The 57,671-nt window shown below is 38.1% G+C and carries 54 protein-coding genes, 16 tRNA genes, 2 rRNA genes and 2 pseudogenes (1 of these 74 running past the window's edge); 56 read left to right on the forward strand and 18 right to left on the reverse strand.

Features of this window, described 5'->3' with window-relative positions; translation table 11 throughout:
- The 20 genes and pseudogenes from RCJ93_RS10410 to RCJ93_RS10505 form a co-directional block, all read left to right on the forward strand.
- A 23S ribosomal RNA gene (locus RCJ93_RS10410) occupies positions 1-124 on the forward strand; the annotation flags it as partial.
- A gap of 126 nt (positions 125-250) precedes the next feature.
- Positions 251-366: ribosomal RNA gene (gene rrf / locus RCJ93_RS10415) — 5S ribosomal RNA — on the forward strand.
- A gap of 15 nt (positions 367-381) precedes the next feature.
- Positions 382-458, forward strand: a tRNA-Asn gene (locus RCJ93_RS10420).
- Between the two features lie 7 nt (positions 459-465).
- Positions 466-557: transfer RNA gene (locus RCJ93_RS10425), tRNA-Ser, on the forward strand.
- Between the two features lie 18 nt (positions 558-575).
- Positions 576-650 (forward strand) — tRNA-Glu (locus RCJ93_RS10430).
- Positions 651-655: 5 nt separating this feature from the next.
- Positions 656-731 (forward strand) — tRNA-Val (locus RCJ93_RS10435).
- Between the two features lie 40 nt (positions 732-771).
- Positions 772-848 (forward strand) — tRNA-Met (locus RCJ93_RS10440).
- A 4-nt stretch (positions 849-852) separates the two neighbouring features.
- Positions 853-929, forward strand: a tRNA-Asp gene (locus RCJ93_RS10445).
- A gap of 29 nt (positions 930-958) precedes the next feature.
- A tRNA-Phe gene (locus RCJ93_RS10450) sits at positions 959-1,034 on the forward strand.
- 11 nt (positions 1,035-1,045) lie between these two features.
- Positions 1,046-1,121: transfer RNA gene (locus tag RCJ93_RS10455), tRNA-Thr, on the forward strand.
- A gap of 4 nt (positions 1,122-1,125) precedes the next feature.
- Positions 1,126-1,209, forward strand: a tRNA-Tyr gene (locus tag RCJ93_RS10460).
- A gap of 8 nt (positions 1,210-1,217) precedes the next feature.
- Positions 1,218-1,291: transfer RNA gene (locus RCJ93_RS10465), tRNA-Trp, on the forward strand.
- A gap of 27 nt (positions 1,292-1,318) precedes the next feature.
- A tRNA-His gene (locus RCJ93_RS10470) sits at positions 1,319-1,394 on the forward strand.
- A 40-nt stretch (positions 1,395-1,434) separates the two neighbouring features.
- Positions 1,435-1,510 (forward strand) — tRNA-His (locus RCJ93_RS10475).
- Positions 1,511-1,513: 3 nt separating this feature from the next.
- Positions 1,514-1,585 (forward strand) — tRNA-Gln (locus RCJ93_RS10480).
- Between the two features lie 8 nt (positions 1,586-1,593).
- Positions 1,594-1,668, forward strand: a tRNA-Gly gene (locus RCJ93_RS10485).
- An 18-nt stretch (positions 1,669-1,686) separates the two neighbouring features.
- A tRNA-Cys gene (locus RCJ93_RS10490) sits at positions 1,687-1,761 on the forward strand.
- A gap of 31 nt (positions 1,762-1,792) precedes the next feature.
- Positions 1,793-1,873 (forward strand) — tRNA-Leu (locus RCJ93_RS10495).
- Positions 1,874-2,154: 281 nt separating this feature from the next.
- A pseudogene (locus tag RCJ93_RS10500) lies at positions 2,155-2,660 on the forward strand (GrpB family protein).
- A gap of 146 nt (positions 2,661-2,806) precedes the next feature.
- Positions 2,807-3,724 carry a DUF3885 domain-containing protein gene (locus RCJ93_RS10505; protein WP_150284974.1) on the forward strand — a complete coding sequence of 306 codons (918 nt, stop codon included), beginning with the start codon at positions 2,807-2,809 and terminating at the stop codon, positions 3,722-3,724.
- A 147-nt stretch (positions 3,725-3,871) separates the two neighbouring features.
- On the opposite strand, the gene RCJ93_RS10510 is transcribed toward RCJ93_RS10505, so the two are convergent.
- Positions 3,872-5,074, reverse strand: a complete 1,203-nt coding sequence (locus tag RCJ93_RS10510) for an MFS transporter (protein ID WP_446738979.1) — start codon at positions 5,072-5,074, stop codon at positions 3,872-3,874.
- 247 nt (positions 5,075-5,321) lie between these two features.
- Here RCJ93_RS10510 and RCJ93_RS10515 point away from each other — a divergent pair, with 247 nt between their 5' ends.
- Positions 5,322-5,900: a TetR/AcrR family transcriptional regulator gene (locus RCJ93_RS10515; protein ID WP_150284976.1), complete on the forward strand. Its 579-nt coding sequence runs from the start codon at positions 5,322-5,324 to the stop codon at positions 5,898-5,900.
- 270 nt (positions 5,901-6,170) lie between these two features.
- On the opposite strand, the gene RCJ93_RS10520 is transcribed toward RCJ93_RS10515, so the two are convergent.
- A complete protein-coding gene (locus tag RCJ93_RS10520; protein WP_150284977.1) occupies positions 6,171-6,584 on the reverse strand; it encodes a MerR family transcriptional regulator in 414 nt (137 codons plus the stop codon).
- Between the two features lie 220 nt (positions 6,585-6,804).
- Between RCJ93_RS10520 and RCJ93_RS10525 the strand changes: the two genes are divergently transcribed.
- The 6 genes and pseudogenes from RCJ93_RS10525 (at position 6,805) to RCJ93_RS10550 (ending at position 11,209) form a co-directional block, all read left to right on the forward strand.
- Positions 6,805-7,413, forward strand: coding sequence for a flavin reductase family protein (locus RCJ93_RS10525; protein ID WP_446738980.1), 609 nt, complete (start codon positions 6,805-6,807; stop codon positions 7,411-7,413).
- A 243-nt stretch (positions 7,414-7,656) separates the two neighbouring features.
- The gene (locus tag RCJ93_RS10530; RefSeq protein WP_446738981.1) at positions 7,657-8,049 is read left to right on the forward strand and encodes a GNAT family N-acetyltransferase; all 393 of its coding nucleotides are present in this window, start codon (positions 7,657-7,659) and stop codon (positions 8,047-8,049) included.
- 92 nt (positions 8,050-8,141) lie between these two features.
- A pseudogene (locus RCJ93_RS10535) lies at positions 8,142-8,597 on the forward strand (GNAT family N-acetyltransferase).
- 57 nt (positions 8,598-8,654) lie between these two features.
- Complete coding sequence (locus RCJ93_RS10540; RefSeq protein ID WP_150285133.1) at positions 8,655-9,311, forward strand: HAD family hydrolase; 657 nt, start codon at positions 8,655-8,657, stop codon at positions 9,309-9,311.
- 106 nt (positions 9,312-9,417) lie between these two features.
- Positions 9,418-10,029, forward strand: coding sequence for an NAD(P)H:quinone oxidoreductase (wrbA, locus tag RCJ93_RS10545; protein WP_147196164.1), 612 nt, complete (start codon positions 9,418-9,420; stop codon positions 10,027-10,029).
- A 208-nt stretch (positions 10,030-10,237) separates the two neighbouring features.
- Positions 10,238-11,209 (forward strand): HEAT repeat domain-containing protein, encoded by a 972-nt coding sequence (locus tag RCJ93_RS10550; RefSeq protein ID WP_190323460.1) that lies wholly within the window; start codon positions 10,238-10,240, stop codon positions 11,207-11,209.
- Positions 11,210-11,233: 24 nt separating this feature from the next.
- Here RCJ93_RS10550 and RCJ93_RS10555 read toward each other — a convergent pair whose 3' ends face one another.
- Together RCJ93_RS10555 and RCJ93_RS10560 are read right to left on the reverse strand one after the other, a co-directional pair.
- A complete protein-coding gene (locus tag RCJ93_RS10555; RefSeq protein ID WP_370454671.1) occupies positions 11,234-12,223 on the reverse strand; it encodes an EAL domain-containing protein in 990 nt (329 codons plus the stop codon).
- 131 nt (positions 12,224-12,354) lie between these two features.
- Complete coding sequence (locus RCJ93_RS10560; RefSeq protein WP_066789666.1) at positions 12,355-12,564, reverse strand: hypothetical protein; 210 nt, start codon at positions 12,562-12,564, stop codon at positions 12,355-12,357.
- Between the two features lie 103 nt (positions 12,565-12,667).
- On the opposite strand from RCJ93_RS10560, the gene RCJ93_RS10565 reads away from it, so the two are divergent.
- The 4 genes from RCJ93_RS10565 to RCJ93_RS10580 all read left to right on the forward strand — a co-directional run bounded on the left by RCJ93_RS10565 (position 12,668) and on the right by RCJ93_RS10580 (position 16,075).
- Positions 12,668-12,919, forward strand: coding sequence for a hypothetical protein (locus RCJ93_RS10565; protein ID WP_150284981.1), 252 nt, complete (start codon positions 12,668-12,670; stop codon positions 12,917-12,919).
- A gap of 109 nt (positions 12,920-13,028) precedes the next feature.
- Positions 13,029-13,949: a S66 peptidase family protein gene (locus RCJ93_RS10570; RefSeq protein ID WP_150284982.1), complete on the forward strand. Its 921-nt coding sequence runs from the start codon at positions 13,029-13,031 to the stop codon at positions 13,947-13,949.
- A gap of 107 nt (positions 13,950-14,056) precedes the next feature.
- A complete protein-coding gene (locus RCJ93_RS10575; RefSeq protein ID WP_150284983.1) occupies positions 14,057-14,977 on the forward strand; it encodes a S66 peptidase family protein in 921 nt (306 codons plus the stop codon).
- A 12-nt stretch (positions 14,978-14,989) separates the two neighbouring features.
- A complete protein-coding gene (locus RCJ93_RS10580; protein WP_150284984.1) occupies positions 14,990-16,075 on the forward strand; it encodes a mandelate racemase/muconate lactonizing enzyme family protein in 1,086 nt (361 codons plus the stop codon).
- Between the two features lie 60 nt (positions 16,076-16,135).
- Here the strand turns inward: RCJ93_RS10580 and RCJ93_RS10585 are convergent, their stop codons facing one another.
- Positions 16,136-16,828 carry a B3/B4 domain-containing protein gene (locus tag RCJ93_RS10585; RefSeq protein ID WP_446738982.1) on the reverse strand — a complete coding sequence of 231 codons (693 nt, stop codon included), beginning with the start codon at positions 16,826-16,828 and terminating at the stop codon, positions 16,136-16,138.
- A 63-nt stretch (positions 16,829-16,891) separates the two neighbouring features.
- Here RCJ93_RS10585 and queG point away from each other — a divergent pair, with 63 nt between their 5' ends.
- Positions 16,892-18,031, forward strand: a complete 1,140-nt coding sequence (gene queG / locus RCJ93_RS10590; RefSeq protein WP_150284986.1) for a tRNA epoxyqueuosine(34) reductase QueG — start codon at positions 16,892-16,894, stop codon at positions 18,029-18,031.
- A 76-nt stretch (positions 18,032-18,107) separates the two neighbouring features.
- On the forward strand, positions 18,108-18,581 hold the full coding sequence (trmL, locus tag RCJ93_RS10595) for a tRNA (uridine(34)/cytosine(34)/5-carboxymethylaminomethyluridine(34)-2'-O)-methyltransferase TrmL (RefSeq protein ID WP_446738983.1): 474 nt from the start codon (positions 18,108-18,110) through the stop codon (positions 18,579-18,581).
- Between the two features lie 255 nt (positions 18,582-18,836).
- On the opposite strand, the gene RCJ93_RS10600 is transcribed toward trmL, so the two are convergent.
- Positions 18,837-19,373, reverse strand: coding sequence for a DJ-1/PfpI family protein (locus tag RCJ93_RS10600; protein ID WP_150284988.1), 537 nt, complete (start codon positions 19,371-19,373; stop codon positions 18,837-18,839).
- 121 nt (positions 19,374-19,494) lie between these two features.
- Between RCJ93_RS10600 and RCJ93_RS10605 the strand changes: the two genes are divergently transcribed.
- The gene (locus RCJ93_RS10605) at positions 19,495-19,812 is read left to right on the forward strand and encodes a hypothetical protein (protein ID WP_150284989.1); all 318 of its coding nucleotides are present in this window, start codon (positions 19,495-19,497) and stop codon (positions 19,810-19,812) included.
- Between the two features lie 91 nt (positions 19,813-19,903).
- Here the strand turns inward: RCJ93_RS10605 and RCJ93_RS10610 are convergent, their stop codons facing one another.
- The gene (locus tag RCJ93_RS10610) at positions 19,904-20,263 is read right to left on the reverse strand and encodes a DUF952 domain-containing protein (RefSeq protein ID WP_150284990.1); all 360 of its coding nucleotides are present in this window, start codon (positions 20,261-20,263) and stop codon (positions 19,904-19,906) included.
- Positions 20,260-21,336 (reverse strand): hypothetical protein, encoded by a 1,077-nt coding sequence (locus tag RCJ93_RS10615; protein WP_150284991.1) that lies wholly within the window; start codon positions 21,334-21,336, stop codon positions 20,260-20,262. The genes RCJ93_RS10610 and RCJ93_RS10615 overlap by 4 nt, the downstream gene beginning before the upstream one ends.
- Before the next feature lie 152 nt (positions 21,337-21,488).
- On the opposite strand from RCJ93_RS10615, the gene RCJ93_RS10620 reads away from it, so the two are divergent.
- Complete coding sequence (locus RCJ93_RS10620) at positions 21,489-21,644, forward strand: hypothetical protein (protein ID WP_190323461.1); 156 nt, start codon at positions 21,489-21,491, stop codon at positions 21,642-21,644.
- 45 nt (positions 21,645-21,689) lie between these two features.
- Here RCJ93_RS10620 and RCJ93_RS10625 read toward each other — a convergent pair whose 3' ends face one another.
- Entirely contained in the window at positions 21,690-22,988 is a 1,299-nt protein-coding gene (locus RCJ93_RS10625) for an NCS2 family permease (protein ID WP_147196192.1), read from the reverse strand.
- Between the two features lie 242 nt (positions 22,989-23,230).
- On the opposite strand from RCJ93_RS10625, the gene RCJ93_RS10630 reads away from it, so the two are divergent.
- The gene (locus RCJ93_RS10630) at positions 23,231-24,058 is read left to right on the forward strand and encodes an aldo/keto reductase (RefSeq protein WP_150284992.1); all 828 of its coding nucleotides are present in this window, start codon (positions 23,231-23,233) and stop codon (positions 24,056-24,058) included.
- Positions 24,059-24,096: 38 nt separating this feature from the next.
- Here the strand turns inward: RCJ93_RS10630 and RCJ93_RS10635 are convergent, their stop codons facing one another.
- Together RCJ93_RS10635 and RCJ93_RS10640 are read right to left on the reverse strand one after the other, a co-directional pair.
- Complete coding sequence (locus tag RCJ93_RS10635; protein ID WP_150284993.1) at positions 24,097-24,621, reverse strand: thioredoxin family protein; 525 nt, start codon at positions 24,619-24,621, stop codon at positions 24,097-24,099.
- Between the two features lies 1 nt (position 24,622).
- The gene (locus RCJ93_RS10640) at positions 24,623-25,048 is read right to left on the reverse strand and encodes a disulfide oxidoreductase (RefSeq protein WP_066789636.1); all 426 of its coding nucleotides are present in this window, start codon (positions 25,046-25,048) and stop codon (positions 24,623-24,625) included.
- A 191-nt stretch (positions 25,049-25,239) separates the two neighbouring features.
- Here RCJ93_RS10640 and RCJ93_RS10645 point away from each other — a divergent pair, with 191 nt between their 5' ends.
- On the forward strand, positions 25,240-26,355 hold the full coding sequence (locus RCJ93_RS10645) for a GAF domain-containing sensor histidine kinase (protein ID WP_150284994.1): 1,116 nt from the start codon (positions 25,240-25,242) through the stop codon (positions 26,353-26,355).
- 13 nt (positions 26,356-26,368) lie between these two features.
- Positions 26,369-27,010, forward strand: coding sequence for a response regulator (locus RCJ93_RS10650; protein WP_150284995.1), 642 nt, complete (start codon positions 26,369-26,371; stop codon positions 27,008-27,010).
- A gap of 102 nt (positions 27,011-27,112) precedes the next feature.
- Here RCJ93_RS10650 and RCJ93_RS10655 read toward each other — a convergent pair whose 3' ends face one another.
- On the reverse strand, positions 27,113-28,024 hold the full coding sequence (locus tag RCJ93_RS10655; RefSeq protein ID WP_066789630.1) for a cation diffusion facilitator family transporter: 912 nt from the start codon (positions 28,022-28,024) through the stop codon (positions 27,113-27,115).
- Positions 28,025-28,116: 92 nt separating this feature from the next.
- Positions 28,117-29,463, reverse strand: a complete 1,347-nt coding sequence (locus RCJ93_RS10660; protein ID WP_223823591.1) for a hemolysin family protein — start codon at positions 29,461-29,463, stop codon at positions 28,117-28,119.
- Between the two features lie 657 nt (positions 29,464-30,120).
- Between RCJ93_RS10660 and RCJ93_RS10665 the strand changes: the two genes are divergently transcribed.
- From RCJ93_RS10665 to RCJ93_RS10680, 4 genes are all read left to right on the forward strand, one after another.
- Complete coding sequence (locus tag RCJ93_RS10665) at positions 30,121-31,860, forward strand: ABC transporter ATP-binding protein (protein ID WP_150284996.1); 1,740 nt, start codon at positions 30,121-30,123, stop codon at positions 31,858-31,860.
- Positions 31,860-33,602 (forward strand): ABC transporter ATP-binding protein, encoded by a 1,743-nt coding sequence (locus RCJ93_RS10670; RefSeq protein ID WP_446738984.1) that lies wholly within the window; start codon positions 31,860-31,862, stop codon positions 33,600-33,602. The genes RCJ93_RS10665 and RCJ93_RS10670 overlap by 1 nt, the downstream gene beginning before the upstream one ends.
- Before the next feature lie 195 nt (positions 33,603-33,797).
- Positions 33,798-37,607, forward strand: coding sequence for an AAA domain-containing protein (locus tag RCJ93_RS10675; RefSeq protein ID WP_446738985.1), 3,810 nt, complete (start codon positions 33,798-33,800; stop codon positions 37,605-37,607).
- 7 nt (positions 37,608-37,614) lie between these two features.
- On the forward strand, positions 37,615-38,385 hold the full coding sequence (locus tag RCJ93_RS10680) for a hypothetical protein (protein WP_147196205.1): 771 nt from the start codon (positions 37,615-37,617) through the stop codon (positions 38,383-38,385).
- A 39-nt stretch (positions 38,386-38,424) separates the two neighbouring features.
- Here the strand turns inward: RCJ93_RS10680 and RCJ93_RS10685 are convergent, their stop codons facing one another.
- Positions 38,425-38,628: a YheE family protein gene (locus RCJ93_RS10685; RefSeq protein ID WP_066789620.1), complete on the reverse strand. Its 204-nt coding sequence runs from the start codon at positions 38,626-38,628 to the stop codon at positions 38,425-38,427.
- A gap of 129 nt (positions 38,629-38,757) precedes the next feature.
- Here RCJ93_RS10685 and RCJ93_RS10690 point away from each other — a divergent pair, with 129 nt between their 5' ends.
- The 10 genes from RCJ93_RS10690 (at position 38,758) to RCJ93_RS10735 (ending at position 50,302) form a co-directional block, all read left to right on the forward strand.
- Positions 38,758-39,897, forward strand: coding sequence for a DUF445 domain-containing protein (locus RCJ93_RS10690; protein ID WP_446738986.1), 1,140 nt, complete (start codon positions 38,758-38,760; stop codon positions 39,895-39,897).
- A 68-nt stretch (positions 39,898-39,965) separates the two neighbouring features.
- Positions 39,966-40,313, forward strand: a complete 348-nt coding sequence (locus RCJ93_RS10695; protein ID WP_066789619.1) for a YlbF family regulator — start codon at positions 39,966-39,968, stop codon at positions 40,311-40,313.
- Positions 40,314-40,474: 161 nt separating this feature from the next.
- The gene (locus tag RCJ93_RS10700; RefSeq protein WP_446738987.1) at positions 40,475-41,989 is read left to right on the forward strand and encodes a coproporphyrinogen III oxidase; all 1,515 of its coding nucleotides are present in this window, start codon (positions 40,475-40,477) and stop codon (positions 41,987-41,989) included.
- A gap of 246 nt (positions 41,990-42,235) precedes the next feature.
- Positions 42,236-43,096 (forward strand): DUF2785 domain-containing protein, encoded by an 861-nt coding sequence (locus tag RCJ93_RS10705; protein WP_446738988.1) that lies wholly within the window; start codon positions 42,236-42,238, stop codon positions 43,094-43,096.
- A gap of 516 nt (positions 43,097-43,612) precedes the next feature.
- Complete coding sequence (locus tag RCJ93_RS10710) at positions 43,613-44,542, forward strand: ABC transporter permease (RefSeq protein WP_150285001.1); 930 nt, start codon at positions 43,613-43,615, stop codon at positions 44,540-44,542.
- Positions 44,542-45,477: an ABC transporter permease gene (locus tag RCJ93_RS10715; RefSeq protein ID WP_150285002.1), complete on the forward strand. Its 936-nt coding sequence runs from the start codon at positions 44,542-44,544 to the stop codon at positions 45,475-45,477. Before RCJ93_RS10710 ends, RCJ93_RS10715 begins: the two co-directional genes overlap by 1 nt.
- Positions 45,478-45,504: 27 nt before the next feature.
- A complete protein-coding gene (locus RCJ93_RS10720; RefSeq protein ID WP_147196214.1) occupies positions 45,505-46,563 on the forward strand; it encodes an ABC transporter ATP-binding protein in 1,059 nt (352 codons plus the stop codon).
- The gene (locus RCJ93_RS10725; RefSeq protein WP_150285003.1) at positions 46,556-47,452 is read left to right on the forward strand and encodes an ABC transporter ATP-binding protein; all 897 of its coding nucleotides are present in this window, start codon (positions 46,556-46,558) and stop codon (positions 47,450-47,452) included. Before RCJ93_RS10720 ends, RCJ93_RS10725 begins: the two co-directional genes overlap by 8 nt.
- Positions 47,453-47,697: 245 nt before the next feature.
- Positions 47,698-49,335 (forward strand): peptide ABC transporter substrate-binding protein, encoded by a 1,638-nt coding sequence (locus tag RCJ93_RS10730; protein WP_446738989.1) that lies wholly within the window; start codon positions 47,698-47,700, stop codon positions 49,333-49,335.
- 181 nt (positions 49,336-49,516) lie between these two features.
- Positions 49,517-50,302 (forward strand): enoyl-CoA hydratase, encoded by a 786-nt coding sequence (locus RCJ93_RS10735; RefSeq protein ID WP_249774722.1) that lies wholly within the window; start codon positions 49,517-49,519, stop codon positions 50,300-50,302.
- A 58-nt stretch (positions 50,303-50,360) separates the two neighbouring features.
- Here the strand turns inward: RCJ93_RS10735 and RCJ93_RS10740 are convergent, their stop codons facing one another.
- Positions 50,361-50,546 (reverse strand): YhzD family protein, encoded by a 186-nt coding sequence (locus RCJ93_RS10740; protein ID WP_066789599.1) that lies wholly within the window; start codon positions 50,544-50,546, stop codon positions 50,361-50,363.
- Positions 50,547-50,679: 133 nt separating this feature from the next.
- On the opposite strand from RCJ93_RS10740, the gene RCJ93_RS10745 reads away from it, so the two are divergent.
- The 3 genes from RCJ93_RS10745 to yhaM are packed head-to-tail and all read left to right on the forward strand — an operon-like array spanning position 50,680 to position 55,707.
- Positions 50,680-51,891: a metallophosphoesterase family protein gene (locus RCJ93_RS10745; RefSeq protein WP_446738990.1), complete on the forward strand. Its 1,212-nt coding sequence runs from the start codon at positions 50,680-50,682 to the stop codon at positions 51,889-51,891.
- Between the two features lie 22 nt (positions 51,892-51,913).
- The gene (locus RCJ93_RS10750; RefSeq protein WP_446738991.1) at positions 51,914-54,772 is read left to right on the forward strand and encodes an AAA family ATPase; all 2,859 of its coding nucleotides are present in this window, start codon (positions 51,914-51,916) and stop codon (positions 54,770-54,772) included.
- On the forward strand, positions 54,769-55,707 hold the full coding sequence (gene yhaM, locus RCJ93_RS10755; RefSeq protein WP_147196222.1) for a 3'-5' exoribonuclease YhaM: 939 nt from the start codon (positions 54,769-54,771) through the stop codon (positions 55,705-55,707). The genes RCJ93_RS10750 and yhaM overlap by 4 nt, the downstream gene beginning before the upstream one ends.
- A gap of 38 nt (positions 55,708-55,745) precedes the next feature.
- On the opposite strand, the gene RCJ93_RS10760 is transcribed toward yhaM, so the two are convergent.
- A complete protein-coding gene (locus RCJ93_RS10760; protein ID WP_446738992.1) occupies positions 55,746-56,621 on the reverse strand; it encodes a peptidylprolyl isomerase in 876 nt (291 codons plus the stop codon).
- A gap of 157 nt (positions 56,622-56,778) precedes the next feature.
- Here RCJ93_RS10760 and RCJ93_RS10765 point away from each other — a divergent pair, with 157 nt between their 5' ends.
- Entirely contained in the window at positions 56,779-56,889 is a 111-nt protein-coding gene (locus RCJ93_RS10765) for a YjcZ family sporulation protein (RefSeq protein WP_147196225.1), read from the forward strand.
- A 94-nt stretch (positions 56,890-56,983) separates the two neighbouring features.
- Here RCJ93_RS10765 and RCJ93_RS10770 read toward each other — a convergent pair whose 3' ends face one another.
- On the reverse strand, positions 56,984-57,169 hold the full coding sequence (locus RCJ93_RS10770) for a hypothetical protein (protein ID WP_066789589.1): 186 nt from the start codon (positions 57,167-57,169) through the stop codon (positions 56,984-56,986).
- A gap of 115 nt (positions 57,170-57,284) precedes the next feature.
- A protein-coding gene (locus RCJ93_RS10775) for a DUF3267 domain-containing protein (protein WP_446738993.1) crosses the window boundary here: on the reverse strand, positions 57,285-57,671 show its 3' portion. 198 nt of this gene lie beyond the right edge of the window; only the last 387 of its 585 coding nucleotides appear in the window; the start codon falls outside the window, past its right edge — the gene reads right to left on this strand; it ends in the stop codon at positions 57,285-57,287.

The raw sequence follows: 57,671 nt of genomic DNA on the forward strand, positions 1-57,671 counted from the left end.
AGATGAGATTTCCCATTACGCAAGTAAGTAAGATCCCTCAAAGACGATGAGGTAGATAGGTTCGAGGTGGAAGTGTGGCGACACATGGAGCTGACGAATACTAATCGATCGAGGACTTAACCAAATTTCTTAAGAACCTTCAATTCACGTTTATCCAGTTTTGAAAGAACAAGAAAATTTTTTCTAAAAAAGTAGTTGACTTAATTAGAAAAAAGTGATATAATAATTCTTGTCTTTGAGAAATAACATGTCTAGTGATGATGGCAAAGAGGTCACACCTGTTCTCATGCCGAACACAGAAGTTAAGCTCTTTAGCGCCGATGGTAGTTGGGGGCTTCCCCCTGCGAGAGTAGGACGTCGCTAGGCTGTTGATTTTATTATTCCGAAGTAGCTCAGTTGGTAGTAGCATCTGACTGTTAATCAGAGGGTCGCAGGTTCGAGTCCTGCCTTCGGAGCCATTTTTTTGGAGAGTTGTCCGAGTGGCCGAAGGAGCACGATTGGAAATCGTGTAGGCGGGTAACCCTGTCTCAAGGGTTCAAATCCCTTACTCTCCGCCATGACTTTTCAATACATATGGCCCCTTGGTCAAGCGGTTAAGACACCGCCCTTTCACGGCGGTAACACGGGTTCGAATCCCGTAGGGGTCACCATTTTCGGAGGATTAGCTCAGCTGGGAGAGCATCTGCCTTACAAGCAGAGGGTCGGCGGTTCGATCCCGTCATCCTCCACCATTTTAAGAACTTTATCAATCAAATAAGCATATATTATTATCGCGGGGTGGAGCAGTTCGGTAGCTCGTCGGGCTCATAACCCGAAGGTCGCAGGTTCAAATCCTGCCCCCGCAACCAAAATGGTCCGGTAGTTCAGCTGGTTAGAATGCCTGCCTGTCACGCAGGAGGTCGCGGGTTCGAGTCCCGTCCGGACCGCCATTTTAAATTATAATATTTAAAGTTATTATGGGTCGGTAGCTCAGTTGGTAGAGCATTAGATTGAAGCTCTAAGTGTCGGCAGTTCGATTCTGTCCCGACCCACCATAATAATTTTTGCCGGTGTAGCTCAGTTGGTAGAGCAACTGACTTGTAATCAGTAGGTCGAGGGTTCGACTCCTTTCGCCGGCACCATTCTGGAGGGGTAGCGAAGAGGCTAAACGCGGCGGACTGTAAATCCGCTCCTTCGGGTTCGGCAGTTCGAATCTGCCCCCCTCCACCATTCTTTACAGGGGCATAGTTTAACGGTAGAATAGAGGTCTCCAAAACCTTTGATGTGGGTTCGATTCCTACTGCCCCTGCCAATATAAAACCTTTAAATTTACATAACGGCGGCTGTGGTGAAGTGGTGAACACACCGGATTGTGGTTCCGGCATTCGAGGGTTCGATCCCCTTCAGCCGCCCCATATATAAAATGTAAAGATTAGGTTTTCCTTTAATACAATGGCGATTGTGGTGAAGTGGTTAACACACCGGATTGTGGTTCCGGCATTCGAGGGTTCGATCCCCTTCAGTCGCCCCATTTTGGGGTATAGCCAAGCGGTAAGGCAACGGATTTTGATTCCGTCATGCCCTGGTTCGAATCCAGGTACCCCAGTTATATATGCGGAAGTAGTTCAGTGGTAGAACATCACCTTGCCAAGGTGGGGGTCGCGGGTTCGAACCCCGTCTTCCGCTCCATATATTTTATAATGCCAAGGCGGCATAGCCAAGTGGTAAGGCAAAGGTCTGCAAAACCTTTATTCACCGGTTCAAATCCGGTTGCCGCCTCCATATAGTTAATTAAACTATATAAACACATCATGCCGGTGTGGCGGAATTGGCAGACGCGCACGACTCAAAATCGTGTTCCTTTGGAGTGTCGGTTCGACCCCGACCACCGGTATCATCACATCGTTTGCCAAGCGATGACTAAAAGTTCCTTACATTTGTAAGGAACTTTTTTGTATACATAAAATTGTTTCCACACCCTGTTATCAAATAAAGACAAATAAAAAAGTAGCAATGTGTATAATTGAATTAATTATTGAAACACTGTCTATTATTGATTTACTGAATTAGTGTGAAATAAATGTTAGAGAATACAAGCAAAAAATATTCCGAATATATTTGTGATATTACATTCTAATGTGGAAAAAGCAATCAGGATAAATAAGGAGTGATAAAGTGTTAGGATTACCCAAAGGAGAAGTTTTTCTAACTCCATGGACACAAGAATGGGAAAGAGAATTTTTATTAGAAAAAAGAAAATTCAAAAAGAAATTGGTGATAACATTGTGGAAATTCATCATATTGGTAGCACGGCTGTAAAAAAACTAAGTGCGAAACCAATTATTGATATTGCAGTGGAAATCAATGATTTTAACGAAGGTGAGAATTACGTTTCTTCCTTAGAAAAGATAGGTTATTCATATAAAGGGACAAACATTTTACCTGACAGACACTATTTCAGTAAAGGTGAACCAAGAACTCATCAAATCCATATGTATCAAAGTGGAAACAAATATTTACACGAACAATTGAAATTCAGAGATTATTTGAGAAACAATGACGAAGCAAGAATTGAATATGAACAACTTAAACTCAAATTATCGGAATTAAATAAAAGTAATAAACATAAATATGCAGAGGATAAGACTCATTTTGTTAAAACAATCTTAGAAAAAATTTAGTAGACGTTTCCCAAATGGCGACTAAACGTTTCTTACTTTTCTTCAATACAGTCCTTACATTTTTTTGATTATAAATTTTCACATCTTCGGGTTCTGGTATAATCAGGGTATTAAAGTAGTGAAGTAATAATTAAGGGAGTTTAAAGATGGAGCTATTAAACCAATTGAAGAATAACTCAAAATATTGGCTTCGTTTTGAACTAGGGCTTGTCGAACTAGAAGGCAAAGAATATTTTAAAGAAATTTATCATCGTATATTTTCTATTTTTGACTTTCTTTTTGATACGAAAGATACGATTATGTTTATTACAGCTATTAATGAATCTGTTGAATATAGTGGAAAAGATTTGCCTAATATACAACGTTTCCTTAAAGACAAAAAATTAATATATGGATTAAGTTGCAAAACAGTACCTTATGAGTTTGATGAAGAGGATATTGAAATGAGGACAACTCTATACAGTTTAAAGGTTAAAAAGGAGTCTATCCGTAGAGATTATCTTTTTCAAGCAATTAGTAATCAGGATTTTGCGAGAAAGCCTAGCATAATGGGAAATGTTTATTTGCTGAATTTATCACAGAATACATTATTGCACATGTATGATGACCGTGGATGTGATGTTTATGGTTTAAATAAAGAAAATCTATTGCCTTTATATCATAAATTTAGAAAATGGATCTTAGACTATAATCGTATACAAATTGACCATATTTTTGAGGAAGGGTTATTTAATTACTCTGAATCATCTACTGAAATGGAAGATAGACTTATAACCAATACATTTAGAGAAAATGAAACAGAGATTAATTTATATGGAGGCAATACATGCATAATTACTCATCAACTTGAAATACCACAAGAAGATGCAGAGAAATGTGTATATGAGATGAAACAAACAGGATTTAAAATTGAAATTGACAAAAATCAACTTGATTGTATTGTTCTTAAAGCCATAAAGACTGAAGCACTTGCAATGATTGATTATCAAACTGAATTGATGTCTTTATATTCAAAGAAGTATAACGGAAAGTATGAAGGTTGGTCAGCGAAAAGAGAACATTAATAAAAGTAAATAATAAGAACACATAATGCCAGTGTTTACTGCGTTTATGTGCATTATATTGTATATAAATTAGTTTGACGTAATTAAGAATAAAGCGAATTTGGAAGTTAGTAATTCCAAATTCGCTTATTTTATTTAGTATTAAAACTACTTAGCATTATTTTTTTCAGTAGCAAAATATAATAAGGAAAGTATAGAAGGAATTATTCCAATCCATAATGCAGTGCTCCATCCACCCATTGAGTAGGCCCAGCCGCCAATTGCCGATCCAATTGCACCACCAAAAAAGAACATTGCCATGAATAGACCATTCAGACGATTACGAACTTCTGGACTCAACGAGAAAAGCGCACGTTGACTGAGTACAAGATTTGCGGATACACCAGCGTCTAACAATAAAGATGAAATTACTAGTATAGCTATACCAATAGGTGAGTTAGTATGGATAATAATCGGTAATAAAAGAGAAATGACAACCGTAAGAAGTGCTATCCCAGTTGCAAGTTTCGTCACTCCACGATCTGCAATTCGTCCTGTAATAGGCGCAGCTACTGCACCAGCAACTCCGACAAGGGCAAATAATGCAACTTCTTTCTGAGAAAAATGAAATGATTGGCTAGTTAACAGTTGAGGAACTGTTGTCCAAAATAAACTAAAAGATGCAAACACACCTGCATGATATGCAGCCCGGCGACGTAATATTGGTGTTGTTCGTAACAAATACCACATAGATTTGAGGAGAGCTATATAGTGAGTGTCCGTTGATGGCTTTCTTCTAGGTAATACCTTTGAAAGTACAATAGCCAAAACCATAATAGCTATGGCAGATAAAATAAATATAGCATGCCAACCAAAAAAATCAGCAACTAGGCTCGACAAGGGGCGTGATAGCATGATTCCGAGTAACAGACCGCTCATGACATTGCCGACAACACGACCGCGTGAAGAATCGGATGATAGATATGATGCAAAGGGAACAAGTACTTGCGCAGCAACCGAACCTAAACCTATGACAAACAAAGCAAATAAGAATAGAAATATTTGTTTCGTCATTGCTGTAATTACAAGGGCTACTGCCGTGATAAGTAAAGAGGAGACTATCAGCTTTCGATTTTCAAAAATATCTCCTAAAGGCACGATAAACAATAAACCGACAACGTATCCAATTTGGGTTAACGTAACAATTAAGCCAGAAGTGTTTGCTGACAAACCGACTGATGAGCTAATTATCCCAACAAGAGGCTGTGCGTAATATAAATTAGCTACAATGATACCACATGCGGTAGCCATAAGAATGGTTAACCAAGTTGGAATCTTCTTTTCAATTGTTTGTTTCTTTAAATCAATCATTTAGTACAACTCCTTCTATGGAATATATATTGCTTAACAATAAACAATACCGTGGGTTAGATTCCCTCCATATTAGATTTTATTGTTTTCATTTTATAATACTAAACGTGCAGTTTATAAAATGATTAACCATATAATATACTGAACGTTTAGTTTTGTAAATAGGGAATTCAAACTTTCTGTTTTAATATTAAATTGTTATACTGAACATACAGTTTATTAATTCCAAAGAAAGTTGGTAATTATGATGAATGGAAAAAGAGGCAGACCACGTAACTTAGAAGCACAAAAGTCAATTCTGTCAGCTTCTTATGATTTATTGTTGGAAAATGGGTTTCAAGCTCTCACAGTTGATAAAATCGCCAAATATGCTCAGGTTAGCAAAGCAACTATTTATAAATGGTGGCCAAACAAGGCTGCAGTAGTGATGGATGGTTTCCTTTATGCTGCCTCTGAAAGATTGCCTGTGCCTGATACTGGTTCGGCATACAATGATATTTTAACTCACGCTACAAATTTAACTATATTTTTGACGAGTCGGGAGGGGACGATAATTACGCAATTATTAGGTGAAGGCCAGTTTGATTCCGGATTAGCAGATGCCTATCGTGCACGATATTTCCACCCCCGCCGACTTGAAGCAAAGAGTCTTTTGGAAAAAGGAATTCAACGTGGTGAATTGAAAAAAAGTATCGATATTGATATATGTATTGATTTAATTTACGGACCGATTTTCTATCGATTACTTGTGACTGGCGAACCATTAGATGAATCATATGTACGACAATTAATATTAAATGCTTTTGAAGGTATTCGTTCTTCCTAGAAGTATAGAGTTAATCTAATAAACGTATTTTTAATCTATATGATATCAAACTAATTAAAAACTACTCAGAGCAAATGGTAAATGCTTTACTTTGAGAAGGCCAAGAGCAATCCAAACTATTTGTGCGGACATCGTACACTTATAATTCCGTAAGAATTGAGAATCACTGGAGTAAATTAAAAGCCACGAATGTTGTAAAATCAACGTTTCGTGGCTTTTCTTATGAATATGCAGTATCGACATATTTTCAAGTAATACTCAAGATCCTACTTAAATCGGTACTTCGTTGCTCTCTTTAGAAAGCTCGAAATAACCGGATAATTTTTCTTTTGTAAGTGAAATCATGTGCTCTAATTCCTGCTGCTTAGCTTCTAGGTCCATCAGATATTTCGAAAGTATTTCTGTTCGTTTATTTAACGTCTGAGTATATTTTGTAGGGTCTTCCCCTAATTGTATTTTTTCCATCACACAACCCTCACGAGTGAATTCTGTAATCTCTTCAAGTGATAGGCCTATCTTCTTTAGATTAGTCAGACACTGTATATATGATACTTCGCTCTCGGAGTAGGCCCGGGCTCCTCCTTCTCTTCGACTCGGACCTTTCAGAACTCCGATTTTCTCGTAATAACGCAATGTATATGGGGTTAAACCTGTTCTTTCTGACACTTGGCTAATGGTGAGCATGTGATGCATCCTCCTATGTAATACTGAATTGAAGTTATCATACACCTTAGAGCTAACTCTAAGTCAAGTATTTATAGTTTTTAAAATACCTTCTTGACTTCGAGTCGACTCTAATTTGTATACTGTAGCCATAATAATGTAGGAGGAATTGTATGACTTCTGAATGTATCATTAATCAATCTTTTTTAGATAAGAGATAATCAAGAGAGGATGAATCAACGTGGAAATTATTCCAGAAAAGCTTACGTGGAAAGACAGTTACAAATTATATACAGGCTCTATCTTGCCTAGACCGATTGCTTTGGTCTCTACTATTTCAAAGGGAGGTATTCCTAATCTTGCGCCGTTCAGTAATTTTTGCGGGGTATGTCCTTCGCCATTTATGGTGGCCTTTGCCCCCTTGATTCGACCCGAAGATGGTACGAAGAAAGATACGACACTCAACATTGAAGAGACGGGACAATTTGTGATTAATATGGTTACGGAGGGTATTGTAACGAAAGTACATGATACATCCATAGAATTTGCGCCTGACATAGATGAGTTTCAAGAGACCGGTCTAACACCTATACCCAGCTCGAAAGTGTTGCCGTATCGAGTTAAAGAAAGTCCTATACAAATGGAATGTGTGTTAGAGAATATGCTGAAATTTGGAGAAGGTCCTGGATCATCAAACCTCGTTATTGGTCGTGTCGTTAAAATACACATTGAAGATACACTATACAAGGATGGAAAAGTAGATTTGTCTAAACTTAAGCCGGTAGGGCGCCTAGCGGGACCGTATTATGCGAAAATGTCAGAGTTATTTACTTTGAAGAGCTCCCAATGACGTTAAGGGAAATCATTTATAAATAAGCGATGAATAGGCGTTTCTTACATTTTGTAAGAAACGTTTTTTTATTTGACTTAAAAGTATGTCTACCTGATTTTAGTGAAGGAGAATTTAAAACGGTAAGGCAAACGAATTTACCATTACTAATCTGTTTAATAGTTAAAGGAAATCTGATCTTTATGTTGAGTTTTACCTGTATAAAAGGAACTGAATAGAAATTGACTTGTGGAGGAGAAAATTTTGCATATAAGTAAACCTAACCTCATTAAGTTAGATGAGATTGTAAACATCGATATAGAGGTAATCGGAAACGATAGTAGACGTCAGTCCATTAAAAAAGCTATCGATGAAGGGAGATGTATAGTAGTTAAAGATAATAATTCTATTGTTGGTTTTTTAATTTATGATACTCATTTCTTTGAATGTAGCTTTATTTCTTTAGTCATCGTTAAACTAACTGAAAGGCGAAAAAGGTATGCTACATCGCTTATTGAGTACTTTATAAGCATTGCTCCAACTAAGAAAATATTCTCTTCTACTAATCAATCAAATAAAAAAATGCAAAAAGTTTTTAAAGCTAATGGTTTTAAACAAAGCGGATTCATTGAAAATTTAGACGAAGGCAACGGGTAATGCTTTTTTCTTTTGGAATAACTTAAGTAGAACAATAAAGGAGATTATCACCAATAAGTCGTATATATAACTATTAAATGGGAGGGGGTAGCGTGTATCAATATTTTAATGGGGTAGTCATAAGAGAGGGAACAGATGGGATTCCTGCTGAAAGTGTTGAGACATTGTTTGAAGATGCGCGGGATGGGCAAGGAATACTCCAACTTGGCAAAAAGAGCAATATTCACATATTTTCAAAAACTCTACCTGCGCATTTACTGTTTGGAATCAAAATCAAATGATTGGTATGGTCAGAGCCCTTTCAGATCAAATTATGGCAGCTAACATAATGGACTTAGTCGTTTTATCAGAGTATCGCGGAAAAGGTATAGCTAAAAAACTTGTGGAGCTTTGTGTTCAAAAACTTCCGCATGGTGATTGGTTTGCCCATACTTCTGCAAACAATTTTAGCTTTTATGAAAAATGTGGTTTTGAGGTAAAAGATCTAACCCCAAATGGTACATGCGCGTATTACGGCTATAAAGGCAAGGAAAGATCGGCATAGGTAAATTTATAGTATGTATTGTATAGAAAGGCAGTGTGGTTAATTGAGCGGTTATAAGGCAATGCTCTTTGATGTAGATGATACGTTGCTGAATCGGAATAGAGCAGTAGATAAAATGTTCTGCTTAGTTTTAGAAAAGTGTTATGAGGAAGTTGAACATTCAGTACAACAGCAGATGTTAAGGAAATTTAAGGTCTATGACAAAAGAGATTATGGTTATAGCGATAAAACAAAGGTTCTTGAATCATTCTTTGATAATTTCCCACCAAAATATAGATTGCCACACAGCGACATTCAAGAGTTTTGGAATAATCATTTTCCTCGTTGCTTTTCTATAGACCAACATACAATTGATATTGTAAATACTATTAAGAGACATATGAAAGTTGCCATTATTACAAACGGCTTGGCTGAGAGACAAAAAGCTAAAATAATGAACACCAATTTGAATAGTTGCTTTGAGATAGTAGTTATTTCTGAAGAAGCAGGCTTTAGTAAACCAGACAAGCGGATATTCGAAATAGCATTAAATAAGCTGAGTGTGCAACCGGAAGAAGTGCTATTTGTCGGAGATCACATCGAAAAAGATATTGGTGGTTGTCAAAGCGCAAATATAAAAGGCATCTGGTTCAATCCTTATATGCTTGAAAATGATACCGAAATAATACCAGACGCTGAAATAGATTCTTTGGATAGATTATTAAGTTACATAAAGTGAGAAACGGATTTGAATGTATTCTGTCTTTAATAACCTGTTGTTTTAAATATTGAAACTTCTTTTATTTGGGTATAAATATACTATCTACAAAAAAGGAGAGGAAGAAATGTCTAAAGTAAAGTTAGCAGTGATTTTCTACACAATGGGCGGTACGAATTATCAGCTTGCCAAATGGGCAAAAGAAGGGGCAGAAGAAGCAGGTGCAGAGGTAAGAATCTTGAAGGTTGAAGAGCTCGCACCTCAATCAGTAGTTGAGAATAATGAAAAATGGAAGAAAACAACCGAAATGATTAAGGATATTCCAGTTGCTAAGTCTGAGGATATTGAGTGGGCGGATGGTATTATCTTTAGTGTGCCGACACGTTTTGGAACAATGGCTTCTCAGCTGAAGCAATTTTTAGACACACAAGGCGGTTTATGGGCTTCAGGTAAAACTGTAAACAAGGTTGTCAGTGCCATGACCTCTGCACAAAACCCACATGGTGGCCAAGAAGCGACACTGTTATCACTTTATACATCGATGATGCATTGGGGAGCTATCATTGCAGCACCTGGCTACAGTGATCCTGTGCTATTTAAAGCAGGCGGCAATCCATATGGAACAAGTGTGACGGTCGGACAAGATGACAAAATGGTAGAAGATGTTGAAGCATCAGTTAAATATCAGGCCAAACGTACTGTGAACGTTGCACAATGGGTTAAGAATGGACAACAATAAAAAAGAAGCTAGCCATTATAAATTGGCTAGCTTTTTATATGCAATAAATATAAAGATTCACACATCCTAAATAAATAAAACTAAAAGTTCAATCAGCAATAAAGAACGTGTAAACTTTTAGATATCTAGTAAGGCTTTATCTATACATATATGAGTATTAACTTGTGCTACTTACTGCTCCAGAATATCGGAAAGGGAGAGACCTATGATGACTGAAAAAGAATTACTAAATTTAATAAACGACATGGCCAGTGATGAACATATCTACAAAGAGGAAAGTTTTACTAACGAAGATTCTCCATCATGGCTTGCTTATCGACAAGCAGAGGAATTAGAAGATATTACGATGATTCCTTATCTTGCCAATTTATTAGAGAAAACGAAAGATCGAGAAACTAGGATGCATATCTATTTTATACTTGGTAAAATTGGAACTAATACTGAGGAAAGGCATGTTGCTGATATTCTACTGAAAGGACTTGAAACAGAAACGAATAAATATGTGCTAGAGCAAATTCTAAATGCGCTTGCAGAACAAAGGAATGTAGAAGAATACTCAACCATTATTATTAAATTTCTCAATGATGACCGTTCCTCTATCCGACATACTGCTATTGAGGCATTAAATGGATGTAAAAATAAGATAGCTGAGGACGCACTCATTCAAATTATTTCAGAATCCTCAGATGAATATGATTTAATTTATGCAAGCAGCGTTCTTTCAGAGATAGGTTCAGATAGAGCTATTCCTCATCTTATAAATTTACTTAATCATCCTAAAGGTGATGTTAAATGTACAGCTATAGGGGCTTTAATTGAATTAGGAAACTCTTCATTACTTCCGGTTTTTTTAAAAGCCTTACAGGATAGGTCTGTTTATGTTAAAGGCTATGCCATGTTAGCGATTAATAGACATGGAAATGAAACTGCAATTCCAGCAGTAATAGAACGATTAAAGAGTATGTTAAAAAGAAAAAGAAAAATAGTAAGTGATGATCTAATCACAGGATTAGAGTTCCTTATACGTTACAAGGAAGACTATAAGGAGATCAGAGATTTATATGAATGGATAAAGAGCCGGAAAAGTGAAGTCCTCTTTGAGGAAGAAATGGACTGGATGAATACGCATAGCTATTCTGAAAATATTCACGATAAGGTGAGTAATCAAAACAAAAGCTAGCCTTATTAACAGGCTAGCTTTTTCTTATTGAGGCACAGGAGAAGGCTTTCCAAATAGATATCCTTGGAATAGCTGATAACCTTGTTGTTTTAACCATTCAAAGTCTTCTCGTTCTTCTACACCTTCTGCAAGGGGAGTAGTGCCTACTTCATTTGCTTTATGTAAAAAGGCCAGGGCTGTTTTTTGTTTTAATGGATCAGCCGCTACGCCTTGTACATATTTCATATCCAGCTTTATATAATGCGGTTTGAGAGCAGCTACTGAATCGATGGTATTAAAGCCTGCACCTACATCATCCAGTGCATATTCAAAGCCTCTTTCTTTATAATAAGTAAGTATTCTTTTTAGATGGTCTAGGTCTTCTACTTGCTCAGATTCCACTACTTCAAATACAAATTGGTGTGGTTCTATGCCTAGTTTTTTTGCAAGGGCCACAGTTGTTGCTAAACAGTGTTCAGGCGAGTAAATAGAAGTTGGAATAAAATTGATGAATACTTTCTTATTTATGGCGGCAGAGTTTTTAACTGCGTTCATTCTGCATAAGCGGTCCAGTGCATAAAGCCTGCCTCTTTTTTTGGCTGCATTAAATAGTTCATTTGGAAAAATCATCTGATCATTTTCATCTAGAAATCTCGAAAGAATTTCATAGGCATATGTTTCTTCATTTCTATCAACAATTGGCTGGAAGTGGCATGATACTCTTTCGTCTTTTATCACATTATCGACCCAATCACTATTTAAATATTGATCGATAGCAGAAAGAGCTTGCCATGCTTGTTGATCTACTCGAAAGGTAACCTCTTCTGGTGTCATATGGTGATAGAAGAAGTCCATTAACTCTTTCACACCACTTTCACCTACTAGCAATGCATTTTCAGAAGCACTTAGTTTTATCTTTCTTCTTTTCAAATGATTGATGACTTCTTCACGCATCGCAATATTACGGGTGCCTTCAAGCTTAAATTCATATTCTAACTCATTTATAATACAGCTTTTACACGGCAAATTGCCCACCATCCTCCTATATGTAGTAATTCCTCAGAACTATCATACTCAATTATTTCGCAGATGTATGATAAGTGCAATGTATTTTCTCTATGGAGATAGTAATAATCTAAAAAGAGCCCATCTCAGGCTCTTTTGTATTACTTTTTATTCGTTTGTTGTGTTTTGTTGTGGTTGATACTATTGTTTTTATTTTTTGCCTTGGAATCAAACTCAGGACCGAACTCTTCATTAATATTGTCATTTGGATTATTGTTATTGCTGTTGCTGACATTGTGGTCTGTGCTTTGATAGACATCAAAAGGATTATGAGTTCTCGTATTGATTGTTGCTTTGTTGTTTTTGCTCATAACTAGTCACCTCCTCGTTTTAATGTGTACAAAACAGTGAGATTTATGTGTATAATTTTTCCTCTATTTGCCGAGCATAGGGAAAAAACGATGGAGGGATTCTATGCAAGCGAGTACTGATTCTAAAATTCTTTTTTGCTATAATTGCGAAACAAAAACGATTTTTCATCATCAAGACCTGAATCGACACAGCTATGTTGAAAGTCATTGTGCCAATTGCGGTTGGCTAGAATGGCAAAATAGAGCGGTAGAGCGCGAGAAGGATAAATGGATTATATATAATAAAGAACAAGGTATTGGCATCGAAATAGTGGATATTCCTGAAACAGGAGAATGGAAGCGAAAGAGTGTGTAGGAGCAGGCGATGTCCTGCTTTTTTGTTTTGTGAAGCGAGTGGTTTTGTAGCCAATTTGCCTGTTTATTGCTAAAGTAAAGAAGAAATTACTTGTTTAGGAGCTGCAATGATGAAAATACGTCCAAAACGTTTACAAAAGGGTGATACAGTTGGTATTATCGCGCCATCTAGCCCACCGAATATTGAAAGGTTAACTAAAGCCCTCGATTTCCTCGAAGAACTCGGCTTGCGATATGTGCTGGGCAATACGATCCAACGCCGGGAGCATTATTTGGCAGGCACAGACCGAGAACGTGCCGCTGATTTGCAAGAGATGGTAGAGGATCCAACAATCAAGGCCATATTCTGTGCAAGTGGCGGTTATGGAGCAGCTAGAATAGCAGATCGAATCGATTACTTACTATTGGAAGAGAACCCTAAGATTTTTTGGGGCTTTTCAGATATTACATTTTTACATACAGCAATTGGTATGTATGCGGATCTGGTTACTTTCCATGGTCCGACACTGTCTAGCATTGGACGCGAACAAGTAGCAGAGCGTACAAAGCTCATGTTCAACCAATTGTTTGAGCCTGCGGAGATTTACTATGATGAAAGTATATCGAAACTTACGACCATTTCAGGTGGGCGTGCGCGAGGTGAATTGACAGGCGGCAATCTGACCTTGCTTGTAAATAGCTTGGCAACGAAATTTGAAATCAATACTGATGGCAAGATATTGTTGATTGAAGATATCGGGCTGGAGCCAGCACAAATTGACTCACTTTTAAATCAGCTGAAACAAGCGAGGAAGTTTGAAAGAGTTGCCGGCATTGTAGTTGGCGACTTTGTCGAAACAAATCAGCGGGAATATGAAGATTCACCGACTTTTCATGAGTTATTGGATAGTTATTTTGGCCATATGAATATTCCTGTTGTGAGCGGTTTTAAAATAGGTCATGATGAGCTAAATGTCGGCATACCTTTAGGAGTAGATGCAATATTGGATGCGGACAATAAAGAGTTGGCGATTTTGCCAGGGGTGGAATAGGCAGAAAAAGATCGGACTTTCTATTGGAGGAAGCCCGATCTTTTTTATAGTTGAGATTAATTTCACCCATCATCAGCATGCATTTTTAGGAAGGGGAAATAAAGCGAATGAAGAGACAGGTGAAGAGATTGCAGCGGGGCGATACAATTGGCATTATCGCACCAGCAAGCCCGCCAAATGAAAAGTTCTTGAATAAATCCTTAGAGTTCCTCCAAGAACTTGGTTTGGATTATAGATTTGGGGATTCACTCTTGAATGTAGACGGCTATTTGGCGGGGACAGATGACGAGCGCTTGAACGACTTGCACCAAATGTTTGCGGCACCTGATATTGCCGGTATTTTTTGTGCTTGTGGCGGTTACGGTACTGCACGGTATGCCGACCGAATTGATTTTGACTTGATATCGCAAAATCCTAAAGTTTTTTGGGGCTATTCTGATATTACATACTTACATACCGCTATCGGAAAATATGCTGATATAATGACATTCCATGGCCCTATGCTTGCATCTGATGTAGGCAAAGGTACATTTCAAGAGAAATCTGCGGAAATGTTTCAGCAATTATTTGCTCCGAGTATACTTCACTATGATGACACATTCGGTCCTATCCAAACATTTATGCCTGGTCAATGCCAAGGCGAACTCACAGGCGGCAATCTGAGTTTGCTGGCCAGTAGTATAGGAACACCTTATGAGTTGGAAACGTTCGGCAAAATTTTATTGATTGAAGATATAGATGAGGAACCGTATCGAGTAGACGGTATGCTGAACCAGCTGCGCTTGGCGGGGAAACTGCAGGGAGTAGCGGGTATTATTATTGGTGATTTCTCGCATGCTGAGCCGAAAAGAAAAGAGTCACAGACATTAGATGAGGTATTTGGACATTACTTTGATGATTTGCATGTACCCATAGTGAAAGATGTGAAAATAGGGCATTGTCAACCGCATTTTGCAGTCCCGCTTGGAGCGCATGCCTTTTTGGATGCGGATGAGAGAACATTTTCAATTCAACCAGGCGTTCGATAGGAGGAAGCCACCTTGAAGATTCAGTCGGTCGATACGTATAAAGTTGCCATTCCATTAAAAAATCCATTCAAAACAGCCCTACGTACAGTCAATGTAGCAGAGGCAATCTATATAAAAATCACACTGGAAAATGGTTTGTATGGTGTAGGAGAAGCACCGCCAACGCATGTTATTACGGGCGAGTCTCTTTCAAGTATCCAATTTGCTGTAGAAGAAGTATTTGCACCCTTAATTATTGGCAGTGATTTGCACAATTATGAAAGGCTTTTCCATACGCTGCACCGTTCTATGGTTGGCAATACGAGCGCAAAAGCAGCTGTTGATATGGCTATTTATGATTTGCTGGCACAAAGCGCTAACTTGCCGTTATATCAGTATTTAGGTGGCGCCAAGAATTCTATTACGACAGATTATACAGTGAGCGTTAATGCTCCTGAGATGATGGCGTTGGATGCCAAAAAATATGTTCAGGATGGCTTCCATACTTTAAAAGTTAAAGTCGGAATTGGAGAAATCAAAGAGGATATATTGAGGCTTGAAGCGATCCGGCAAGCTATTGGACCCAATCCTAAGATTCGAATTGATGCCAATCAAGGCTGGTCTGCGAAAGACGCGGTAAAAGCAATCCGTGAGATGGAACAGAGGGGACTTGGAATTGAGATTGTCGAACAGCCTGTGCCAGCACATGATTTGGCATCACTGAAATACGTGACGGATCACACACTCACACCTATCATGGCGGATGAAAGTGTCTTTTCTATTTACGATGCGAAAGAAATTATTCACATGCGTGCCGCAGATATGATGAATATTAAATTAATGAAAACAGGCGGTATCTATCAAGCCTTGAAGCTTGCTGCATTAGCACAAAGCCAAGATATGATTTGCATGGTGGGAAGCATGATTGAAACAAAGCTTGGGGTTGGAGCGGCCGCCCATTTTGCAGCAAGCCAGCCTAATGTTGAGTATTATGATTTTGATGCTCCACTGATGTTAACCATGGATTTATTACGTGGAGGGATTCAATACAACGGGGCTCATATTACATTTTCGAATACTCCTGGTTTAGGAATTGACGGGATAGAAGGTATATGCTGAATTTTCAAAGGGGAAGAAAAGCACGAATCATTGGATTGATTCGTGCTTTTATATGTTTTTTTATAGTTCAATTTCTGGTTGAGTTGTTGAAAGAAGACCTATTGTATAATCTCCTCCATGTATTTGAGAAAACATATTCCCAGCAGCGCCAAGTAGCTTCATACTTTCTTCCTCCGATAAAGAAGGGCGAAGATAGAATAACTGGATGGCATTAGTCGTTTGTTCCGTGACTGCTGTTCGTTTAGAATCAACGAATGGACTCCCAAATGGTCCTTCGTTATCTTTTGAATAGGCTATTCCTTTTAAAGAATTATAACGTCCGTTCAAACCCTCGTATCCTGTATACTCATCGCCAAGGGCAATCTCAATGTCACCTTGAATAAGGTCTGCATCATAAATTCCTACTGGAATCTCATATTGAAGCGAAAAGAAATTGTTCAGATCTACTGCAGAGTGGAAAGGTTGCAAATAGTTTTGCTTTGCAATTCGTCGTAAAAGGCTTTCCGCTGAGAGTCTATAGCGATTGGGGTCAGCACCAAGCGCCTTCCAGGTTTTACGCCATTCTGATATGCCGGGTCTTTCCGTGACAGGTGATTCCTGTAATTCTAGATAAAGGTTTTCTTGATACAATTGTGTCCGTCCTTTAATCATTTGAGGAGATTCGGAGACGATTATTTTGGTATAATGGATCATGCCGATTTTAAAATCAGGCACTATCGTAGTAATGGATGAGTCTAATCTTATTTTCGCCATATACATCACCTAACTTATCATTTTCTTTAGTTTAACATAGAGAGTGAGTGACATAACAAATAAATGAAACCATTGCAATTACAGCAAGAATTAATCGCCTATGCGAAGAGCATCGGTGTGGATAAAATAGGCTTTACATCTGCAGCGCCATTTAGCGATTTAAAAAATAAGCTACGCATACAGCAAGAACTGGGTTACCAATCGGGTTTTGAAGAATCGGATATTGAAAAGCGTACAGAGCCTACGCTTCTTTTAGAGGATGCCGCAAGCATTATTGCGATTGCTGTGGCGTATCCTTCTAAAATGAAAAACGCCCCGCAAGGAAAAAGGGGAGCAAGAAGAGGCATCTTCTGCCGGGCATCATGGGGAACGGATTACCATACAGTTCTGCGCGAAAAGCTAGCACTAATTGAAGCGTTCTTAAAAGAAAAGGTGCCAGGCTGTCGAATCCGTTCCATGGTCGATACAGGAGAGTTATCAGATCGGGCTGTTGCTGAACGTGCAGGCATAGGCTGGAGCGGGAAGAATTGCGCCATTATTACGCCTGAATTCGGCTCTTACGTATACTTGGGAGAATTAATTACAGACTTACCATTTATGCCGGATGAACCGATAGAGGACCAATGCGGAGATTGCACTCTATGTCTCGACGTGTGTCCGACTGGCGCTCTAGTTCAAGGAGGCCAACTCAACGCACAAAAATGCGTAGCTTTCTTAACGCAAACGAAAGGTTTCTTGCCTGATGAATACCGCGGGAAAATTGGCAATCGTATCTATGGCTGTGATACATGCCAAACGGTTTGTCCGAAAAATAAAGGGAAAATCAACTGGCTGCATGATGCATTCCAACCGGATCCGGAAATTGCTAAACCACTGCTTGAGCCGTTATTAACAATTTCGAACCGAGAGTTCAAAGAGAAATTTGGCCATATCTCTGGGTCTTGGCGTGGGAAAAAACCAATCCAGCGCAACGCGATTATTGCACTTGCTCATTTTAAAGAAGAAGCTGCTCTACCAACTTTGATTAAAGTGTTCCAGCAAGACGAACGCCCAGTGATCAGAGGAACAGCCGCTTGGGCAATCGGTAAAATTGGCGGAGACGGAGCAAAAGAAGTGTTAGAAAAAGGGGCACTCATTGAAAAAGATGAAGAGGTCCAATTTGAAATTCAAAAAGGGTTAGATTTATTACTAGCCCAAAAATAAACTACTGCGGACGAGGGGACTCACCGGCTCGACATAAGTAGTCTTTAAATAGCAAAACATAAAGGAAGTGTTCAGTGTGTCATTACACATTGTGTTATATCAACCAGAAATACCGGCAAATACCGGCAATATCGCACGGACATGCGCAGCGACTAATACGCATTTGCATCTCATCCGACCTCTAGGTTTTTCAACAGACGATAAAATGCTGAAAAGAGCAGGCCTAGATTATTGGCATAGCGTAAACATCACATACTATGATTCGATTGATGAATTCTATGAGGCCATACAAGATGGGACTGTTTACTATATAGAGACATTCGGCTCGAAGACGTATTCAGATTTTGATTACAGTAACTCAGACGAAGAAATCTACTTTATGTTTGGGAAAGAAACGACAGGTATTCCAAGAGAGGTTATCCATAACCCAGAAGAGCAGTGCTTGCGTATTCCACAAAGCGATCATGTTCGTTCGATGAATTTATCGAATACAGCAGCTATCGTGATATTTGAAGCACTCCGCCAGCAAGGATTTAAAGGATTACAGTAAAAGTAAAAAAGGACAGCCATAACAGGCTGTCCCTTTTTATTTACATATTATTTTACAGGTTTGTCCTCATAACCAGCAGTAAAGATAGCCACTAAGAATGACAAAATCACACCAAGAATTAAGATTAATCTCATGGTTGTACCCTCCTAATTGAATGAAAAAATGAAAAGTTCTCTTACAAGTATAGCCTAATTTTTGTGAAAATGAAACGCTATTTGTTTAAGAATTGTGGCGATTAAACGATGGTTCGAATAGTTACTTGTTATACCAACTCTTATCAAACTCCAAATGTAATAACTCACCAAACTGTATTGCAAAATCTATAAAAGAGGATCCTTTAGCAGTTAACAGATTGCGATCAACTACAACAGAAGAATTCGCATATATGCCTTCATTGAAAGTTCCTAAAAAGGAACGCTGGTCTTTCGTTAATCCAGTAGTGTATTTTCGCCCGTTTAACAATCCACTCATCGATAAAAGATAGGGTGCGCTTGATATGGCTCCTATGACGATATCTCTTTGCTTAAAACGATGCAAAAAAGATTTTAATTCGGCATGGTTAACTAAGTGTTCGAAATCATCGACTCCTGGAAGAACGATGCTATCCAATTGATTTATGTCAATTTCCTTTATTGTGGTATCAGGCATACAAGGAAGGCCAGCTTCTCCTTTAACTACTTTATGATCTAGACCTATATATAAGATTTGTTTCTGTCCTTGCATGAGTACGGATAAGAGTACCGATAATTCATATTCGCTAAATCTGGGATATAAAAGGATTCCTGTGTACATATGTTTATTCTCCTATGATTTTGAGTGAGTAGATTTCAACCAAGATATTCCTCACTTTAATAATTCTATATTTGTAGTAAAATTGTATTGCAAATCAATTATGCTAGAGTGAGGTGTACATTTGGATAAAAAAGACCATTTTAAAAACTTATTGAAATCAAACTGTATGGATGAAAATATACCTTTACGAAAAGTTAAATATAATTGTACTGATAAGAATGTTTATATCCGTATTAAAAATGATATAAAAAGAGATGTAGAGTTAGATGTCATAGAAATTTTAAGCAAAATACTTACAGTTTTAGTAACCTTAAAAGTAGATTTTAATCACTATTACAGTTTATATCCACATAAAAAAGGGCTAGACGAATTTGTAATAGTATTTAAAAAAGAAGATTATTTAAATTTGAATTTAAAGCTTGAAACAGGAGACTTTTAAGTTGAAAGCCCCACTTTATTTCCACCTTTTTTTTGTTAAAGAGGGGCTATTATTGGACTCTAATATTTATAGAAGCTTAGATACTAATCCTTTATTTCTCCACCTGATAACTCTTAAGTTCCTCACTTAAAAGAAAATCCCCATGTTCATCTCTTAAGAAGGGAAGGACATCTACAATGGCGTTAAGGTTTAATTCACCATAGATATGTGGATATTCTATTCCGTAATTGCGGTCGTCCTCCCATTTGATTTCTGCTTCGACTTTATCGGTGTCTATGCATAATAGCAATAATGGTTCTTTTATTTCCTTAAAGTACGGAGCTACACGCCAAAAGTCTTCGATAGAGGCGCAATGGATAAAATTACTTGAACCGAGCAATTCCTTACCATAATATTTGTCGTTCTTAACAGTTTCCCATTCTTGTTGTGTTAAGCAATGTAAAATGATCATTCTCTTTCTCCGTCCTTTGATAGTAGTTCTTGGCATACCTCTAAAAAGAGGTGAGGTTCATCTGGACTAAGATGAATTTTAGTCACCTTTTTCGTAAAGCCATACATCAATTTTACTTCCTGTGGTGTGTAGCATTCAATCTCAATGGCTGGCTTTTCTTTTATGAAATCAGGGAGTACAGCATCAAGCGTTATATCAGCTTCCGCTTTGGATAGTTTTTCTGACCCTTGATACACGTGCACACTTTTTATTTGTGATAAGGGAATGGATGATTGTTTCATAACACCAATTTGCATATGCAGCATTTTATCTGTCATCACAATGGGACATAATCGAACTGCCTGAATCTCAGCCACGAATATTATTAGCCCATACAGATTCAAAATTAAAAGAATGATGGATACAGTAGGACTCCAATTATGAAGCAACCAATGAAATCCAATTGATTCAAAAATGAGAGCATGAATAAGCATGATATACACTGCGATAAAGCTTGTTTTTTTATGGATTGTAAAGGTTCTATATTTAGTCGTTGCAATAGGAAGCTCTGCTTTCCAAGAAAACAAGCTGTAATACCAGATAGATAATTCAGTACTGAACATATCCAGGGTTCTAGAGGGCTTTAAATGATTAGCAAGTCCTGATCTTAATCGGTATTGAAATATGGGTATGCCTTCCTGTGATAGCTTGAATTGCTTCATTACGGCAGGGAGCTTAGTTAGCAGTTTATATACCACATAAAGTTCTAATGAGATAAAGCTCCCTTCAGCTATAAATAAAATGATAGGAACAGATGAATAGCTTGAATAAATACCGCCTGGGACTATAAGGTTTGCTGTGTAAAAACCAATAATTATGACTGGAAGCACATACTTCAAGGAATACTTTTTACGAATGATAAAGAGATAGGTCAGTAAAGGAATAACAAGCATGAAGTCTAACATAGTGCCTAACACCATGTTTTTTGGAACAGGCTGCAAGGCATCAAGACGATAGGCGACTGTATTCGAGCCAACTACAGCTGTAAGAAGAAAAAGAAACCAAAACCTTTTTGTTTTAGAAATAGAAAGCATCGTATTCCTCCCTTCTATTTTCATTTTATGAAATTCGCTATGGTAATGGTAGTATCAAATGTGAAAAAACCCCTACATTTTGAGAGGCGCATATTTTCGGAACAAAAGGGTATAGATAAAGAAGTAATGCCAATAAGAAGGGTGGTTTGTATATGGATAAAGATAAGATTGAACAAGAGAATGGTTCAATGGCCACTTCATTTGAAGAAGTGCAACAGCTTGGCAAGCAAATGGAAAAACGCCGAGATGAAGAGGATTTAGAGGAAGCAGGACGTCAGCCAGATCCGGAACAATTTGATGATGAATAAACAAAAGGCTGTCCCGTTAGATGAACGGGACAGCCTTTCTTAGCGTTATTGCAAGAATATCAGCTGGATAGCAAATAGGATGGCAAATAGGTAAAGAAGCGGGTGCACCTTTTTCGCCTCGCCTTTCACTATTTTTAGAATTGGGTAAGAAATAAAGCCGAATGCAATACCTGTTGAAATGCTAGATGTTAAGGGCATAATCAAAATAATCAAGAATGCCGGGAATGCTTCATCAAAGCTATGCCAGTCAATGTCTTTTACAGAAGATATCATCAACGTACCTACAATAACAAGTGCTGGTGAAGTAATAGCAGAAACGCCGGATACAGCTGTCACTAAAGGACCGAAGAAAGAGGCAATGATAAAGAATACTGCAACTGTCAATGATGTTAAACCAGTTCGGCCGCCAGCTGCTACGCCTGCGGAAGATTCTACAAAGGCAGTAGTCGGGCTTGTCCCAAACATAGAACCAACAATTGTTCCTAGTGAATCAGCTAATAATGCTTTGCGCGCACGAGGCAATTCATTGTTTTTCATCAAACCTGCTTGTTTCATGACACCCACCAGTGTACCTGTAGTATCAAACAGCGTTACAAGAATGAAAGAAAAGACCACACCATATAGTCCATAATGGATCACGTTGGAGAATGCTTCGATTGGATTCCAAACGAGTATGCCTTTTGGTAGGTGAGGCAGAGCCACAACATGGTGGATTTTAAGCTGCCCTGTTACTATTGCGATAATACCTGTTATAACCATCCCTATAAACAAGGAACCTTGAATATTGCGGACCATTAGAATAACCGTAATTGCAAGGCCAACTAATGTTAGCAGAGCATTCGCAGAGGATAAGTCGCCTAAAGCTACAAGTGTACTGTCGCTTTTTACGATGACATCACCTGATTTCAAACCAAGAAAAGCAATAAATAAACCGATGCCGGCTGTGATGGAGCGCTTTATGTTTTCAGGAATAGCTGTGATCAGTTTTGCACGAAGTGGTGTAAGCGATAGAATAATGAACACAATCCCTGCGACGAACACCGAAGAAAATGCGGTCATATAATCCATTTTTCCGTTAGAGCCGAGAACAACCGAGTAGGTGAAAAAGGCATTTAAACCCATTCCCGGAGCGATAGCGATTGGATAATTAGCACAAAGCGCCATCCATAAGGTACCAACCACGGCGGAGATAATAGTTGCCATAAATACTTGGTCAACAGGCACGCCTGCATCATGCAAGATTTTTGGGTTAACCACAATGATATATACCATAGCTAGAAATGTTGTCATTCCAGCAGTTAATTCTGTTTTTGCATTAGTATTATATTCTTTTAGACGAAACAATTGAAAACCTTCTTTCTAAATACGAACGATAAAAACAACATATTATATATTATTCGTTCTTACATTAAATTTCAACCCTAAATCAGAAATCCGATATTCTCTAAATACTCAGGCAATAGTGTATAATAAAATGAAACTTAACTTCAATGGAGATATTATGCCCTATTGAAGAAAGTGCCAACACACTTTTTAGGCTGTTACCCCATTCATGTGAGGTAAAAACACAATAAGGAGGAGTTAATATGTATTCAATCACTTCTACAAAAAAATTACATAATGGAATCGAAATGCCGCGTTTTGGTCTTGGTGTCTATAAAATGACAGAACCAGAAGAAGCATTCAATGCGATCAAGAAGGCGTTAGATACTGGATATATTGCAGTAGATACAGCCGCATTATATGGCAATGAAAAACAAGTAGGTGAAGCTGTACGGGCATCGGGCAAAAGAAGAGAAGAAATTTTCATCACATCGAAAGTTTGGAATACAGATCAGGGATATGATGAAACATTAAGAGCATTTGAAAAAACGTTGAAAGAATTGGATACAGATTATTTAGATTTGTATCTTACACATTGGCCGGTACCAGATAAATTCATGGATACGTATCGAGCAATCGAGCGTTTATATGAAGAAAAGCTAATCCAAGTGCCTGGGGTATCGAATCATGAAATTCATCATTTAGAAAAAATATTTGCACAAGCAAATATCCAGCCAATGGTGAATCAAGTAGAGCTGCATCCTTATCTTACCCAAGAAGAGCTTCGCCAATTCTGCCAAAAGCATGATATTGCGATTACGGCATGGTCACCACTTGGACGCGGGGAAGTATTGAAGGATGAAACCATTCGAGCGATTGGCGAAAAATATGACAAATCAATTGCTCAAACAATTATCAGATGGCATCTGCAAAGCGATCATATTGTTATTCCGAAATCAGTTACACCAAGTCGTATAGAAGAAAATGCAGAAATATTCGACTTTGAATTAAGTCAAGAGGATATGAAAGCGATTGATGGGCTGAACCGAGACCAACGTTTTGGCTCACACCCTGACCATTTTAATTATTAAAAAATAGTCCATCCTTTTTAGGATGGACTATATTTATTTTACTTATCTTTATCTTTCAAAATCGAAGCTTCAAAGAATTGCTTAAACGTCTCTTTTGTCTGTTCTCCTACTACACGAAGCTGTTCCTTGCCATCTTTATAGTAAACAAGGGTTGGCGTACCTTCGATTTGATATTGATCCCATCCTTGTTCAAATTCTAGAAGGTTGTACTGATCTACGTGAACACCCATATCTTTTGCGAGAGGCATAAGGATTGGCGAAACTTTTTTACAATGGACACAATCTGATTTGAAGAAATACACCATTTCTCTTTTGCCACTTGCAATTTTCTTTTCCAACTCTTCTGGCAAGATGATATTTTGATAATTTTTATCATCTAGCAAATCAATAGTTGATTGTTTAAGCGAGTCTTTTTTATACGGATTGTCTGCTAGTTTATCTTTGTTTGATTGGTTATTCAAGAAGTAGAGTGCTACAAATGCAATAACTACAATTAAACCGATAACTAATAGGACTGTTAGTTTATTGTCATTCTTTTTTGTATTTGATGTGTTTTTAGCCAAATTATTTTTCCCCCTTAAGAACGTTCAGCATAAATATGCTTGTAGCAGCAATTAAGATAAAAGCTATGAGTGATAGAAACGGTATCGTGATAAAACCGAGCCAATTGATGTAATCGCCTATGCACGACACACGGCCGCATGATACAGCGGAATCTTGTAAGAAAGGAACCTTTTGGATTCCATAGTGATAGAGTGCTATACATGCACCTATACAAGAGAAGATAGCTGTAGTGACTGCGATGCGCGCATTTTTTTGGATATAGGCTACGCCAATAATAATGACGAGCGGGTACATAAAGATGCGCTGAATCCAGCATAACTTGCACGGCTCATAATGCTGCACTTCAGAAAAGAACAGTGAGCCCATCGTTGCGATTAGTGATACCACCCACATAAATAGTAAGCTATTTTCCAACTTTTTTGTCATGAGTAAACTCCTAATCTTTCAAAATTGAGATATTGATTGTTGCTATTTTAGCATACCTGCATAATGGTGAAAAGTGCAAGCAGACTTACTTGCTAACTTGCTAGCTTTTGGTCATGCCAACATAAATGCCAATATTAGCTAACAATGATATGATGAATAGTATCAGTAAAAGGAAGAGGGAGCGGTAACCGATGCAGCCGACAGATCATTCAAATATACGCTTATTAAAAGAGATTGCAGAACTGCTAAATGAAGGAACTGAATTAAAGCCTATGCTAGAAGGGGCTCTCCGAAAATTTTTAGGGGGGACCAACTTTGAGACAGGCTGGATTTTCTTCATCAACGGTAAAGGGAAGCATGAACTTTTAGCACACGATAATTTACCGGAAGCTTTGTCCTATAATAAGTGCCAATTTTTAGAAAAGGGTGGCTGCTGGTGTTTATCGAAATATCGCAATCAAGAATTAAAGAAGGCTTCCAATATTATTGAATGTCAGCGCCTAGAAAGCGCAGCTTCTGCTAATGTAGGCGATTGTGCACGTATCACACACCATGCAACAGTACCGCTTCAATCGGGTAAGGAACGTTTTGGTTTACTAAATGTTGCTTCTCCAAATACGATTCGCTTTACTAATGATGAACTGGCACTACTTGAATCTGTAGCTTTCCAAATGGGTTCAGCTATTAAACGAATTCTGTTAACAAAACAAGAGCAGGAATTAGCATTGGTGCAAGAACGTAATCGATTAGCGAGAGATCTACATGATTCTGTGAATCAACTTTTATTTTCTGTCACATTGACTTCTCGTGGTGGAGAAGAGATGACCGATCAGATTGAAATCAAGGAAACATTTAAGGAGATACAAAATTTGACGCAAGAGGCGTTAACAGAAATGCGGGCGCTCATCTGGCAGCTACGTCCTAAGGGCTTGGAAAGCGGACTGATGGAAGCCGTGAAAGGGTACGCTGAAATGCTCGGTTTACAGTTGAAAGTGAAAGTGACGGGGGTACTGCAATTACCATCTCGTATTGAAGAAACGCTTTTTCGACTGACGCAAGAGGCCTTAAATAATATACGTAAACATGCAGGAGTAAAGAAGGCTGAAATTTTTGTCACCATTACAAATCGAGATGTACTGCTCGTTATTAAAGATGAAGGTCGTGGTTTCCAAGTGGATTCGCTCGTAAATCTACCATCGTTTGGGCTAAGGAGCATGAAAGACCGAACTACTTCTTTAGGCGGTACTATTGATTGGGTTAGTGAAATTGGAAAGGGGACGGAGATTTTAATCCGCCTGCCATACTAGGGGGGAAGAAAAAATGATAAAAGTGTTAATCGTGGATGATCATCATGTTGTAAGAAGAGGCCTTTTGTTTTTCTTGAAAACACAAAAGGATATCGAAGTTGTTGGGGAAGCGAGTAACGGTAAGGAAGCGATTGAACTGACGGCATCGCTTCAACCTGATATTATCCTTATGGATTTGGTGATGCCAGAAATGGATGGAATCCAGGCAACCAAGCACATTAAAGCGAAATATCCAAATATCCAGATTATCATGCTGACAAGCTTCTCTGATCGCGATCATGTAGTTCCTGCCATAGAAGCGGGAGCAGCAGGGTATCAATTGAAAGACATTGAACCAGATGAGCTTGTGTTGGCCATCCGTAGAGTGATGGACGGAGAGAATATTATGCATCCGCAAGTAACCACTCAGCTTATCCAAACTCAAGAAATGACCAGCGAACTGCCGCATATGCTGCATCCGTTGACTAATAGGGAACAAGATGTCTTGGGAGAATTGACGAAGGGTAAAAGCAATAAAGAAATTGCGTCCTCTCTTTTTGTAACAGAAAAAACAGTCAAAACCCACATCTCTAACATTTTTGCAAAGCTTGAAGTACAGGACCGTACGCAGGCTGCATTGTACGCAGTTAAACATGGACTAACATCAACTGAATGACTTATTTGGATACGAGTAATATAGGTACACAAAATAAAACCGAGCAGATATGAAAATAAAATTCATATCTGTTCGGTTACTTTTATATGAGCATTTTTTAGGCTATTTTTTATGTGGATTAAATATATTTTGATCCAGAACTCGTTCTAATCCTTCTGGTTCAATGTGGACAAGTGAAACAGCAAAAGGCTTCGCTAGTTTAATTGTGTTTTCAATTTCCTCTGTAATCTGATGGCTTTGCCAAACATCTAATTGGGGATCGACGGTTACTGTCAAATCTACAAATATTAGGTTGCCATGATTGCGTCCCTTTAAATCGACTAGTTCAATCACACCATCTACATTTTTGATGAGAACGGACAAAGCCTCTAGCTCTGCTTCATCAAAGCCATCTGTTAACGCATGGACAGCTTCAAAGAAAATATCATAGGCCGTCTTAATAATTAAAGCACCTACTAAAAATGCTGTGATGGAATCAATAATTGGAAACCCAAAGATAGCGCCTAAAATACCAATGGCAGTTCCGAAGCTGACCCAAGCATCCGAACGATTATCATAAGCTGCTGCTTTAATAGCAGAGCTATTAATTCTTTTTGCTAGGCGAATATTGAACATATATACCAGAAACATGACAATGCCACTGCCAAGGGCTACAACAGCTGTTAAGAGGGAAGGAGCCGTATGATGTTCCTCAAAAAAGCTTTTCCCAGCATTTAATAGTACCTGCAAACCGACAATTGCCATGATAAATGACGCGATAAGGGAGGAAATGGTCTCTGCCCGTAAATGGCCATATTGGTGATCTTTATCTGGTGGCTTCTGTGAAATCCTAAGGCCTACTAGAACGGCCGCGGAGGCAATGATATCTGTAGTATTGTTTAGTCCATCTGCTTTTAAAGCTGTCGAATGGCCGATAAAGCCGATGATTAACTTTACGCTGCTTAAGACTAGGTACGTCAGAATACTAAGCCAGGCTCCTTTTTCCCCTTGCCTTAAGTTTGTATATAAGTCCACAATGTTTCCTCCTCGCAAAAGTTTCAAACAAGCGAAAACGACGCACACTACAGAATAGTGTGCGTCGTTCCATGTTTTGTTAAACAAGATAATTAGTTAGGCTGTATTGGATCTGCTACAGTAGCAGCAGTCTCTGAACTCTTTGGAAGTTTTATTACTTCTAAGTATAGTATATGGTGGCCATCTAATTCTTTAATAATAAATTCATAACCTTGCTCAGTGATTTTCTCACCTTTAATCGCTTCAAAATCTTTTGTCATAAACCATCCGCCAATTGTATCGATATCATCCTCTTCAATACGAATGCCTAAGAAGTCATTTACATTTTCAATCAGCATCTTAGCATCGAAAATAAAATGATCCTTGTCAACTTTGCGAATCTCAGGCACTTCATCTTGGTCGAATTCATCGCGGATGTCACCAACGATTTCCTCAATAATATCTTCAATTGTAACAAGGCCGGATGTGCCGCCGTATTCATCCATTAAAATAGCCATATGAATACGTTCACGTTGGAATTTTAAAAGTAAATCACTAATTGGCATTGTTTCAAATACCCGTATAATCGGCTGCATATATTGTGTTACGGATGTATCGCCTTTTGCGGGATTTTTGATATACGCTGTAAGCAAGTGCTTCATATTAACAAGGCCGATGATATGGTCCTTGTCACCTTCAATAATAGGGTAGCGCGTATATTGTTCAACACCCATTACTTCAAATACTTCTTTTAGTGTCAGTTCTTTTTCAATGCCAATGATTTCTGTACGAGGGACCATGATTTCCTTGGCTGTACGATCATCGAATTCAAAAATGCTATTCACATATTTGTATTCGGATTGGTTGATCTCGCCGCCTTTTAAACTATCGGATAAGATAATCCTTAATTCTTCTTCCGTCATGGCAACCTCAGATTCATTTGTAGATTTAAGGCCAAACAGTCTTGCTAAACCATTTGCGGACGAATTTAAAATCTTAATGAATATAAACATCACATTGTGGAAACCAATTAAAAATCCGGAAACGCCGAGTGCGACATTTTCTGCTTTTTGAATGGCCAATGTTTTTGGTGCCAATTCTCCGACGACAACATGTACAAATGTCACAATCGAGAAGGATATGATAAATGAAAGGACCGTTGTAACACTATTATTAAGTTGCAGCAAGTTAAAGAGCGGCTCTAACAATTTGGCTACTGTTCCTTCACCTAACCAACCGAGACCGAGTGAGGTAATCGTAATACCCAGCTGGCACGCGGATAAATATTCATCTAAATTAGAAATTACTTTTTTCGCTTTAATGGCTTTTTTGTTGCCTTCAGCGATTAATTGATCAATACGAGTTGTTCTAACCTTTACGATAGCAAACTCTGTTGCTACGAAAACTGCTGAACATGCGATCAAGACAGCAAACGCTGTCAATCGTATGGCTATGTCCAAAGACTTCCTTTGTTCCAAGACCCAAATGAGGGGGAGAACAAAGTGTACACCTCCTGTGAAATGAAAAATATTTTAGTAAGATAATCATAAAATATTTAGCGAAAAAAAACAAATCATCACCTTCTATTTGTTATGATTTACTAATAAAATTGGTCTTTTGCCACCAAATAGGGGAAATAGTATATTCATTGGTAGTGTATTAACTCTATTAAAGTACCTATCAAAAGACATGAAAAATCAGAAAAAAAGGTTGATTAAATATAAAATAACTAATTTTATAAATTTTTAGAAAAATCATTGACACTAACAAAAACGCAATGCTAATATTAAGGAACACTAAATAATAAATGGGAAATGGAGGTAATTAACATGAAAATGATACGCAACAATCTTATAACTCAATATCATAATGTTTCTCCTGCTCCTATTAACTTCAATTGAATTAGTAGATGTTACGGGAGGGTTCCGTACTCTTTTATGCTGGCGCATGCTCTTATAAGGGTATGCGCTTTTTTGTGTTCCTAATTCAATCATTAGTGCAAAACAAACAAAGGAGAGAGCAGTATGTACTACCAAAAAATGAAAAAGCATTTAAACAAGGATTCGATAGAAGATGGCTAGCTAAGAAAGCGAAAGAAGAGAGGAAGGAAAAGATAAATGTTCGATGTATTAGTGAAATTACAGTGGTTTTTTAAAGAAAATAGAAAAAGATATACAATCGCAGTGGCCTTGCTTATAGTGGCTAACGCTTTTGAAGTTATTCCACCATGGCTAATCGGCAAGTCGATAGACGCTATCCATAGAGAAACGCTGACGACTACCTTGCTATTTCAATTCCTTGGGGGTTTGGCAATTGTCATGACTTTAGCCTATATTGTCAACTTCGTATGGCAATTCCAACTATTTGGCGGCTCCAACGTGATTGAACGTAGGCTTCGTAAAAACTTAATGCAGCAATTTTTACGAATGTCTCCGCCATTTTACGAACGTAACCGTACAGGTGACTTGATGGCAAGAGCTACCAATGATTTACGCGCTGTTTCTGAGACAGCGGGTTTTGGTATTATGACACTCTTAGATTCGACCTTATATCTAGGCACGATATTGTTGATGATGGCTTTTTCTGTATCTTGGAAATTAACGCTAGCAGCTATTATTCCACTACCTATTTTAGCGATTACCATGCAAATGCTAGGGAAAAAAATTCATGAAAAATATACAATCGCCCAAGATGCGTTTGGCCATATGAATGATAGTGTACTAGAGGCAGTTGAAGGTGTGCGTGTTGTTCGTGCATATGTGCATGAGAGAGAAACAGAAAACAAGTTCGGTGAAATGACAGAAGATGTATACAAAAAAAATATGGACGTAGAACGGATTGATGCATGGTTTACGCCCATCACAAGAGTCTTAACAGGCCTCAGCTATATGATCGGTCTTGGATACGGAGCATATTTGGTTTCCATCGGGGATATAACACTAGGCAAACTGATTTCGTTTAACGTGTATCTTGGTATGATCGTTTGGCCAATGTTTGCAATTGGCGAGCTGATCAATGTCATGCAGCGGGGAAATGCATCGCTTGACCGTGTGCAAGAAACGTTAAATGAAACAGAAGATGTGAAAGACCCGTCCGCACCAGTCGTAGTGGAAAGTCCAAATTCAATCGATTTCCAAGACGTCACATTCCAATATCCGCAATCGCAGTCTATTAACTTAGCTCACTTAGATATTTCATTGAAGAAGGGGCATACATTAGGGATTGTAGGGAAAACAGGAAGTGGCAAAACGACAATTGTCAAACAACTACTAAAAGAGTATCCGACAGGTGAAGGGGCATTACAAATTTCTAAAGAAGAAATCGGTGCCCAAAGTAAAGAACAAGTACGGAAGTGGATCGGCTATGTGCCTCAGGATCATGTGCTTTTCTCTCGTACGATTAGAGAAAATATTCTATTTGGAAAACAGGATGCCACAGAGGAAGAGCTTAAAGAAGCGATCCGTGTTTCATGTTTTGATAACGATTTACAGATGCTGCCTATGGGGTTAGATACCATGGTAGGAGAAAAAGGCGTTTCACTTTCTGGAGGGCAAAAGCAACGGATATCTATTGCACGTGCTTTAATCCGTGATCCTGAAATTCTTATTTTGGATGATTCCCTGTCAGCTGTGGATGCAAAAACAGAAAGCAGAATCGTGAAAAATATCCAAGAGGAAAGACAGGATAAAACAACGATTATTGTGACACACCGTTTGTCTGCTATCATGCATGCAGATTGGATTATCGTCCTTGAAAACGGAAAGATCATAGAAGAAGGAACGCATAGCGATCTCCTCAAGCAAAACGGTTGGTATAAAGAGCAACACAATCGCCAGCAGATCGAGGGGGCGAAATAATGAACACTACACAAAGACTTTGGCAATACGCGCTGCTTTATAAAAAAACATTGCTGGTAGGGCTATTCCTCTTGGCAATCGCCGTAGCAGCAGATTTGGCAGGACCGTTTGTCGCCAAGAAAATCATTGATGACCATATCGCCAAATCAGTAACAAATGGTTTGGAATTCAAGCCTATTGCAGTTTTATTGGCAGTATTCTTCGGCCTAGCGGTGACAACAGCTATCTTCCGTTATGGCCAATATATCATGCTGCAAGTGGGCGCGAACCGCATTATTCAAAAAATGCGAAACGATGTCTATAAGCATATTCAAACATTGCCGATCAACTATTTTGACCGATTGCCAGCAGGTAAGGTGGTCTCTCGCGTAACGAATGATACAGAGGCCATTCATGATCTGTTCGTGACAGTTGTCTCGCAATTTGCGGCTAGCTTCATGACTATCTTCGGTGTCTACATTGCGCTTTTCATCTTAGATTGGAAAATGGCCTGCTACGCATTGCTTGTTATTCCGATGCTGATTGTATGGGCCATTCTTTACCGTAAATATGCGGCGAAATACAACCATATCGTTCGTGGAAAACTGTCAGATATGAACGGTATGATCAATGAATCGATCAACGGTATGACGATTATCCAAGCGTTTGGTCAAGAAAAGCAAATTGAAGGCGAGTTCAATGAATTAAATGATGAATATTATAAATATCAAAACAAACTAGTTTTTTTGGATGCTGTGACTTCTCACAATTTAGTAAATGTCATCCGATCACTGACATTTATTATGTTCATCTGGTATTTTGGAAGCGCAGAGTTGGATGGTCAAACAGCCATTTCTGTCGGGATGCTATATGCATTTGTAGACTACATCACTAGGCTTTTCAACCCTGTTACTAATATCGTCAATCAGCTTGCACGCCTTGAAAGAGCAAATGTTGCCTCTGAACGTGTATTTGAATTGCTAGATGAAGAAGGGGAAGCAGTCGATGATACCCGTATTCCACGATATAAAGGTGATGTAGCATTCAACCATGTATGGTTTGCATACAAAGATGAGGAATATGTATTAAAAGATATTAATTTTGAAGCAAAGCAAGGGCAGACAGTCGCGCTAGTGGGTCATACGGGATCTGGCAAAAGCTCCATTATGAATTTGCTGTTTCGTTTTTACGATGTAACGAAAGGGTCGATTACCGTTGACGGCAAAGATATACGAGACTGCTCCCGCCAAACTCTTCGCGAACATATGGGGATTGTTTTACAGGATCCGTATTTATTCACAGGGACCATCGCATCGAATGTTAGCTTAGATGATCCGCATATCTCAAGAGAGACTGTGGAAGAAGCGCTAAAAGCAGTTGGCGGAGATCGAGTGTTAGAGAACTTGCCAGGTGGACTGGATGAGCCAGTGATTGAAAAAGGAAGCACTTTGTCATCTGGACAGCGCCAGCTCATTTCTTTCGCTCGTGCGCTTGCATTCAATCCAGCGATTTTGATATTAGATGAAGCAACGTCCAATATCGATACAGAAACGGAAGAAATCATCCAACACGCAATGGATGTATTGAAAAAAGGACGTACGACATTCATCATCGCCCACAGGCTTTCTACTATTAAAAATGCAGACCACATTTTAGTACTAGATAGAGGCGAGATTGTGGAACAAGGAACGCATGATGAACTTCTGCTTCATGGCGGAAGGTATAACCAAATGTATAAACTGCAGTCCGGTGAAATAAAGTAAAGCTCACTTAGTCGGCTTAAGGAAAATAAGATTTACGCCGCCCTGTATGCAAAAAATCCAACGATGAAGAATCTTTCTTCGTTGGATTTTTTCTTTTTGGCAAATTTCCACACCACGCATAAGGCAAAAAACTGGTATGATAGAAATTAGTTTTTTAAAAAAGATATTGAGTTTAAAAGAAAGGAAGTTATGTTCATGGGACAAGTTATTGCTAAGCCAAGCACATTGCGTACAAACATCATATTAACGAACAAATCACGTGCAGGCATATTAGCATTCATGAAAGATGAACAAGCTTTTTTTCATCTTCAAAAGTCGTTTGTAGTCCATATTGAACACGTTCAAAACACTGCAAAAGATGAAATGGCAGCTACACTTTATTTCGGACCAGACGAGAACCAATCACTCTCCAAAGTGGTGGATGGTTGTGTTGCCGTGATGAATTGTGTCGTGAAATATGACGGGCTGCTAGCAACAAACTTTCGCGTACTTAGCAGTGGTGTTCCTGTTCACACAAATAGGCGGCTAAAGACTACCATTGACTTTGCTATTAATGCGAGCAACACAGTTGGTTTGCCGATTGAGCTGCATAATGCGATCCGTCAATTGCCTATTGCAGAGGAACGATCTAAATATGTTCAAAAGCGGATCGCCAGCTGGGAAGGCTACTTAAGTATACAAGAACGCGATGCAACGATGGATGACTTCCGTGCTACATTTACAGATTATAAATGCAACGAAAATTTCACTTATATGACTATTGCCATCAATGGGATAAAGGAAAAAGAGTGGCAAAAAGTGAAGGGTTTAAGCGTTAAAATTCAAGGAGCGAAAGAAGACCTTGGAACGGTCATTAAATCAAATCAAAAAAAGAAAACAGTCGAAATCGAACTGCGGCCGTTTATTCAAAGTCAGCTTCGAAAGGACAAATGGCATCCGAAATCGAAAGAATTAGTGTTTAGCAACTTTGCGACACTTAGCCAAATCAGACGTCTTCGCAAGGGGTTCAGCGATTTGGAGAAGGGGCTTGCTGCCAATGCGAATCTAGAAAAAATCTTATTCGAAGAGAGACCGAGAATTAATCAGCCTAAAAAGAAAGTTTCATTGGATTTCGATAATCGCTTAAATGAATTTCAGCGCGAAGCTGTTGCCGGAGCGCTTTCAGCAGAAGATTTATACGTCATTCAAGGTCCGCCTGGTACAGGGAAGACGACGGTTATATCAGAAATCTGCCAGCAAAATGCCAAGGCTGGGCTTAGAACATTAGTGGCGTCACAATCCAACTTGGCTGTCGATAATGCGCTAAGCAGGCTCCTCTCAAATAAAGATATCCGAATTCTTCGCTATGGACGTACGGAAAGCATCGAAGAAGAAGGCAAAAGGTTTATTGAAGAGAATGTAGCGCAATATTGGCGAGAGCAAACGCTGCATGATCTAGAAGAAGAACTGTCGAGACAAACCGACAATACAGCATTATTAGATGAAAAAATAGCCAAAAAAGAAACCGAACTTCAAGGGTTGAGATCTGAAATTGAAAGCCTTCAAAAGAAATTGGAAGAACAAAAGCGGGCCGAAGTAGAGGTTGAAGCAACACAACAAGAAATCAAAGAATTAAAAAAGAAATTGGGCGCTTTAAGAAAAGAATCACGTGAAGCTGAGGAACGCTTAGAAGCCATCATCAAGCAAAAGACACAAGAAGAGCAACAAATCAGGGAGTTCGAGGAGTTGCTTGGGCAATATGGTTCTCTTAGCCAGTTAGAAGAGCTAGAAGCCCAAAAACAATCCGAAAAAGCAAGTCTACAAAAAGATATTTCATATTTAAACAACAAAAGTGAGCTAGAAAAAGCAGAGCACGCTTTGGAAAACGCACGGCTTGCCTATGGAGATTGGCATGAAAAACATCAAGCATTGCAGAAAGCTCAGCAGGATGTTGAAGGTTGCGGCAAAATTCAAGAACTGCAGGGAATCATGGAGAAAAACAACATTCAGCCGAATGCAAAGATAGAGTGGCAACAGCAATCATTTGAACGCATTCAAGCGCAAATGTTCGGATACACCGAGTGGAAAGAAGTAAGAGAACGATTATTTTCTGCAATCGGCTACTTAGAAGGTAAAATCGGTCCCTCAAAAAGCGAGGAAATTCAAAAACAAGTAGAAGCGCAAGCCGCAAATGGCTATTCTTCCTACGCTATCAGAGAAATTGATTCAGCGATTGATCATTTCAAAAGGTTTTTAGTAGATACAAAAGAAGTCTATGTTAACCAGCTGTATGTATATCTTGAACGCCTATATAATCGTCGCATCTTTGTCGACGAACAATTTGGCATGCTTGAAAACCAACGGCAGGAGATCATGCGCCTGTTCCATATGATGAAGGAAGAAGTAGCGAGTCTCGTCTCTTATCTTCTGAATGCTTCATTACAGCATAAAAGCAGCTTGATGAATGCAGGGAACAGATGGAAAAGCGAAGTAGAACAGTTGCAGCAACGATTGCCAGACTCGTCTGAAGAAGATAAAGAATTGCTGCCGCTTGAAGAATTAAAGGAAATTCTTGCAAGCCAAGAGGCAGAGCTACAAGAACTTCTAGCACATAAACAAAAGATCCAAATCACCACGCCAAAAATTGAAGAGATAAAAGGACAGCTGGAACACTCTTTAATAGAAGAAAGAGAAATATCTGCACAGCTGATTGAAATAAAAAAAGATAGCCAAAAAACGAATGAAGAAGGCTTGGCACAAGAGAAAAAATTAAAAGCATTGGAAGAGCTGCTCAGAGAAGATGTAACGCGCAAGCTCGATTATGTCAAAGAAGCGATCCAACATGTAGAAGCAGCAATAGCAGAATTGCAGCATGAGAAACAGCAATTGCCAATAAAGCAAGAACTCCAAAAGCAATGGCACAAGCTTCTGCTTGAAGCTAGCGAACATGATTTAGACGAAATTAAAAAACTATACGTAAACCATGCTAATGTGATTGGGACCACCTGTGTCGCATCGGCTCGTAAAGAATTTATGGACAACTACCCTACATTTGATGTTGTGATCATTGATGAAGTATCGAAAGCAACACCACCTGAATTGTTGCTACCGATGCTTAAAGGCAAAAAGATTATTTTGGTAGGAGACCATCACCAGCTTCCTCCGCTTATTGGCGATGATACATTGGAAGAAACGTTAAAGGCCATGATGGAGGAAAACAAAGAGCTAGATGAAACAAACGAATTAAAAAAACTGCTGAAAGAGTCATTATTTGAACGCCTGTTTAAAAACCTGCCGAAGACAAATAAACAGATGCTGGCAATTCAGTACCGTATGCATGAAAAAATTATGGATACGATTTCTCCATTTTATGAAAATGAGGATGATCGACTTCAATGTGGGCTTGAGGATTCTGATACAGCACGAGACCATTTCTTAGAAAGTCACTTTGTAAAGCGCCATAATCATTTATTGTGGGTTGATACACCGAATGAAAAGCCATATTTAGAAGAGCAGATGAAGAACGGCAAAAGCCGATATAATCCAGGCGAGCTTGATATCATTCGAGATATGCTGCGGGATCTAGATTCTGCGACAGAAATGGCAATCAGCCAGGGTAGTCTTGAAGCTGGTGTGAAGAAGAGTGTTGGCGTGATTAGCTTTTACGGAGAACAAGTGAAGAAGATCGACCATTTAATTCAACAGGAACTACAATTGCCGAACCTTCATTTGCGTACAGGGACAGTTGACCGTTTCCAAGGGATGGAGATGGATGTCATCATTGTCAGTATGGTCCGCAACGCTACACATAAAGGCGGAGACATTGGCTTTGCAAATGACTATCGCCGTTTGAATGTAGCACTGTCTCGAGCAAGGGAGTTACTCGTATTAGTCGGCAGTACTGAAATGTTTACAAAGCGTGCCAAACGAAAAGAATCCCGCAACATGTACAGCCATCTGCTACAAGTGGTGAAAGAGCAGAAGGGATGGCTTAATCATGAAGGAAATCCCGTTGTAAGGAAGTAGAAGAAACATGTTAAATGAATTAGAGAAAAAGCTCACAGAGCAAGTAAACAAAGACCCGCAAGTTAAAATTCTATCCGTATCCCGCTGGTGTTTTCCTGTTCAAACGGTTGAGTGTATCTTCCATCCAGTGAAGCGGGAAACCATGGATATTTTGATGAAAATGATTTTATTAAGCGTCCAGAAGGCAGAAATAAAGGATCCGAAAGAACTTAGTGATTTATTGCTAGTGGAAGAACTGTTTGTGTTGGATTTATTGCAAAAGCTTATGCGTAAAGGTTTGGTTGAAAAAGAAGTCTATTACCAGTTGACCGTTAAAGGGGAGCGTCAGCTGGAGAATGGCATCTATGAAGAGGAAATGGAAGAAGAAACACAGCAGCTTCTCTATAGTGCTACCCATCATCTATTGCTTTCAGGAGATATGGATAAGGTAGACCGTATCGATGAGCTACCGGAACCATTCAAGTACGCAAGCGAAGAGACGATTGATCTAGACGAAATGGAGATCATCGATGCGCTTCAAAAAACACGCGAAATGCAGGAAGAGGAAGATCAAGACGAGGAGAAAGTTCAAACATTCATTACGTCAATTGATTCCAAAAAAACGATTCAAATTCACGATGTACCATGTATTCAATACGTCCTCTATAATCGTGACAGTGATTTACTATATGTACGCGTTTGGAATACATTAACGGATCAATGGGATGAAAACCTTGAAAATATGCTGGCAGCAAAAGATCTACTCGATTTTAGGAGAGAGTATTTGGAGAAAGAATAATTCGCTCGTATGCTTGTACACGCTACGAGCGAATATGTATTAGTCATACACATGAAAAAGCATTAATTCATGTACCATTTTTTTTACTTTTTCTTCATCTGGCGGAATGGCACCAGTCCATTTAATACTGCCATCTTGTTCATATATGCCTTCATAGCGATTTTGCTTATAAAAAAACTGTATAGTCCAACCAGGCAATTGCTGATTGTCAAAGAATGGCTTATAACTAAAATGCTGAATCACAAATCCATCTCCCTTCTCCTACTTTAGTATAAGTTGCGACTGGATTATTTGAAAGAAATTGCTAATATTTTTATTATCATGAACGTCTCTGTTATAATATAGCTACTTCAGAGAAACGGGTGAAAAAGGTTGAATACTATACTGACAATCGTATTTATGACGGTAATTGGTGCAGTGATTGGCGGATTTACAAACCATATCGCTATCAAAATGCTTTTTAGGCCGCATAATCCTATATATATCGGTTCGTGGCGCGTCCCATTTACGCCAGGTTTGATTCCGAAACGAAGAGAAGATTTAGCAAGGCAACTAGGGAAAACAGTAGTGAATTATTTGCTGACGCCTGAGATGTTCCGCAAAAAACTATTTACCGTAAAAAATAGGGAACTAGTAGAAGGCTGGTTGAATGACAAAATCCGAAAGCTCTTATTCACGGATGAAAAAACACTCAACGATTGGCTGACGCAAATAGGCGCTGCTCATATGCCTGATATAATAGAACAAAAAGTAGATCAGGCTGTAGCGGAGCAGTTGGACAAGATAAAGAACGTACTATCCAACGAATCGATTGAGTCTTTGCTGCCAGAATCATGGGAAGCAAAAGCGAATAAAAAAATCCCAGAAATGTCTCGTTACATTTTAGAAAAAGCAGGCGGCTATTTCGAATCGCCTGAAGGAACACAAACAATCAAACGTTTGATCGATGACTTCTTAGAATCAAAGGGAACAGTTGGCGGTATGATTCAAATGTTTTTAGGCGATTCCAAATCGCTTGTAGGCCGTGTCCAAAAAGAAATCAACAAATTCATTCATGCGCCTGGAACGATGGTTCTATTAACTAATCTCTTGTCTAATGAATGGCAAAAGGTAAAAGTCCAATCTGTTACAAATTTATTTGGAGATTTAGATTTCACATCAACGACATACAGAATCCAAAGCTATGCGAAAAAGGAACTTGCGTTGCAAAGCCGCTTGGACAAGCCCCTTGTGCATTACTGGCAAGACGGACCAGAATGGTTTGCTGGCAATATAGTACCGCAAATGACCGAAAAGGGTTTTGCTCTTGCTGAAAGTCAGCTTGAAGATGCCATCAAACGCTTAAATCTAGAACAAATCGTTAAAGAACAGGTAGACTCCTTCCCAGTATCTGTACTGGAGGATCTGGTGCTAGGCATCTCGAAAAAAGAATTCAAGATGATTACTGTATTAGGTTTTGTACTTGGAGGACTTATTGGGATTATTCAAGGAATTGTCGTGATCATCTTCTAATTGAAGAGCCTTTTGAATATATCTACTAGAGAGTAAATGACGAAAACAAAAAGAAAGCAGGGGATCATATGGTTAACATTTACAACGAAATCAATGCATTAGAAGGAACTTTCCGTAAAACTAATGAATATTCAGCCTTGAAAAAAGCGATTGAAACAGTAAAGGGCGATAAAGAAGCTAAGGCTATTTTTAAGAGTTTCAGAGAGGTACAAATGAAACTTCAGAAAAAACAAATGCAAGGCGAGCAAATTGGCGAAGATGAGTTGCAATATGCTCAAAAAACTGCACAGCTAGCACAGCAAAATAAAAAAATCGCCAACATGCTGCAAGCAGAAATGGCTTTAAGCGGATTGATTGAAGAAATTAATCGTACATTAGTCAAACCAATTGAAGGATTGTATAATGAATTAAATTAGTTTTGAACAGCAGGCAACGTGAAAATACGTTGTCTGCGTTTTTTTGTGGAAAGAGAATGCACCTATAACTAATTACGCTTTGCACGATAAAATTTGCTACAATAGGTGAGATGGTTTGAAATCAGAGGGATTGAAACACATGGTAGAAAGAAGTGACTGGAATGAAAGTATTAAAAATAAATCCCGCATATCCGCAAGACTTTATGCGTGTTTTTCATGATATTACAAACTTATTTTTTGAAGATACAAAGATAGCGAAAAAAGAGATGGTGCCTGATTTAGAAGTGCATTTTACACATTCAATCAGTGATGACCATCTAATTAAAACAGAGGCAGAACTACATGCAGAGGATGAAATTTACCGAAGCCATTATGAACAACAATATGCAAACGAAGGCACGGAAAGAGAACAGAAGATTCGTTTGAAAAGAGCTTTATCACATGTTTTGCTCGATACCTTAGAGCAAATGACAGAGATTAAGCAGCAGTGGGGAATCCTAACGGGCATACGTCCGACAAAGCTTTACCATAAATTTCGTAAAGCAGGCTTATCAGACGAAGAGATTCATCAAAAATTGGTATCTGAATTTAGCTTGTCAGATGAAAAGATAGACATGCTCAAGAAAATTGTTCAAACACAATTAAAGACGATTCCTGATTTAGATCAGATACACCAAGAAGTCAGCATCTATATAGGTATTCCTTTCTGTCCCACGAAATGTGCGTACTGTACGTTTCCTGCATATGCAATCCAAAGTAACAGAAAACAAGGACGTGTTGCAACATTCCTAGATGGCTTACATTATGAAATAGAAGAAATGGGCAAGTGGCTTAAAGAAAATAATATAAAAATCACTTCTGTTTACTTTGGAGGAGGTACTCCAACTTCAATAGAAGCAGATGAAATGGATGCGCTATACAAAACGATGTTTGATTCATTCCCACATATGGAGGCTGTCCGCGAAATTACAGTAGAAGCAGGAAGACCGGATACCATTACAGAGGAAAAGTTGGAAGTGCTGAAAAAGTGGGGAATTGATCGCATCAGCGTAAATCCTCAATCGTATACAGACGAAACTTTGAAAGCGATTGGACGGCACCATAGCGTTCAAGAGACCATAGATAAATTTTGGATGGCTAGAAAGTCTGGCATGAATAATATTAATATGGACTTGATTATCGGCCTTCCAAATGAAGGGCTAGATGAATTTGAACATTCAATAGAAGAAACAGAAAAAATGATGCCGGAATCTTTGACAGTCCATACACTAAGTTTCAAACGCGCTTCTGAAATGACGCATAACAAGGAAAAATATAAAGTGGCGGATCGTAAAACAGCGGAAGCCATGATGCACCGTGCTCATAGCTGGACAGAGGAGCATGGCTATACACCGTATTATTTATATAGACAAAAAAATATTTTGGGGAATTTAGAGAATGTCGGCTATTCGCTACCAGGCGAAGAAAGCATCTATAATATAGCAATCATGGAAGAAGCTCAAACCATCATTGGCTTAGGATGTGGTGCTTCTACAAAGCTTGTTAATAATGCCACAGGAAAAATTAATCAGTATCACAATCCTAAAGAACCAGCCCAGTATATTCTAACGTATCAAGATGCCTTCGATAAAAAAATCGACGCACTTAACGAACTATATGATATTGTGAAGAAATAAGCACCCATGCAATTTCTATACGGATTCTGTATAGAAATTGCTTTTTTTATTTCCAAATACAGACATATCTTGTAGATAATCAGGCTATACATAAATAACACATATTTAGCATAGGATAAATCATGTTAGGCAACGGACAACCTAGAGCAATAATGGTATAATAATTAGTACAATACAGAGTAAACGACATTATTCGACAGATTCATAGTCTTTAGTCGGCGGACTATTCGTATTGGAGGTTTAATTATGGACGAATATACACTCAAAACACAACTAACGGCAATCCATCAAGGAGAAGCCGAAGAAGAACAAAATCTATCTGAAATCATAACAGCGATGATTGAACATATAGGTTCTCCCGATAGCGACCTTAGAGAAAATCTTATCTACCAAACACTCTCTCGCTATATTGAAGACAATCGTTTGTCAGATGATATGCTGACAGATCTCTTAAAGCTAGCTTTAAGTGATGATTATTTATTTTACGAAATTGGTGATGTGGGAACAGATCATATTTTCAAAAGAGCATCTGCTGTCTTATTAATTAAGTGGATACTCACGAAGGATCGAGAACGCGCATTCCTTTCTTTGCCACTCCTCGATAAAGCGAGGAATGAATTAGTCTTATATTTAGATTTAGAACAAGATTTAAGAGGTTACATTCCCGAAAAGGGATGGGCATGTACGATTGCTCATACAGCAGATGCAATTGATGCTTTAGTAAAGAATCCAAAATTGGATGTTGAGCAATTCCCTTCTATATATGAAGCTCTTGTGAATAAAGTATTTACAGCAACCATTGTATATGTAGATGACGAGGAAGAACACTTATTGGCACCGATCGTAACCATGCTTGGAATAGGATTATCTATTGAAACGGTTAGCGGCCTATCTCAGAAAGTACCAGTCTTTTTGGAACTCCAAAAAGAAAAGATGGAAGAGGAAAAATACGTAAGACTCTATAAAAATAGCAAAAATTTCTTAAAGAGCATGTATATTGCGACCGAGGAAAAGGAAGAATGGCTTCCTATCCACTCGAAGATTAATGTATGTTTGACTAATATTAATCAGATGCACCCTCAAAGAAACTATATTGGAAAAATTTAATACTCCAAGACCTTCTCATTCATTAAATGAAAGAGAAGGTCTTTTTTATTAGATCTTATTAGGCTAATTAAAGCAAAATGCATGAAAAAAGTGCTATTACGACAATAAATAGATTAAAAAGAGAATTTAATATTAATTTCTAAGTTACCTATCCTATAATATCCGACATGAAAAATGACGATTTTCACTTTCTATCGCAAAATACGTAAAAAAATAATATAAATGTGACAATAGACTGAATATACTGGAACTAATATTTATTCTATTTTATTTATTTTTATTAAGTTAATTAACTATTTAGATGATTATCTATAAATAAAAATACAAAATCAACTAATAAATTGGGAAAACGATGACATTTTAGAATTAGGCTAATTGTATCTCATTTAAAAATATTCTATCAACTTCTTTTTTTCTTGTTATTAGTTTGATATAGTATTAACAAGCAAGGTTGTCGAAAAGCTGTTTTTGGTGACGACAACTACTTCTAACTATTAGATTGAGGAGGATATGAGAATGGTTAAGTATATCTTAAAAAGGCTTGCCTATATATTAGTTGCATTGTTTGTAATTGTTACAGCAACGTTTTTCTTAATGAGAATTGCTCCAGGTAGTCCTTTCGCCAGTGAGAAAAGTGTACCGCCTGAAATTCAAAAGGCATTAAATGAGGAATATGGATTGAATAATCCTTGGTATATCCAATATAAAGATTATTTGGTTTCCACTGCAAAATTTGATTTTGGTGAATCAATGAAATATAAAGGTCGTTCAACAAACGATATGATTTCTGAAAGTTTCCCGATTTCACTTACTTTAGGGATTGAAGCAATGCTATTGGCTGTTGGCTTCGGTATATTAATTGGTGCGGCATCCGCGCTTTATCATAATAAATGGCCCGATTATCTCGGAACCACGTTTGCCGTCTTAGGCATATCTGTCCCGTCCTTTATCTTAGCAGGTTTATTGCAGTATTTTGTCGGGTTAAAGTGGGAGTTACTGCCGATAGCCGGCTGGAATGGCTTCATGTATAGCGTTTTACCAGCTATATCTATTGCCATCATGGATATGGGATTTGTCGCTAAATTAACTCGATCAAGTATGCTTGAACAAAATCATAGTGAATATGTAAAGATGGCTCGTGCCAAAGGGATTGGCAAGTGGACAACTCTTTTCAAGCATTCATTGCGTAATGCTTTAATGCCGGTTGTGACTTATTTAGGACCACTAGCTGCTGGTGTTATTACAGGTAGTTTCATTATCGAACAGATTTTTGCGATTCCTGGCTTAGGTAAATACTTCGTTACAAGTATTTCGAATCGTGATTACACTGTAATCATGGGTACAACAGTATTCTATTCAATTATTCTTTTATTTGCGGTATTACTCGTAGATATTCTATATGTAATTATCGATCCACGTATTAAGTTGAAAGGAGCGAAAAAATAATGACGCAATCATTTAAAGAAATTCCGAAAATTTCAAAAGATAAGTTTAAAATTATCGGAAGAAATGATAAAGATACAGAGAAATTAGCAGATAAATCCGTATCCTTCTGGAAAGAAGTAAGACTGCGATTTTCTCATAATAAGCTAGCTGTTTTTGGTTTAGTAGTTTTAGTAATCGTTGCATTGCTAGCTATTTTCGTTCCTTTGCTTTCTCCATATAGCTATCGCGAACAACTAGGTCTTTATAATGCACCACCTTCTTCAAAACATTGGTTTGGTACAGATGACCTTGGACGAGATGTGTTTGTACGTGTTTGGTTTGGAGCTCGAATCTCCTTATTTATTGGTCTGTCAGCAGCAATAATTGACTTAATTATTGGCGTAACATGGGGAGCAGTTTCAGGTTTATTGGGCGGACGCGTAGATGATATTATGATGCGTATTGCCGATGTTCTTACAGCGGTTCCTTATCTATTAGTAGTTATTATCTTGCTAGTAGTAATGAAACCAGGTTTAATTCCTTTAATTGTTGCTTTATCTATCACAGGTTGGGTAAAGATGGCTCGTATTGTACGTGGTGAAGTATTATCTATTAAAAATCAGGAGTATGTACTTGCAGCAAGAACTCTAGGTGCTGGCACGAAGCATATTATCCTAAAACACCTTGTACCTAATGCTCTAGGTGCAATCTTAGTTACTATGACATTAACGATCCCAAGTGCTATTTTTACAGAGTCATTCCTAAGTTACTTAGGATTGGGTGTTTCTGAACCAATGGCAAGTTGGGGAACAATGGCCTCAGAAGGGAATAAAGCAATTGATACAGCACCATGGCGTCTAATCTTCCCAGCTGTATTTATCTCATTAACAATCTTTGCGTTCAACGCAGTAGGTGACGGCCTTCGTGATGCGCTTGATCCAAAATTACGTAAATAATAATCTTTTAAAGAAGTAGGTGAGAGTATGAGCGAAACATTATTAGAAGTAAAAGATTTGAAAATAAACTTTAAAACTTATGCAGGGATTGTCCAAGCGGTACGCGGTGTTAACTTTGATTTAAAACAAGGCGAGACATTAGCTATTGTAGGGGAGTCAGGCTCCGGGAAATCCGTTACAAGCAATGCGTTGATGAAACTCATTCCACAACCACCTGGCATATATGATCAAGGTCAAATTCTCTTTGAAGGAAGAGATTTGATTCCATTGACAGAAAAAGAAATGACAAAAATCCGCGGTAATGAAATTGCGATGATCTTCCAAGATCCGATGACTGCGTTAAACCCAACGATGAAAGTTGGTAAGCAGATTATGGAAGTAATCTTAAAACATAATAAAAAAGCAACTCGTGACTCAGCTAAAAAGAGAGCGATTGAATTGTTGGATGAAGTAGGGATTCCTTTCCCAGAAAAACGGTTCAAACAATATCCACATGAGTTTTCAGGCGGTATGCGTCAACGTGTAGTTATTGCGATTGCGCTTGCAGCAGAGCCGAAACTATTAATCGCCGATGAACCGACAACAGCACTTGATGTAACAATCCAAGCGCAAATTATAGAACTAATGAAGAAAATTCAAAAAAACAGCAATACATCCATCATCTTTATTACGCATGACTTAGGAGTCGTAGCGAATATCGCTGATCGTGTAGCTGTTATGTATGCTGGCCAAATTGTCGAATATGGTTCAGTAAATGAAATATTCTATAATCCAAGACATCCATATACATGGGGCTTACTTGGCTCTATGCCGGATTTAGAAAACAGTGAAGATGAATTATTGCGCACAATTCCAGGTTCACCACCTGATTTAACTAATCCTCCAAAAGGGGATGCCTTTGCACCACGAAATGAGTTTGCTATGCAAATTGATTATGAAGAAGAACCGCCAATGTTCCAAGTTAGTGAAACACACTTTGCGAAAACATGGCTCTTACATCCTGATGCACCGCAAGTTCCAATACCGGAGGCTGTGCAAAAACGTATTGATGGTTACTTAGCAAAGGACGGTGTTAAACATGTCTGAGAAAATTCTAGAAGTCAAAAACTTAACGCAGCAATTTGGTTCTATTAAGGCTGTTGATGGTATTAGTTTTGATGTTTATAAAGGTGAAACATTGGGTCTTGTAGGGGAATCAGGCTGCGGTAAATCGACAACTGGCCGTTCCATTATCCGTTTGTATGATATGACAGATGGTGAGATCAAATTCAAAGGCGAAGATATTAATGGGAAAAAATCAAAAAGGGATTTAAAAGAATTTAATCGTGAAATGCAGATGATTTTCCAAGATCCCTATGCTTCATTAAATCCTCGTATGACAGCAGGAGAAATTATTGAAGAAGGCTTCGAAATACATGGCCTCTATAAAAATAGAAAAGAACGCAAAGAAAAAATAGGTTCTTTACTAGAAGTAGTAGGACTAAATCGTGAACATGCGAACCGATATGCGCATGAATTTTCAGGCGGACAACGCCAACGTATCGGTATTGCTAGAGCGTTAAGCTTAAATCCAAGTTTCATTATTGCGGATGAGCCAATTTCTGCACTAGACGTATCCATTCAAGCGCAAGTCGTGAACTTATTGAAAGAACTGCAAAGAAAACATGGGCTTACTTATCTGTTCATCGCTCATGATTTATCAATGGTGAAATATATTAGTGATCGCATTGCAGTAATGAGACGCGGAAAAATATTGGAACTCGGCACTTCAGAGGAAATCTATCAAAATCCGATACACCCTTACACGAAGTCATTGCTTTCAGCAATTCCATTGCCAGATCCTATTTCTGAAAGTACACGTGTAAGAATACCGTATGAACACGAAGACACTGATGCTGAAGCAACAATGCATGAAGTATTTCCGGGACATTTTGTATACGGTACAGATCAACAAATTGCAAAATGGTATAAATAGTTTTGTCTTTTATTTAATAATGAAAGATTTACTATATAAATCAGAGAGAAGCTATAGTTATATAACTAAAAATACAGAAAATTATAATAAAAGTATGTAAATAAGCTATATAATTAAAATATAAGAAAATTAAATTATCACTGAAAAATTAAATAATTTTCTTTTTTTATATAGTTTCCTCTGATATAGTTATAATAGTTACTCTTTGCTAGTAGCTAAAATGTACACCATAGAGGGGGATATTTATGAAGAAAAAGTTTTTATCGCTAGTGCTATTATCAGCATTAATGCTAGTGCTTGCGGCATGTAACTTTGGCGGTTCTAAAGACAAAGATGAATCATCTGGCTCAGGCTCTAAAGGCGGAGACAAAACATTGAATCTATCAATCACTTCAGAGCCACCAAGTTTAAATCCACAATTTGCTAATGACAGTACTTCTGGTGCGGTTATTCGTGCAGCATTTGAAGGTCTTACTCGTGTAGACAAAGACGGTAATGTTCAAAATGCAGCAGCAGAAGATGTAAAAGTAAGTGACGATAAATTAACGTATACATTCAAGTTGCGTGATACAAAATGGTCAAATGGCGATTCTGTAGTAGCTGGCGATTTCGCTTACGCTTGGAAATGGGCATTAGATCCAAAGAACGCTTCTGAATACGCTTCAATTTTGTACCCAATTAAAGGTGCAGAAGCATACAACAGCGGAAAAGGTTCTGCTGATGATTTAGGTATTAAAGTTGTAGATGACAAAACATTAGAAGTAACACTTGAAAATCCAACACCTTACTTCTTAGAATTGACAGCATTCTATACATACATGCCTGTTAATGAGAAAGTAGTAAAAGATAACAAAAAATGGTACGCTGAAGCTGGCGATACTTATGTAACAAACGGTCCTTTCACATTAAGCGAATGGAAACACAACGACTCAATCACTCTTAAAAAGTATGCTGACTACTGGGATAAAGACAATGTAGCTTTATCTACTGTTAACATCAAAATGGTTGAATCTGAAACAACTGCTAACCGTATGTTCAAAAGTGGCGATATCGATTACTTAGGTTCTCCTTATCAAACTGTTCCACTTGATGCAATGGATGCCTACAAAAAAGATAAATCTTTAAAATCAGTTCCATATGCAGCAATCTATGAATACAAATTCAATACAAAAGGTAAATTCACTAAAAACGCTAATATCCGTAAAGCATTATCTTATGCAATCGACCGTCAAGGTTTAGCTGATAATGTATTAAAAGGCGGTCAAAAACCTGCGTTGAGCAATGTGCCAATCGCAATCGAAGGCTTTGAAGAAGAAAACAACAAATTCAAAGACAACGATATCGAAGCAGCGAAAAAAGCACTTGCAGATGGTATGAAAGAATTAGGCGTTAAGAAAGCAAGCGATATCAAAATCGGTATTTCTATCAACACAAGTGAAGCACATGCTGCTATCGCACAATACATTCAAGAAGGCTGGCACAAAAACCTAGGTATCGAAATTAAAATCGATAACTCTGAATGGCAAGTATATCTTGATAAAGTAACTGCTTTAGACTTCGACGTTGCTCGTATGGGCTGGATCGCTGACTATAACGATGCATACACATTCTTAGAGCGTTATGATACAGCTAAAAATGGTAACAACGATACAGGCTGGGAAGATCCGAAGTATAAATCTTTACTAGTTTCTGCTACAAAAGAAACGGATGAAAACAAACGTCTTGATTTGTTAAAACAAGCTAACACATTGCTAGCTGAACAAATGCCAATTGCACCAATCTACTTCTACGTTAACAACTACGTAGCAAAAGATTATGTGAAAAACATGGCACCTAACAAAATCGGCGAAATTGATTTAAAAGCTGTAGATATTCAAAAATAATTTTGTTTAAGACTGCTTCCATCGAATCAAATCGATGGAATGCAGTCTTTTTTAAATGAGTCTATTAGGATAGATAGTAGAAATTGTATATTAAAAATTAATTTTATTATGACAGCAAAATAAAGAGGTTTTTACATAAAAAAATCGAATTTATTCATTAAGCAAAGAATGGAGGGAGAATATGAGATTTCAAAGTATAACGTTTGAAAAGAATGGGAGATTAGCGATTATAAGCTTGAATCGTCCTAATGCGATGAATGCTATGGATGATACGATGCTCCAGGAGTTGGCCGAGTGCTTTGAATTGCTTAAAAATGATGGAAGTATTCAAGTGCTGATGCTAAAAGGGAGTGGCAAAGTATTCTCTGCTGGCGGCGATATTAAAACGATGCTCGGAACAGGAGAAGATTCAATTGATATGCTACAAGCTATGGATACAATCTCTCGCATGATTAGAGCTTATTATACCCTTCCGATGATTACAATCGCGGCTGTCCATGGGGCTGCAGCTGGACTTGGATTTAGTCTTGCATTAGCAAGTGATATTATTATCGCTGAAGAGAATAGCAAACTTGCCATGAATTTTATCGGCATAGGTTTGATTCCAGATGGAGGCGGCCATTTCTTTATGAAAGAAAGAGTCGGTGTACCAAAAGCGAAACAGCTGATATGGGAAGGCAAGACGTTGGATGGTCCTTCAGCAAAAAGTCTGGGGCTGATTGATCAAGTAGCAGAAAAGGGGACAGCTGTTGAACAAGCTGTACAATTGGCACAAAACTTACTACATTCACCTCTAGCAGCCATGATTGAAACAAAAAGGATTTTAAATGGCCATAAACAAAAAGAATTAGATGAAATATTAGCGTTAGAAGCTAAAGGCCAACAGCTAATGAGACAAACAAGTGACCATTTAGAAGGTATACAAGCATTTATAGAGAAGCGCGACCCACATTTTGAAGGAAAGTAAAAAGAGACATTTCGACTTGAAATGTCTCTTTTTTCATTTATTCTTTCTAAAACTTCCACTATACATGAAATAGAATTAGCTTGCCTTGAGGATCTACTAGGCGATGAGTTTTTTCGCTATAGCCTAATTCTTCAATTTTTTCTGCCCCTTGTGATTTTGCTGTTGCCTGATCTGGAAAATCCCAAGCTTCATCTTTTAAAATTTCTCCCGATTTCTCGAATGCTGTAAAACGGTATGTTTGCATTCTGATCACCCCTTATATGAATATGTATTCATTATACAAAAAAATTGAAATAGCTGTACAATATATCGATACAAAATGTTAGAATAGTATGATAAAGTAAGAACAAATATTCGTATAAGGAATGAGGGATACAATGTCATCTATACGATTTTTCCACTGTGCTGATTTGCATCTGGATAGCCCTTTTAAAGGAATGTCTGATTTACCTTCACATGCTTTCAAACGGCTTAGAAATAGCACATTCGATGCTTTTCAACAATTGATAAATGATGCCATACAAGAAAGACCAGATTTTATTTTAATAGTCGGCGACTTGTATGATGGAGAGGAAAGAAGTCTTAGAGCCCAACAAATTTTTCAAAAAGGGATGGAGCAGCTCGCGTTGTATAATATCCCTGTCATTATTAGTTACGGAAACCATGATCATCTAAGCGGCAAGTGGACGCGTTTCTCGTTGCCGTCCAATGTCCAAGCTATGCCAGCAGAAACCGAGACCATCACTCTTCATATAAGAGGAATGAACGTCAATATTACGGGATTCAGTTATCGTGAAAGACATATTCCACAAGCGATGGTACAGAGTTATCCAGCCGCAAAAGATCGAGAAGCAATACATATCGGCATGCTGCATGGCAGTATTCGTGGGGATGCTACGCATGATGTCTATGCGCCTTTTACAATAGAAGATTTATTATCAAAACAATATGATTACTGGGCGCTTGGCCATATCCATAAACGCCAGATTTTGCATGAGAATCCGATGATCGTATACCCTGGTAACATTCAAAGTAGGCACCGTAAGGAACTAGGAGTAAAGGGTTTTTATGATATCGAACTATCTAAGGGACAGGCCACCTACAATTTCAGGCCTGCTTCCGCCGTAGTCTTTGAAGAAATAGAAGTGGACTGTAAAGAGATTCTGCATGCAAATGATTTGCTGAAAGTCTGTGCTGAAGCAATCGACGGATTTCGTAAAGAATACGGTGCTGGCCTCGTATGGCTCCATTTAAAAAATATCGATGAACGAGCCCGCACGTTGTTTGAAGATGCACAGCTTGCAGAATGGGTTGACATTATGAGAGAAGAACAAGAGAATGAAATGCCATTTGTTTGGATACAAGCTATTGCTGTCGACCTGTCTAGCATTTCTCACTATAAACCCACGTTTGCATCAGAATCAGTTTTGCAGGCGATTAATGAATGGTCTGATGATGAGATGAAAGAAATTCTTAAAGAACTTTACCAGCATCCAAAGGCTGGGCGCTATTTAGATGAACTGACCACTGAAGATTTAAAGAATCTTAGGTTTGATGCTGAGCATCTGTTTAAATTAGGCTTTCAATAAATAGAAGGATAGGGGGCATCATATGCGTATTCGTCGACTGGCTATTTATGGTTTTGGCCAACATGAAGAAATCAATATAAAGCTTCAGGAAGGGATCAACGTGTTTTATGGGATGAATGAAGCCGGGAAAACAACAATCCAGCAATTTATCCTTCAAATACTGTTTGGCTTTCCACAAAAGAATCAACAGCTCCCACGTTATGAGCCTAAAAAAGGAGGCAAATATGGTGGGCTGATTGTGCTAGAAGATGAGGAATTTGGTGTTTGTACAATAGAACGAATCCGAGGAAAGGCTGGAGGCGAAGTAACTGTCCACCTTAAAAATGGTGAATCGGGTGGTGATGAACTATTATCAAAAATTCTGCATAACTATAATCGACAGAGCTTTGAAGCTATATTTGCTTTTTCGGTGCATCCCCTTCAGCATATAGAAAAGCTCTCTGAGGAGGAACTGAGCCGTGTGCTTTTAGCATCAGGGACTACTGGTATTGACCAGCTATCAGCCCTTGAGCAAAAACACGATAAAATACAAAAAGAACTATTCAAAAAATCAGGGAAGCTTCCAATTATCAACAAACAAATAAATGAGATAGCCGCACAAGAAGCAGCCTTGAAAGAATATAAAAGAACATTAGAGGAATATGAACCTGCCATCGAAAGAATTGATATCCTTGAAAATAAATTAGCTCAATTAGAAAATGATGAAGAAAGACATCGACAAAAAATACAGGAGTTAACCAAATACAAACAGATTTATCCATTGTTAAAAAGAAGAAAAAAAGCTCAAGAAGAGCTTTCATCTATTCGCTATACTACTTTTCCAGTCAAAGGTCTTAGTCGATTAGAACAATTGGAAGAAAGGCATTTAGCCAATGAAGCGTCAATAGGAAGTATAAGGAAAGAGCTTAATCGTTTAGAAGATGTGCTACAAAAAGAATGGGATGAAGATCATTTCTTAAAAGTGCAGGAACTGTTGAATAGAGATAGTGAATGGCGGGAATGGCAAGCACAAATTCGCCAATTGAATAGAGAGATAGAAAAACAAAGACAAAGTATGGATGAGCAATTTCAATTAGTAGGTGTCATTCAGAAAGATGAACAGCGCTCATTGTTGGAAGCGGAGGTTTCCATACAGCAGGAAAATCAATTCTATCATCACTTAAAAGAGTTAAAACACCATGAAGACCAATTGGACATACAGCAAAACATTCTCGATCAAATTCAAAAAGAAATACACTCACTAAGCTACAAGCTTGATGAAGCCTATCAAAATGCACCGACAGAACAAGAGCACACACGCTTAAAACGTTGGCAAGAAGAACGCTCTTCTCAATCACAGCAAGAAAATAGGCAATCGATTAAAGGAGGCAAACAGCAACCGGCAAAACTATTGGCCTTTGGACTAGCAGTAGTTTCCCTTGCAGTAGTTTTTATGTTCAACAGAACTGAGCTTGGCTTTATTGGATTGGCGGCTGCTATCTTTATCTATATAGCGTTTGATCGAAAAAAGACAACACAGAGACAGAATGGACCATATGCCGCAAATGACGCTGAGATGAGAGAAATTGAGGGGCATATTCTTCAATACGATCAGCGAGTGCTCTTCATTGAACAGCAATTAGAAGACAAAGAGAAGGATCAAAAAGCTGCTTTGCAAGAGTTTAATGATCTAACAATTAAAATGAATGAGAGTAAAAGAAAGCTCACTGAATTTCTACACGCTTATCGAATAGGCGGTCAATTCCAGTATGAGTTGTACAATGAACTTTTCCGTCTGATTCGTCAACTACAGCAAGCAAATAAGCAGCTTGAAATGAATCTTGAGCAATTACAAACACTTGAACGTCTTAGCGCTGACAGGCTCCAGGAAGGCTATGAAATCTGTGGCATCGCTTGTACAGTTGAAAACTTTGCGGCTGTATTGAACAGCACGCACCAACAATTAATGCAGCAAAAAAATACCTATGAAAATGCGATCGCTACAAAGCAACAACTTCTTTCTAAGTGGGATGAATTATCACTTCTCCAGCAATCTTATATGGATGAAATGAAAAAGTTATATGCTGAAGCCGGGGTCGACAGTAAAGAAGAATTCTATAAAGCTGGGGAACAATCTGTTTTGAATGCTAATCTAACCACTGAATTATCACAGATTAATGATCAATTGTCTTCCTACGACACAGATCTACTGAATCTAGACTTGCTAGATGAAGAAGCAACGGCTCGTTTAAATGACGAGATGAAGCATGAAAAAAATGTGCGTGAAGAGAAAAATGCCCTGTTAAAAGAAAGAGCAGAGCTGATTGCTAAAACGCAACATCTATTAGAAGACGATCAATACAGAAATCAGATACAGTTATTTGAGCAGCAAAAAGCAAAGTTAAACCAACAGGCAAAAGATTGGATTGTATCAAAATTGATCTCTCATGCGATTGCCCAAACAGTCACGAGTTTAAAAGATAAAAAGCTGCCTGCAGTATTAGAGGAAGCCTCTCGATTTTTCGGTCTTTTAACGAACGGACGCTATGATTCACTTTATATCAATTCCGACGGTTATTTTGAAACAGGAGCTGCAGATGGCATGCACTATTCAATGTCTGAACTATCACAAGCAACGAAGGAACAAGCATATATTGCACTTCGCTTTGCATTAGCAAAATCCTTGAAAAATTCTGCGTCGTTTCCGCTTGTTATGGATGACCCGTTTGTCCATTTTGATACTTTGCGGATTCAGAACATGGTACAATTAATTGAGCGCATGATGAATGGCCATCAAATACTTTATTTTACTTGCCATGAAAGAATGCTAGATAAGTGGAGTAATGCAAAAATTATCCATGTAGAAGAATTAAAAAATGAAAGGGGATTGACTTCGGTATGAATGGGGTTGCAACATTACAAGCAGGAGCACCAGTCGATCAATATTTGCTCATTAAACAAGCGACAAAAGGCGTAACCACAGTGGGTAAGCCTTTTATGACACTCATTTTGCAGGACAAAAGCGGGAGTATCGAGGCCAAGCTTTGGGATACAGGAGAAGAGCAAGAGAAGTTGTATCAAGCTGGCGGCATTGTTCGCATCGGTGGCGAAATTCATGATTACCGTGGAAAACTTCAATTGAGGATAAAGGCGATACGTCCGGTAAAAGCGGATGAGAACATATCTGTTACAGATTTAGTCCAGTCTGCAGAAATACCGAAAGAAGAGCTATTCAATCAATTAATGGAATTCTTCTTTGAAATTCAAAATCCAACGATATCTCGTATTACAAGATATTTAATCATGGAAAATCAACAATCATTGATGACATATCCAGCAGCTACGAAAAATCATCACGATTATGCATCTGGATTGCTCGATCATGTTGTTTCTATGCTGAAGCTCGGAAAAGCAATAGCAGACTTATATCCAGTGCTAAATCGGGATCTTCTGTATGCGGGCATTATCTTGCATGATATTGGTAAGGTAATAGAGCTGTCAGGGCCTATTTCAACAAGCTATACGGTAGAAGGTAATATGCTTGGCCATATTTCAATAATGGTAACTGAAATAGCGATTGCAGCCAAAGAATTAAATGTGGATGGGGAAGAGGTTATGCTATTGCAGCATATGGTTCTATCACATCATGGTAAAGAAGAGTGGGGCAGTCCGAAGAAGCCTATGCTTCAGGAAGCTGAAATCCTCCATTACATCGATAATATTGATGCTAAAATGAATACATTAAAACGTGCACTCGGTAAAACGAAGCCCGGAGAATTCACAGAACGACTTTTCCCATTGGATAATCGTTCATTCTATAAACCAACAATAGAATAAAAAAAGCCCTGGATCATGGATCCAGGGCTTTTTATGCATTATTTTGTAGCTGCTGAGCTTTTAAATTGAGCTAATGCGTCTTTTAAGTCTTTGTCTTTAATTTTCACGTCTGCATCTTTTACAAGTTTAGATACTTTTGACAACAGTTGTGATTGGTCAGCTTTTTGAAGTTGAAGTTTTTTCTTAATTTCAGCTTTGTTATCTTCATAAGAGCCTTTCACTTTTGCATCGCGCTCATCTTCTAATTTAATGATGTGATAGCCATATGATGTTTTAACAGGTTCACTGATTTCACCTTTTTTAAGAGCATAGGCAGCTTTAGTAAATTCAGGGACCATTTTGTCTGGACCGAACCAACCAAGTTCGCCGCCAGCTTCTGCTGAGCCAGTATCTGTAGAGTTTTTCTTAGCAAGCTTAGCAAAGTCTTCACCTTTATCTAATTTTGCTTTGATGTCTTTAGCTGTTTTTTCATCAGCTACAAGGATGTGGCTTGCTTTCAACTCTTTTGACATCTCGTCATAATAAGATTTCATATCTGCTTCTGAGACTTTTACGCCATCAGCCATAGCAGCTTCTTGTAAAAGGTTCAATTTAATGCTGCGTTTGAATGATTTGTCATTTAGATTTTGAGCTGCCAACGTTTGTTCGTAGTTTTCGCCCATTTCTTTCTTTTGTTTTTCGTATTCTTTATTAACTTCTTTATCAGACACTTTATATTTATCGTTCAATACTTTTTCAATGACAATCAATTGCAATGCTGATTCACCAACGGAATCCTTCATTTCACTGTAAAGCTGATCTTTTGTCACATCGCCGACTTTTGAAGTTGCGACTTTTTCATCTCCGGCATTTCCGCATGCTGATAACGCGAGTACAGATGCTGCAAGTGTTAATGATAGTACAGTTTTTTTCATCTTTCTAATCTCTCCCAACTTGAGTTCCTACTACTTATGCACATGTAACTATACCATAGAACGATGAGAAAAGGAAAAGGTTGCAGGGGAAATCGCCTAAAGAAGTTTTAAAGTACTGAATAAGATATAAAAGAAATGAGCAAAGGAGGTGCTAAGAATGAGTGGTGGAGGACACGGCGGCTACGGCGGTAACTACGGTTCCGGTTTCGCTTTATTGGTAGTTCTTTTCATTTTATTGATCATTGTAGGTGCAGCTTACATCTACTAATTGAAGAAGGAAAAGCCGCTTACATTGACTTGTAAGCGGCTTTCTTCTTATACACTATAGGCACGAAAAGACTCATGACCATGCATAGTCTATTTTAAACTGTAAACATCATTTCTAAGTAAAATGATACAAGTAAGATTGTGATCAGTACATTAATAGTGCGATAAATTTTAGGTTGTTTCTCCTCGGGGATTTCTTTCTGTGCGCAAAGTGTAAAAGTCATGCGGTTAATTTGGAACAGATAGAATACCGAGAATAGGACGACAATAGCGATGATCAAGTCTTTTCCTCCCCTCTATTAATACCCCCTAAGCATAACAAAAGAGAGATAAATATGACAAGCCAGTTCTCTTTTTATGCTCCACAAAAAAGTAGAAAAAAGAAACAAGCAAAAATCATGGAAGATGAGTAAAGTTTCTGCTTAGGACAGTTTCACTTTCATTATCATAGGAAATCAAAATTTCAAAGCCTTTATCTGTCTCTTCTATAAATGCTTTTTTAGGTGAATGGATTAAATGTTTTACATACAGCAAATCGATTACGCACAAACCACAGTGATAGGCCAATAAAATGGCGAAATAATGACGGTAAGTCGAATAAATCAAGCCACCCATAATGAGTATGCTATTGAGCACGACAAAAGGAATCGTCAAAGCAATCAAATAGCGTAGTTTAATAATTGGTTCGGTAATACGAATGGAAAGCAAAGGAATAACACCAAATTGCTTTTCAAGCTTAAAACGCAACCGATTGTGACAACGAGCCAATGGTAAAAAGTGCAG

The organism is Rummeliibacillus sp. BSL5 (assembly GCF_052928305.1).

What these genes read in the sequence shown, in the direction of transcription:
- RCJ93_RS10505 (WP_150284974.1), top strand. Translation starts at nt 2,807, where the DNA reads ATGGAGCTATTAAACCAATTGAAGAATAACTCAAAATATTGGCTTCGT.
- RCJ93_RS10510 (WP_446738979.1), bottom strand. Translation starts at nt 5,074, where the DNA reads ATGATTGATTTAAAGAAACAAACAATTGAAAAGAAGATTCCAACTTGG.
- RCJ93_RS10515 (WP_150284976.1), top strand. Translation starts at nt 5,322, where the DNA reads ATGAATGGAAAAAGAGGCAGACCACGTAACTTAGAAGCACAAAAGTCA.
- RCJ93_RS10520 (WP_150284977.1), bottom strand. Translation starts at nt 6,584, where the DNA reads ATGCTCACCATTAGCCAAGTGTCAGAAAGAACAGGTTTAACCCCATAT.
- RCJ93_RS10540 (WP_150285133.1), top strand. Translation starts at nt 8,655, where the DNA reads ATGCTCTTTGATGTAGATGATACGTTGCTGAATCGGAATAGAGCAGTA.
- wrbA (WP_147196164.1), top strand. Translation starts at nt 9,418, where the DNA reads ATGTCTAAAGTAAAGTTAGCAGTGATTTTCTACACAATGGGCGGTACG.
- RCJ93_RS10550 (WP_190323460.1), top strand. Translation starts at nt 10,238, where the DNA reads ATGACTGAAAAAGAATTACTAAATTTAATAAACGACATGGCCAGTGAT.
- RCJ93_RS10560 (WP_066789666.1), bottom strand. Translation starts at nt 12,564, where the DNA reads ATGAGCAAAAACAACAAAGCAACAATCAATACGAGAACTCATAATCCT.
- RCJ93_RS10565 (WP_150284981.1), top strand. Translation starts at nt 12,668, where the DNA reads ATGCAAGCGAGTACTGATTCTAAAATTCTTTTTTGCTATAATTGCGAA.
- RCJ93_RS10570 (WP_150284982.1), top strand. Translation starts at nt 13,029, where the DNA reads ATGAAAATACGTCCAAAACGTTTACAAAAGGGTGATACAGTTGGTATT.
- RCJ93_RS10575 (WP_150284983.1), top strand. Translation starts at nt 14,057, where the DNA reads ATGAAGAGACAGGTGAAGAGATTGCAGCGGGGCGATACAATTGGCATT.
- RCJ93_RS10585 (WP_446738982.1), bottom strand. Translation starts at nt 16,828, where the DNA reads ATGGCGAAAATAAGATTAGACTCATCCATTACTACGATAGTGCCTGAT.
- queG (WP_150284986.1), top strand. Translation starts at nt 16,892, where the DNA reads ATGAAACCATTGCAATTACAGCAAGAATTAATCGCCTATGCGAAGAGC.
- RCJ93_RS10600 (WP_150284988.1), bottom strand. Translation starts at nt 19,373, where the DNA reads ATGTACACAGGAATCCTTTTATATCCCAGATTTAGCGAATATGAATTA.
- RCJ93_RS10610 (WP_150284990.1), bottom strand. Translation starts at nt 20,263, where the DNA reads ATGATCATTTTACATTGCTTAACACAACAAGAATGGGAAACTGTTAAG.
- RCJ93_RS10615 (WP_150284991.1), bottom strand. Translation starts at nt 21,336, where the DNA reads ATGCTTTCTATTTCTAAAACAAAAAGGTTTTGGTTTCTTTTTCTTCTT.
- RCJ93_RS10620 (WP_190323461.1), top strand. Translation starts at nt 21,489, where the DNA reads ATGGATAAAGATAAGATTGAACAAGAGAATGGTTCAATGGCCACTTCA.
- RCJ93_RS10630 (WP_150284992.1), top strand. Translation starts at nt 23,231, where the DNA reads ATGTATTCAATCACTTCTACAAAAAAATTACATAATGGAATCGAAATG.
- RCJ93_RS10640 (WP_066789636.1), bottom strand. Translation starts at nt 25,048, where the DNA reads ATGACAAAAAAGTTGGAAAATAGCTTACTATTTATGTGGGTGGTATCA.
- RCJ93_RS10645 (WP_150284994.1), top strand. Translation starts at nt 25,240, where the DNA reads ATGCAGCCGACAGATCATTCAAATATACGCTTATTAAAAGAGATTGCA.
- RCJ93_RS10650 (WP_150284995.1), top strand. Translation starts at nt 26,369, where the DNA reads ATGATAAAAGTGTTAATCGTGGATGATCATCATGTTGTAAGAAGAGGC.
- RCJ93_RS10665 (WP_150284996.1), top strand. Translation starts at nt 30,121, where the DNA reads ATGTTCGATGTATTAGTGAAATTACAGTGGTTTTTTAAAGAAAATAGA.
- RCJ93_RS10670 (WP_446738984.1), top strand. Translation starts at nt 31,860, where the DNA reads ATGAACACTACACAAAGACTTTGGCAATACGCGCTGCTTTATAAAAAA.
- RCJ93_RS10675 (WP_446738985.1), top strand. Translation starts at nt 33,798, where the DNA reads ATGGGACAAGTTATTGCTAAGCCAAGCACATTGCGTACAAACATCATA.
- RCJ93_RS10680 (WP_147196205.1), top strand. Translation starts at nt 37,615, where the DNA reads ATGTTAAATGAATTAGAGAAAAAGCTCACAGAGCAAGTAAACAAAGAC.
- RCJ93_RS10695 (WP_066789619.1), top strand. Translation starts at nt 39,966, where the DNA reads ATGGTTAACATTTACAACGAAATCAATGCATTAGAAGGAACTTTCCGT.
- RCJ93_RS10700 (WP_446738987.1), top strand. Translation starts at nt 40,475, where the DNA reads ATGAAAGTATTAAAAATAAATCCCGCATATCCGCAAGACTTTATGCGT.
- RCJ93_RS10705 (WP_446738988.1), top strand. Translation starts at nt 42,236, where the DNA reads ATGGACGAATATACACTCAAAACACAACTAACGGCAATCCATCAAGGA.
- RCJ93_RS10710 (WP_150285001.1), top strand. Translation starts at nt 43,613, where the DNA reads ATGGTTAAGTATATCTTAAAAAGGCTTGCCTATATATTAGTTGCATTG.
- RCJ93_RS10715 (WP_150285002.1), top strand. Translation starts at nt 44,542, where the DNA reads ATGACGCAATCATTTAAAGAAATTCCGAAAATTTCAAAAGATAAGTTT.
- RCJ93_RS10720 (WP_147196214.1), top strand. Translation starts at nt 45,505, where the DNA reads ATGAGCGAAACATTATTAGAAGTAAAAGATTTGAAAATAAACTTTAAA.
- RCJ93_RS10725 (WP_150285003.1), top strand. Translation starts at nt 46,556, where the DNA reads ATGTCTGAGAAAATTCTAGAAGTCAAAAACTTAACGCAGCAATTTGGT.
- RCJ93_RS10730 (WP_446738989.1), top strand. Translation starts at nt 47,698, where the DNA reads ATGAAGAAAAAGTTTTTATCGCTAGTGCTATTATCAGCATTAATGCTA.
- RCJ93_RS10735 (WP_249774722.1), top strand. Translation starts at nt 49,517, where the DNA reads ATGAGATTTCAAAGTATAACGTTTGAAAAGAATGGGAGATTAGCGATT.
- RCJ93_RS10740 (WP_066789599.1), bottom strand. Translation starts at nt 50,546, where the DNA reads ATGCAAACATACCGTTTTACAGCATTCGAGAAATCGGGAGAAATTTTA.
- RCJ93_RS10745 (WP_446738990.1), top strand. Translation starts at nt 50,680, where the DNA reads ATGTCATCTATACGATTTTTCCACTGTGCTGATTTGCATCTGGATAGC.
- RCJ93_RS10750 (WP_446738991.1), top strand. Translation starts at nt 51,914, where the DNA reads ATGCGTATTCGTCGACTGGCTATTTATGGTTTTGGCCAACATGAAGAA.
- yhaM (WP_147196222.1), top strand. Translation starts at nt 54,769, where the DNA reads ATGAATGGGGTTGCAACATTACAAGCAGGAGCACCAGTCGATCAATAT.
- RCJ93_RS10760 (WP_446738992.1), bottom strand. Translation starts at nt 56,621, where the DNA reads ATGAAAAAAACTGTACTATCATTAACACTTGCAGCATCTGTACTCGCG.
- RCJ93_RS10765 (WP_147196225.1), top strand. Translation starts at nt 56,779, where the DNA reads ATGAGTGGTGGAGGACACGGCGGCTACGGCGGTAACTACGGTTCCGGT.